Origin of the sequence: Cohnella yongneupensis (genome assembly GCF_042655785.1) — a bacterium.
Classification (GTDB): domain Bacteria; phylum Bacillota; class Bacilli; order Paenibacillales; family Paenibacillaceae; genus Cohnella; species Cohnella yongneupensis.
The window spans coordinates 115,343-158,088 of record NZ_JBHSNC010000043.1 but is presented as its reverse complement, the minus strand read 5'-3'; the positions used below and the strand labels follow the sequence as shown (position 1 = coordinate 158,088).

General features: G+C 53.4%; 30 protein-coding genes (1 of these 30 cut by a window edge). 4 read left to right on the top strand and 26 right to left on the bottom strand.

Annotation, left to right across the window (positions count from 1 at the left end):
• Positions 1–168 precede the first annotated feature (168 nt).
• The 5 genes from ACFPQ4_RS14465 to ACFPQ4_RS14445 form a co-directional block, all read right to left on the bottom strand.
• Complete coding sequence (locus ACFPQ4_RS14465; protein ID WP_378112580.1) at positions 169–978, bottom strand: ABC transporter permease; 810 nt, start codon at positions 976–978, stop codon at positions 169–171.
• On the bottom strand, positions 971–1,897 hold the full coding sequence (locus tag ACFPQ4_RS14460) for an ABC transporter ATP-binding protein (protein ID WP_378112579.1): 927 nt from the start codon (positions 1,895–1,897) through the stop codon (positions 971–973). The genes ACFPQ4_RS14465 and ACFPQ4_RS14460 overlap by 8 nt, the downstream gene beginning before the upstream one ends.
• An 81-nt stretch (positions 1,898–1,978) precedes the next feature.
• Positions 1,979–2,122 carry a hypothetical protein gene (locus tag ACFPQ4_RS14455; RefSeq protein ID WP_378112578.1) on the bottom strand — a complete coding sequence of 48 codons (144 nt, stop codon included), beginning with the start codon at positions 2,120–2,122 and terminating at the stop codon, positions 1,979–1,981.
• Between the two features lie 108 nt (positions 2,123–2,230).
• The gene (locus ACFPQ4_RS14450) at positions 2,231–3,376 is read right to left on the bottom strand and encodes an LCP family glycopolymer transferase (protein ID WP_378112577.1); all 1,146 of its coding nucleotides are present in this window, start codon (positions 3,374–3,376) and stop codon (positions 2,231–2,233) included.
• Positions 3,377–3,401: 25 nt separating this feature from the next.
• On the bottom strand, positions 3,402–3,860 hold the full coding sequence (locus ACFPQ4_RS14445) for a PilZ domain-containing protein (protein WP_378112576.1): 459 nt from the start codon (positions 3,858–3,860) through the stop codon (positions 3,402–3,404).
• A gap of 264 nt (positions 3,861–4,124) precedes the next feature.
• Here ACFPQ4_RS14445 and ACFPQ4_RS14440 point away from each other — a divergent pair, with 264 nt between their 5' ends.
• Positions 4,125–4,496 (top strand): helix-turn-helix domain-containing protein, encoded by a 372-nt coding sequence (locus ACFPQ4_RS14440; RefSeq protein ID WP_378112585.1) that lies wholly within the window; start codon positions 4,125–4,127, stop codon positions 4,494–4,496.
• Between the two features lie 487 nt (positions 4,497–4,983).
• Here ACFPQ4_RS14440 and gltB read toward each other — a convergent pair whose 3' ends face one another.
• Entirely contained in the window at positions 4,984–9,591 is a 4,608-nt protein-coding gene (gltB, locus tag ACFPQ4_RS14435) for a glutamate synthase large subunit (protein WP_378112575.1), read from the bottom strand.
• 290 nt (positions 9,592–9,881) lie between these two features.
• Between gltB and ACFPQ4_RS14430 the strand changes: the two genes are divergently transcribed.
• A complete protein-coding gene (locus tag ACFPQ4_RS14430; RefSeq protein ID WP_378112574.1) occupies positions 9,882–11,162 on the top strand; it encodes a stalk domain-containing protein in 1,281 nt (426 codons plus the stop codon).
• A 118-nt stretch (positions 11,163–11,280) separates the two neighbouring features.
• Here the strand turns inward: ACFPQ4_RS14430 and ACFPQ4_RS14425 are convergent, their stop codons facing one another.
• Entirely contained in the window at positions 11,281–13,554 is a 2,274-nt protein-coding gene (locus tag ACFPQ4_RS14425) for an Ig-like domain-containing protein (RefSeq protein WP_378112573.1), read from the bottom strand.
• A gap of 119 nt (positions 13,555–13,673) precedes the next feature.
• Positions 13,674–14,054: a kinase-associated lipoprotein KapB gene (gene kapB / locus ACFPQ4_RS14420; RefSeq protein ID WP_378112572.1), complete on the bottom strand. Its 381-nt coding sequence runs from the start codon at positions 14,052–14,054 to the stop codon at positions 13,674–13,676.
• A 166-nt stretch (positions 14,055–14,220) separates the two neighbouring features.
• Here kapB and ACFPQ4_RS14415 point away from each other — a divergent pair, with 166 nt between their 5' ends.
• The gene (locus tag ACFPQ4_RS14415; protein WP_378112571.1) at positions 14,221–15,336 is read left to right on the top strand and encodes an MGDG synthase family glycosyltransferase; all 1,116 of its coding nucleotides are present in this window, start codon (positions 14,221–14,223) and stop codon (positions 15,334–15,336) included.
• A gap of 181 nt (positions 15,337–15,517) precedes the next feature.
• On the opposite strand, the gene ACFPQ4_RS14410 is transcribed toward ACFPQ4_RS14415, so the two are convergent.
• The 17 genes from ACFPQ4_RS14410 to ACFPQ4_RS14330 form a co-directional block, all read right to left on the bottom strand.
• Positions 15,518–16,816, bottom strand: a complete 1,299-nt coding sequence (locus ACFPQ4_RS14410; RefSeq protein WP_378112570.1) for an extracellular solute-binding protein — start codon at positions 16,814–16,816, stop codon at positions 15,518–15,520.
• Positions 16,817–16,873: 57 nt separating this feature from the next.
• Positions 16,874–17,674, bottom strand: a complete 801-nt coding sequence (locus tag ACFPQ4_RS14405) for a response regulator transcription factor (RefSeq protein WP_378112569.1) — start codon at positions 17,672–17,674, stop codon at positions 16,874–16,876.
• Positions 17,671–19,443 carry a cache domain-containing sensor histidine kinase gene (locus ACFPQ4_RS14400; RefSeq protein WP_378112568.1) on the bottom strand — a complete coding sequence of 591 codons (1,773 nt, stop codon included), beginning with the start codon at positions 19,441–19,443 and terminating at the stop codon, positions 17,671–17,673. Before ACFPQ4_RS14400 ends, ACFPQ4_RS14405 begins: the two co-directional genes overlap by 4 nt.
• Positions 19,444–19,545: 102 nt before the next feature.
• Positions 19,546–21,576: an alpha-glucuronidase family glycosyl hydrolase gene (locus ACFPQ4_RS14395; RefSeq protein ID WP_378112567.1), complete on the bottom strand. Its 2,031-nt coding sequence runs from the start codon at positions 21,574–21,576 to the stop codon at positions 19,546–19,548.
• A gap of 53 nt (positions 21,577–21,629) precedes the next feature.
• Positions 21,630–22,619 (bottom strand): endo-1,4-beta-xylanase, encoded by a 990-nt coding sequence (locus ACFPQ4_RS14390; protein ID WP_378112566.1) that lies wholly within the window; start codon positions 22,617–22,619, stop codon positions 21,630–21,632.
• Between the two features lie 63 nt (positions 22,620–22,682).
• Positions 22,683–23,615 (bottom strand): carbohydrate ABC transporter permease, encoded by a 933-nt coding sequence (locus ACFPQ4_RS14385; RefSeq protein WP_378112565.1) that lies wholly within the window; start codon positions 23,613–23,615, stop codon positions 22,683–22,685.
• A 14-nt stretch (positions 23,616–23,629) separates the two neighbouring features.
• Entirely contained in the window at positions 23,630–24,604 is a 975-nt protein-coding gene (locus tag ACFPQ4_RS14380) for an ABC transporter permease (protein ID WP_378112564.1), read from the bottom strand.
• A 108-nt stretch (positions 24,605–24,712) separates the two neighbouring features.
• On the bottom strand, positions 24,713–26,392 hold the full coding sequence (locus tag ACFPQ4_RS14375) for a type 2 periplasmic-binding domain-containing protein (protein WP_378112584.1): 1,680 nt from the start codon (positions 26,390–26,392) through the stop codon (positions 24,713–24,715).
• 169 nt (positions 26,393–26,561) lie between these two features.
• A complete protein-coding gene (locus ACFPQ4_RS14370; protein WP_378112563.1) occupies positions 26,562–28,343 on the bottom strand; it encodes a sensor histidine kinase in 1,782 nt (593 codons plus the stop codon).
• A gap of 16 nt (positions 28,344–28,359) precedes the next feature.
• Positions 28,360–29,937 carry a response regulator gene (locus ACFPQ4_RS14365; RefSeq protein WP_378112562.1) on the bottom strand — a complete coding sequence of 526 codons (1,578 nt, stop codon included), beginning with the start codon at positions 29,935–29,937 and terminating at the stop codon, positions 28,360–28,362.
• Between the two features lie 317 nt (positions 29,938–30,254).
• The gene (locus tag ACFPQ4_RS14360; RefSeq protein ID WP_378112583.1) at positions 30,255–31,430 is read right to left on the bottom strand and encodes a C40 family peptidase; all 1,176 of its coding nucleotides are present in this window, start codon (positions 31,428–31,430) and stop codon (positions 30,255–30,257) included.
• A 280-nt stretch (positions 31,431–31,710) separates the two neighbouring features.
• Positions 31,711–32,574, bottom strand: a complete 864-nt coding sequence (locus tag ACFPQ4_RS14355) for a cation diffusion facilitator family transporter (protein ID WP_378112561.1) — start codon at positions 32,572–32,574, stop codon at positions 31,711–31,713.
• A gap of 102 nt (positions 32,575–32,676) precedes the next feature.
• Complete coding sequence (locus ACFPQ4_RS14350; protein WP_378112560.1) at positions 32,677–33,150, bottom strand: collagen-like protein; 474 nt, start codon at positions 33,148–33,150, stop codon at positions 32,677–32,679.
• A 143-nt stretch (positions 33,151–33,293) separates the two neighbouring features.
• Positions 33,294–34,916, bottom strand: a complete 1,623-nt coding sequence (locus ACFPQ4_RS14345) for an ABC-F family ATP-binding cassette domain-containing protein (RefSeq protein WP_378112559.1) — start codon at positions 34,914–34,916, stop codon at positions 33,294–33,296.
• Entirely contained in the window at positions 34,913–35,881 is a 969-nt protein-coding gene (locus tag ACFPQ4_RS14340; protein ID WP_378112558.1) for an MBL fold metallo-hydrolase, read from the bottom strand. Before ACFPQ4_RS14340 ends, ACFPQ4_RS14345 begins: the two co-directional genes overlap by 4 nt.
• Positions 35,882–35,997: 116 nt before the next feature.
• Positions 35,998–37,191 (bottom strand): peroxiredoxin family protein, encoded by a 1,194-nt coding sequence (locus tag ACFPQ4_RS14335; RefSeq protein ID WP_378112557.1) that lies wholly within the window; start codon positions 37,189–37,191, stop codon positions 35,998–36,000.
• 63 nt (positions 37,192–37,254) lie between these two features.
• The gene (locus tag ACFPQ4_RS14330) at positions 37,255–39,168 is read right to left on the bottom strand and encodes a cellulase family glycosylhydrolase (RefSeq protein WP_378112556.1); all 1,914 of its coding nucleotides are present in this window, start codon (positions 39,166–39,168) and stop codon (positions 37,255–37,257) included.
• Between the two features lie 188 nt (positions 39,169–39,356).
• Here ACFPQ4_RS14330 and ACFPQ4_RS14325 point away from each other — a divergent pair, with 188 nt between their 5' ends.
• The gene (locus ACFPQ4_RS14325) at positions 39,357–40,487 is read left to right on the top strand and encodes a virulence factor (RefSeq protein ID WP_378112555.1); all 1,131 of its coding nucleotides are present in this window, start codon (positions 39,357–39,359) and stop codon (positions 40,485–40,487) included.
• Positions 40,488–40,524: 37 nt separating this feature from the next.
• On the opposite strand, the gene ACFPQ4_RS14320 is transcribed toward ACFPQ4_RS14325, so the two are convergent.
• On the bottom strand, positions 40,525–42,746 hold the 3' portion of the coding sequence (locus ACFPQ4_RS14320; RefSeq protein WP_378112554.1) for a GH116 family glycosyl-hydrolase. It continues 388 nt past the right edge of the window; only the last 2,222 of its 2,610 coding nucleotides appear in the window; its start codon lies beyond the right edge, outside the window; it ends in the stop codon at positions 40,525–40,527.

The following is a 42,746-nucleotide window of genomic DNA, read 5'->3' as shown; positions in this document are numbered from 1 at the left end:
GGGGGCTTGGCCCCTCCCGCGACCGGACTTTCACCGGCTAGAAGATGCGTGCCTCTGGGCACGCCATAACAAAAAGCACCCCCCGGCAAGGACGTTGAGAGTTTGTTCTCAATGTCTTTGCCGGGGGGTGCATCGGTATTTGTTTCGTCTAAATGAGCTGTCCGATCGTTAGGCCGCTACGTCGCGCTTCCGGAATACCGTCCACGAGATCAAGTTGAATAGGACGAAATAGACCGCCAGAACGCTTATAGCGAATCCAAGCGTGAGCGGATCATCTGCGATCGGGCCTCCACGCCCGTTCGCGTACTGCGTTAGATCGAGATGCAGGAATAACACATACTTGATCCATGGCTTATCGATCATAAGGAACAGATGGGACCACAGTTGCGCCGTAAATACGATGGAGATCGATAAGCCGATCGCAAGACCGTTACTACGAAGCGCGGACGACAGCATGAAGGCAAATGCGATAATGACAAGTGTGGTGACGTAATTCAACCAGAAGAGATGTCCAAGCTCGTTAAACAAGACGCCTGCTCCTGCGTTCAATTCCGGGATATACTCATTGATATCATTCGTAGCGCCGAAGAACGCCATATTGATCAGGAACGTTACGAGGAAACCGATCGCCGTAATTAGCAGCGAGAACAATACGACCGCGATAAACTTGGACAGCAGGATACTCGAACGGCTCCATGGTCTAATCAGGAGGAGCTTGATCGTTCCCCAAGTGAATTCTCCGGCAACGGCTTCCGCCGCAAGTACAACGGAGAAAATCGTGATCAGGAAAGTCAGTAGGAAGCCATCCAGCTGCATGGCGCTGAATCCCGTAATCGTCTCATCCGAATTCGAGGCAAAATAGAGCAACATCGACAGCAGTACGGGAAGCACGAGGATGATGCCGAGCATGACCCACGTACGGGCTCTGCGATAAATTTTCATATTCTCGTTCTGCACGAGCTTCATAAAGTTAACCAATCGTATCACTCCCCGTCATTTCGAGGAATTGGTCTTCAAGCGACTTCGTCTTCACGCGAATGCCGTAGACGTTAATTCCCGCTTCTACTAATCTACGGTTCGTGGCTGCTACCGAGCTGCGATCCGCGGTAATGGACAGTAAGCCTTCCGATAGACGTGCCCCGTACGATCCTTCCAAAATACCGAGCGCGGCATCCGGATGATCGAGCTCGAACAGCACCTCGTTCTCGGTTTGCGCGTCTTGGACGTCATCCGTTCCCCGAAGCGACCGAACGTCTATAATCTGGCCCTTCTGCAAAATCGCGACGCGATCGCACATGAGCTCCATCTCGGACAGCAGATGAGAGGATACGAGCACCGCGACTCCTTCGTCTTGCGCAAGCTTGCGCAGGTAATCTCTTAACTCGCGAATGCCCGCGGGATCGAGGCCGTTCGTAGGCTCGTCCAATACGAGCAGCTTCGGACGGTGCATGACCGCTTGGGCAACGCCAAGACGTTGGCGCATGCCTAACGAATACTTCTTTACCTTGTCGTGAATGCGTCCCTCGAGACCGACAAGCTTAATGACTTCTTGAATTCTTTGCTCCGTAATGGACGGATTCATGCGCGCATAATGAAGCAAGTTCTGATATCCGGTCAGAAACTTGTACATTTCCGGGTTTTCGACGATCGCGCCGACCTGGATGATCGCTTTAGGAAAATCGGACTTCACGCTATGTCCCGCGATTTGGATGTCCCCGGAGGTCATCCCCATTAATCCGACGATCATGCGGATCGTAGTCGTCTTACCCGAACCGTTAGGCCCAAGGAAACCGAATACTTCGCCCGGTTGCACTTCAAAGGACACGCGGTCGATGATCGTTCGCTTGCCGATGACTTTGGTAACGTCCTGCAACCGAACGACGGGTGCTTGTGACATGTACTTCCCTCCGTTAATCAATTGAACAGCAACCCCATTATATCAATCATCGGCGTAAGGAATACAATTTTTAGGTAATTTTTATTTCGATTGGCGGTCGCAACTGACGCAGCAGCCAAGCGGATGCAATACTTTGTAAAATCCCGTGCGGAACAGAAGATTCGCTTGTTCCATCGTTTTCAGCTTATTGCACATTAAACAGTAGAAAAGTACGGATTGTTCCATATGCCCTCCATTCTATACGTATCGTTTCATTTGTATACATTACGTATCATATATTTAAAATAGGGCAGTTCTTGTCCCCTGTCAAGGTTTTTGTCAACCGCTGATGAATTACGTCGCTTGGAGTTGCTCCAGCATGCGATCTTGAATCTCTTTGCGATCTTCCGGCTGAACGGTATAGTAGTAAATTCCATTGATCATCTTACCGGTGCCTTTCAAATTCAAAGTGACGATATTGCTGATCGACGAGCGGTAATCGGATGCCAAATCCACCATATTGCCAAAGGTCAAATTCGTTCGGACATCATTTGATAGCTCGGAAAGGATATGAGGGAACTTGCTAAGCGAACGAAAGCTAACGACCTTATCTACCGCCGAGCTGAGCACTTGCCGCTGCCTTACGTTGCGTCCGAAATCCCCATGCGGATCTTCTTTGCGCATCTGAACGAAGGCTAACGCTTCCTGTCCGTTCAAATGTTGCTCGCCCAGCGGAAATTTCATGCTCCCGACATCGAACGCGAACGGATTGTCGACGTCTACCCCGCCTACGGTATCGACGATATCGATCATGCCTTCCATATTCGTCTTCATATAATAGGCGATCGGTACGCCGAATAGCCGTTCGACCGCTTCGACTGCCCAGGAAGTTCCCCCGAAAGCGTAAGCATGATTGATTTTGTCGTAGGTTTCGCGATGCGGGATAAGTACCCGGGTGTCCCGAGGAATGGACACTCCCAGCACCGAATTCGTTGCCGGCTGCACCGTTAACAGGATCATCGTGTCGCTCCGCCCCCGATCGCCCGGTCGTTCGTCTACGCCGAGCAGTAAAATGCAGAAAGGATCTTCCTTGTCCAAATCGGGATGCAACAATCGGTCCACTTGCTCAACGTCGAGCTTTACCGCTTGAATGGCATCCCATTTGCTATCATCGGTCGCCTGCTTCCCTTTGTCGCCAGCGGGAGATGGCTGCGTATTGCTTAATGCGGTACCTTCTGCCGAAGTCGCTTGGCCATCGGCTGACACCGGTTGCGTATCTACTGTTGCTACATTGTCATCGGTAATAACGGCAACCGGATCGGACTTAACCTCTTCCCGTTCGAACACGGGCTGAGTCCATGTTTTTGCCGGCAAAGGTTCGTACATCGCATCCATCGTGTGCTTAAGCGCATACCAAATATAGCCGCCTGCGATTACGGCGACCACGACTACGGATAGCAACGAATAAAGACTGATTTTTACCCATTTCTTGCGTTTCAATGGAGGCTGCTCCTTCCGTTTCCCGCTAAGTTGTATAATCCAATCGCTTGAATTGCTTGTCGCCGCCTCGCTCCATCACTTTGCGGTATAGCGTCTGAATGTGGGGTGCGAACGCATAAGCCGACTGCAAATATTCGTTCAGCCGATAATGAAACAAATGGCGTTCGTAAGTCGATAGTTTCCAAGAAACGCCATAGAGGAAGTAACCCTCCTCTTCCTGAACGCGGACGATCGTCGCCTTCAAATGAACCTCATGATGATTCAACTGCATCTTAAGCATCCACTCTACATCGTCTCGTGGCGGAAGCTCCAAATGCGTTCGGAACAGACATCCTCCGAAGCTTATATTATCTAGCAATACTTTCTGCGAACGGCTTCTCGCCGTGCGATCGCCAACTCTAAGCAAGGATAGCTCCGCATAAAGCGGCAAGTGCAGCCCGAATCGGATGTACTGGCGTCTATTCTCTTGTTCCTCCTGATCCATAACCGCCCACGCCTCGCTAATGATACTTAACGTATCTCAATGATTCCCCTTACTTTACGATACATTTTGTATCATGTCAAGGCGAGATAATGGCATGATTCCACGACAAAACCTGTCACAACCGTTGAATGCTCACTGTTTAACGAGCTCGTTTTTGGGCAATAACAAGATTAGATAGTTATATGCGACATTTTGTAACAACGAATGAAATTGTTCGCCATTCATATTATGATGGGGTTAGTGATACATTCTGGGAGGGATATGATGAATATCGGAAACCGTATCGCGTTCCTACGGGACCAACGCGGTTTGACACAAGAAGAGCTAGCTACATCTCTCGGAATCTCGCGGGCAGCGCTGTCTCACTACGAGAAAAACCGTAGGGAGCCCGATACCGAGACCCTTTCCAAGGTAGCGGATTTATTCCAAGTCTCGCTCGATTATTTGGCTGGAAGAACGACGCAGCCTACGACGACGCTAGATACGGACGTAAGACAGTTCGCCGACGAGCTCGAGCTTTCCAATAACGAGATGCTCGACAAGTTCGCGCTAACGATCGACGGCCGCAAGCTGTCCCCCGCGGAAGCCAAGAGATTCATCGCTTTCGTTCGCGCCGAACGGAATATGGGCGAATAAGATCAAATATAAGCATATAATCATAAGCTTGCACGACTTGCGCGCTTAAGAAAAAAAACCTCGAGTATTCGGTTGCTATCGCATCCGAATGCTCGAGGTTTTTTCATTAATAGAGCGTATGTTAAAAAGAGTCAGATTTGCTGCGCCGGCTTTTTGAATTCATCCGGCCATTTGTCCGATTCGATTCCCAGTTGCGTCAGAATTTTGTGGATATCAATTTCCAATGGTTCCTTAGCCTCCAGTAAATCCTTCTCCATTTTCGCTCCCATACCCTCTCATCTAGAACTCTATCCCCAAACTCTATCGTAATTATAGGAGATTGGAAATGCGGAGGGTGTCGAGTGCCGCTGTCATGTCATTATTGTTTTTTCGGAGGTTTTGTCGAACATTGGGCGGACTGCAAAATATGTCGTGCAGCGTGTCCTTAGGATCAAAAAGACCGTCCATGGAACGTACGCTCCATGGACGGTCATGATGACTCTAACGTTTAGTTGCCGCCTACGCGGGACAAATCGCGCATGTTCGCTTCGAACGCCGCGAGCAGCGCTTTATCGCCGCTTAGTCCTTGAGCCTCGACTTTGGCGATTTGCTCCATCATCCGCTTGTAGTCCTTAGGGATGACTTTCACGAACTTCGCGGCATGAGCCGGCCAGTCCGCCAGCACGCGGCGACCGAGATCGCTATCCGTATGCTGCACGTGTTTGCCGATCATCTCGCGCACTTGCGCGATCTCCGCCTCGTCCTCCAGACGCTCCAAGCCGACCATCTCGTAGTTGCAACGGTTGATGAACTGACCGTCCCAATCGATGACGTAAGCGATGCCGCCGGACATCCCGGCCGCGAAGTTGCGTCCCGTCTTGCCGAGAACGACTACGCGTCCGCCGGTCATATATTCGCAACCGTGGTCGCCCACGCCTTCGACTACGACGTTCACGCCGCTGTTACGAACCGCGAAGCGTTCGCCCGCAGCCCCGCGAATATACGCCTCGCCGCTCGTCGCGCCGTAGAAAGCGGTGTTGCCGATGATGATGTTGTCTTCCGCCTTGAAGGTCGCGGCCTTCGAAGGGTAAACCGCGATCGTTCCGCCGGACAAACCTTTGCCGACGTAATCGTTCGAGTCACCTTCGAGAGTGAGCGTCATGCCTTTCGGAATGAACGCGCCGAAGCTTTGACCGGCCGTACCCGTGAAGTGGAAGCGGATCGTATCGGCAGGCAAGCCCTCCTTGCCATAACGATTCGTTACTTCCGCGCCTACGATCGTGCCGACTACGCGATTCGTGTTCTTGATCGGGAAGGAGGCGCTCACTGGCTGACTGCGAGCGATCGCCGGAGCGGCCGCGTCAAGCAGCGCTTGCATGTCGAGCGATTCTTCCAAACCATGGTTTTGACCTTTGGCATTGTAACGGAACGAGCCTTCCGGCAATTCCGGCATATGCAAGAGCGCGTTCAAATCCACGCCTTGCGATTTGTAATGGGTGATCGCCTTCTTCGTGTTCAGGCGGTCGACGCGACCGACCATCTCTTGAATCGTGCGGAAGCCTAGCTGCGCCATAATTTCGCGAAGCTCTTGCGCCACGAACGTCATGAAGTTGACCGCATGCTGCGGATCTCCCATGAACTTTTTGCGCAGCTCCGGATTTTGCGTCGCGACGCCGACCGGGCACGTATCGAGTTGGCATACGCGCATCATGATGCATCCGAGAACGACTAGCGGAGCGGTCGAGAAGCCGAACTCCTCTGCGCCGAGCAATGCCGCGATCGCGACGTCGCGTCCCGTCATCATTTTGCCGTCGGTTTCGACGACGACGCGGTCGCGTAGGTTGTTCAGGATGAGCGTCTGATGCGTCTCCGCCAGACCCAGCTCCCAAGGCAAGCCCGCATGGCGGATCGAGCCGATCGGGGATGCGCCGGTACCGCCGTCGTAGCCGCTGACTAGAATAACGTCCGCGCGGCCTTTGGCAACGCCCGCCGCGATCGTGCCTACGCCGACCTCGGAGACGAGCTTGACGTTAATGCGCGCGCGCGGGTTCGCGTTCTTCAGATCGTGAATCAGTTCGGCCAAATCCTCGATCGAGTAAATATCGTGATGCGGAGGCGGGGAGATCAAACCTACGCCCGGCGTCGTACCGCGAACTTCGGCGACCCAAGGGTACACTTTGCGTCCCATGAGCTGTCCGCCTTCGCCCGGCTTCGCGCCTTGCGCCATCTTGATCTGGATTTCGTCCGCATTGGACAAGTAATAGCTCGTAACGCCGAAGCGGCCGGAAGCGACTTGCTTGATCGCGCTGCGGCGAGAATCGCCGTTCGCGTCAGGAATGTAACGCGCCGAATCTTCGCCGCCTTCGCCGGAGTTGGACTTGCCGCCGATGCGGTTCATCGCGATCGCTAACGATTCGTGCGCTTCCTTGCTGATCGAGCCGAACGACATCGCGCCCGTCTTGAACCGCTTGAAGATCGATTCGAGCGATTCGACTTCTTCGATCGGCACAGGCGCTTGATCGAAGTTGAAGTCGAGCAGCGAGCGAAGCATTTTGATATCTTCGTATTCGCCTTGAATGAGCGACGAGAACTTCTTGAACGTCTCGTAGTTGCCCGTACGTGTTGCCATTTGCAGCATGTGAATCGTCTTCGGATTGAACAGATGCTCTTCCCCGTCTTTGCGCCACTGGTAGTCGCCGCCGGAATCGAGCTCGCTCTCCGCGCCTTCTTGCTTGGCGTACGCGCGGTAATGAGCGGTCAACGTATCTTTGGTGATGACATCCAGGCCGACGCCTTCGATACGGGACGGCGTCCAGGTGAAGTACTGATCGATGACGTCGGTCGACAAACCGATCGCTTCGAATATTTGCGCGCCGCGGTACGACTGGATCGTGGAGATGCCCATTTTGGACAATACTTTCACGACACCTTTGGTAGCGGCTTTAATGTAATTTTTGACGGCTTTCTCGTGCGAGATGCCGCGCAGCATGCCTTGGCGGATCAAGTCGTCGAGCGACTCGAACGCAAGGTACGGGTTCACCGCGCTTACGCCGTAGCCGAGCAACAGCGCGAAGTGGTGCACTTCCCGCGGTTCGCCGGATTCGAGCAGGATGCTGACTTTCGTCCGCGTACCTTGGCGAATCAGGTGGTGATGCAGCGCCGATACGGCCAAGAGAGATGGAATCGCAGCGTTGTCTTGATCCGTTCCTCTGTCGGATAGAATCAGGATGTTATGACCGCGCGCCATGACGCGGTCCGCGGACTCGCATAGCAGTCTGATCGCGTCGCGCAAGCCTTGCTCGCCGGCTTCCGGATCGAAGAAGATCGGCAGCGTAATCGACTTGAAGCCCGGACGATGTACGTGACGGAGCTTGGCGAACTCTTCGTTAGAGAGAATCGGCGTGTACAGACGGATGTGACGGCAGCTTTCCGGCTCCGGATTGAGCAAGTTGCGCTCCGGTCCGACGGACGTATATGTCGAAGTAACGATCTCTTCGCGGATCGCGTCGATCGGCGGGTTCGTTACTTGTGCGAATAGTTGCTTGAAGTAGTTGAATAAGCGCTGCGGCTTCTCGGACAGTACGGCAAGCGGAGCATCGTAGCCCATCGAAGCGAGCGGCTCGACGCCGGAAGCAGCCATCGGCTCTATCAGCTTGCGCACGTCTTCGAACGTATAGCCGAACGCTTGCTGGCGTTGCTGTACGGTCGCATGATCCAACTCGGGAAGCTCCGGCGCGTCCGGCAAATCCTCCAGATCGACCAAGTGGTCGTTCAACCATTCGCGGTAAGGATGTTCCGTTACGATGGCGCGTTTGACTTCTTCGTCGGAAATAATGCGGCCTTCCTTCGTGTCCACGAGCAAAATACGGCCCGGACGCAGACGGTCCTTCAGCACGATGTCCTCAGGCGGAAGCTCGATAACGCCGGCTTCGGAAGCCAGAATCATCAGATCGTCCTTCGTGACGTAATATCTAGCCGGACGCAGACCGTTACGGTCGAGCACGGCGCCGATTTGCACGCCGTCGGTAAAGCCGACCGCCGCCGGTCCGTCCCACGGTTCCATAAGGGTCGCGTGGTATTCGTAGAACGCCTTCTTCTCTTCGTCCATATGCTCGTCGTTCTGCCATGGTTCTGGAACCATCATCATGGCCGCGTGAGCCATCGAACGGCCGGACAAGTACATGAACTCGAACGTGTTATCGAACATCGCCGTATCCGATCCGTCCGGCGCGATGATCGGCTTGATCTTCTCCAGATCGTCGCCGAACAAGTCGGTCGCGAACAGCGTCTGACGCGCATGCATCCAGTTGACGTTGCCCCGAAGCGTATTGATCTCGCCGTTGTGGATCAAATAGTTGAACGGATGCGCGCGCTCCCAGCTCGGGAACGTGTTCGTGCTGAACCGGGAATGCACGAGCGCCATCGCGGTTACGAGCTCTGGATTGTGAAGCTCCGTATAGAAGTGACCTACTTGCTCGGTCGTAAGCATGCCCTTGTATACGATCTTCTTGCTCGACATGCTCGGGAAGTAAAAGCTTTCCGCGCCATCGATCTTGTCGTTATATCGGATCGCAAGCTCGGTACGCTTGCGAATAACGTATAATTTGCGCTCGAAAGCCATATCGTCCGAGAGTACCGCCGCGCGGGCGATGAACGCCTGACGCACGAACGGTTTCACTTTTTTGGCCGATTCTCCGAGCTTCTCGTCGTTCGTAGGAACCGTGCGCCATCCGAGCAAAGTTTGGCCTTCCTCGGCGATGATGTCGGCGAAAATCCGCTCTTGCTTCGCGCGAGCCGCTTCGTCTTGCGGGAAGAACACCATTGCGACCGCATATTGCCCTGCTTCCGGCAACGCGAAACCAAGCTTCGCCGTTTCGCTCGCGAAGAAGTCGTGCGGGATTTGCAGCAATATGCCTGCACCGTCGCCCGTGTTAGGTTCGCTTCCCTGACCGCCGCGATGCTCCATGTTAATGAGCAACGTTAGCGCCTGTTCGACGATATCGTGCGACTTCTTTCCTTTAATATGTGCGACAAAACCCATACCGCAGGCGTCACGCTCAAATTGAGGATCGTACAGTCCCTGCTTCGTTGGCAATCCATGATGCATCGCTTTCATACAAAGCAACCTTTCTATATGCGAGTTTTTTTCTTGAAGGTGTGCACTTACGGCTTCATTTCCCTAGCGAAATCACCTAGAATAAAAGAAAAGGCTACATTGAGACGACCAGGGTCGGGATTGGGTGGGTTTCGCGGAGACATACGTTGATTGTTCATAAATATTCAGAAATTATTATGTTATTTTAACACCATCGCAGAAGGTATGGCAATTTAATATTTTTTATAATGCCGATAAACATTCCTAGTGATGTACGGTATGTTGACGGCCCAAGGGAGGAAAATAACAGTATGAAGCGTTTTGTCCATGTAGTGATTGTTGCTTTTCTTGCACTTATGATCGTATTACCGTCATTTGCCTCCGCTGAGGCAGCCCCAGCTGTCGCTAAACCTAACGTTTATAACATCGTAGCGCTAGGAGATTCGCTCAGCGTCGGCTACGAGAAAGGATTTGACGAGAAGTCGGTTCCGTACGGCTATGTCGATCGCGTGTACGAGCAAGCCTTATTCCGCGGGCGTGCGAAGTTAACTAATTATGCCATCATGGGTCTGACTACGCCGGGACAAATGAAGTTGCTAGATGCTGCTCAGGCAGGAAAGTCCCTGACTGCGGACGAAATCCAGGATTTCTCATTTTTTCCCGATCCGCGAGTGAAGCTGCAGGCAGGTTCCGTCGGGAGTAAAGCACCAGACATCGCACCCGCATTGAAGGAGGCGAATCTAGTCGTCTTAACGATCGGGGCTAACGACTACGGCAGCTTCATCAAGACGATGATGCTGGAATCTACGGATAACGCGAGAACGATTCTCCAGGACACTTTTGACGGTACTGTGAATAAATATACAGCGAACATGGATACGCTCATGCGCCAGATTCATACGATGGCGCCGAACGCGGAAATCGTGCTCGCCGATCAATATCTTCCTCTGTGGGAAGATCACGATCTTTACGAAGAACTGCTGACCGCGGTCGGCAAGTTATCAACAGCGCTGGACTCGCTGGCTGTAAAGCTTAACGCTGAAGGCATCCCGCTTCGCATTGCCCACGTTGGGAAACTGTTCGCTCATAAAGTCGAAACTTTCACCTACGTTAAGTCGAAGCTCAACTTCGACAGTCATCCGAGACAAGCGGGTTACGAGGCAATGGGGCAAGCGTTTACGGAAGCGATCCCCGAATGGCAAACCTATCTCGTACCCGCCCCTAGGCCGCAAGGTGTCAGCCTTTCCGTTGTCGTCAACGGCAAAGAATTGCCGTATAAACCGATTAACAAGAAGAACACGAACTTCCTACCGATCGGGGACCTATCCGTTGCCGTTCAAGCCGATAAGCAATGGGATGCGAAGACAAAGACCGTTACCGTAACCAAAAACAATCACGTCGTCAAAATATCCATCGGCGCGAATTACATGTACGTCGACGGCGTGAAACAGACGTTTACTACGCCTCCGGCCTTCATACAGAAGTTCGGCAAAGAAGATAAAACCTATGTACCGATCGCCCTAATCGTCAAAGCGCTCGATTTCGATCTCGTCTACCGGGATAAACTGCAGACTGCATTTATTAACTCCTAACCTTAGCGTCTCCATTCATCGCCATACGCAATAAAAAAGCCTCCGCCCCTGAATGACAGGGTTGCGGAGGCTTTTTTGGGGGCGCATATGCCTTTCTTGAACGCTTGGCAGCACCTTTTTATTTGGCGGAGACGCTTACCGTTACAGTTTTGCCCTCGAAGACAGCCTTTATGGTTGCCGAGCCTTTGCCTACGAACGTTATCGTTCCGCCGGTAACGGTAGCGACTTTCTTGTTCGAAGTGGTCCATACGGCCGTATCGGTCACGTCTACCGATTTCCCGTTGTCGTAGTCTGCGCTCAATGTCACGCTGTCGACCGTACCGACCGCGACAAGCTTGATGGACTTGTCGGACGCCGTGAGCTTCGTCATTCTAGCGGATACCGTGTAGGCGATCTCTAGTGCCTTGCCTTGAATGGCCGCCTTCAGCTTGCCGGTACCTTCTTTCAAGCCTTTGATCGATGCGCCGTTAATCGTAACGAGCTCAGGATCGGACGATTCCCAATCAAGACGGGTGCCGATCGATACTTTTTTGCCGCTCTTCGTCGTCGCCGTTACTTTGACCGTCTGCGACTTGTTCAAATACAACTGGAGATTCGCGGCCGGCGTAATTTGGAACGACGTAAACTCTTCCTCGATCGTCACTTTGACGGTAACCGTCTTGCTTAAGTAAGTGCCGGTTAACGTCACGTTAGCCGCTTTCAAGCCTTTGATCTTCGGAGCTTTGACGAGCAAGTTCGCGTTCGATGCTTTCCACGTCACCTTGTCGGTGACGACTTCTTCGTCGCCGTTCTCGTAGATTAGCTTAACCGGCGGGAGATCCGCTTCTTTGCCGATCACGACGCTCATCGCCGAGATGTCGGAATCCAGCGACAGCACCTTGTTATGCACGTCGACGGTAATCGTATCCGTCTTGACGCCTGCCAAGGCTCCAGGCTCGTTAACGACCGTCGCGGTCAGCTTTGCCGTTCCCGTCTTAAGAGCCTTCCACTTGCCGTCTTCGATCGAGACGACCGTAGCGTCCGAAGACGTCCATTGCACTAGCTTGCTAATATCCTGGGTATCGCCGCCTACCGTATCGCCGGATACGGCTGGCAACGAACCTGTATCTTCTACGTACGCGTCCATTTGGTCCTTAGGAATGTCCACGTTGACGATGCTCGGATAGACGGTAACCGTCTGCTCCTTCGTCAACCCCAAATAAGTCACCGATACTTTAGTTGTACCTACGCTTCTAGGAACGACGGTGACCTTGCCATCCTTATTCTTGACGATTGCCGCGATGTACGAGTCTCCGGTCTTCCACTCGGCTAAGTCGGTAATCGGCTCCGACGCGCCAGTCCCTTTGCTGACCGATGCTTGGAGTTCGACCCCGTCGCCGTAAAGCGTGAACGCGATCGGCTTGTTAGGCGTCAGCTTCATGGCTTCGTACTTCGTCCGCACTTGGAACGATACCGTATCGGATACGCCGTATTGCTTGACCGTAACGATCGCCGTACCCGCGCCTACCGCCGTAATCAGGCCCTTCTCGACTTTAACGACTCCGCTATTACTCGAAGTCCAAGTCGCGTCCGCGGTGACCGTTTTCGTTCCATCCGACGTCTTCTTGTAAGTCGCCGTTGCGGTTAGCGGCAGATCGACGTCGCCGACATACATCGAGATCGGACCCGAGATCGGCGTCGCCGACCCGATCTTGATCGAATCGTAAGGCGACGTAACGGTCAATGCGATCGTATCCGTACGCCCTTTATGCTTCACGGTAATTGTAGCCGTTCCCGCGCTAACTAGCGTGAGCTCACCGTCTGAGACGGTAGCGACGGCAGCGTTCGAAGTCGACCAAGTCGCGTCTTCGGTTACGTCCGACTCGTCATTATTGTCTTCGACCGCCGTCGCGATCAGCTTAATGTCGTCGCCAAGCAGGACATCCTTGGTGCTAGGCGCATCTTCGTTCGATGAGCCCGACACAAGTTCAAGCTTAAGCTCTTTATAATCGTAAACCGACTTCACCTGCACCGTAGCGATGAAGCCTTGGTACTTCGCGGTGATCGTCGCCGAATCCACTGCGCCGGTCGCGGATAGAACGCCTTTGTTGACTTTTACGTTCGTGGACGAAGAAGTCCACGTCGCCGTATCCGACACGTCTTTCTTGTTCGACGTGCCTGAGATGGACGCCATCGCCCTGATCGAAATCGTGTCTCCTTCTACTATTAGCGGCTGGTCGACGGCGACGGGATCGAGAGTGATGCCCAACGCCGTTTCATCGGCTGCGCTGACACTAGAGAAAGGCACGACGGCTAAAGCCAAGACGATGATCCATGCGCACATCCGCCACAGCGCAAAGGCCGACGGCTGTTTCCGGGTTTGCTTTCTCGCAACTGCATTCCATAGTTTCATCTTAAGCAAATCCTCCATAGGCAGAAATTCAAAACATATCTACCTATAATAACGGCTTAAGCCTGCGGTTCCTGAATACGATTTGCCAAATTAAACCTCAGCCCAAGCATTTTCGAGACTTAATACCCATAATCCTTTCGCAAAGTATCAAGCTGTTCTAGGCAGCGCGCCGACCATCGGTTCAATCTGTCTATTTGTTCAATCTCCGCGCCGAGCGCCCGTTTCAAGGAATCTGCATAGGCAATCACTTCTCCGCGATAAGGCTCGACGCCCTGGCGCGGAATCCAAACTTTCTCCGTGTACGCTAACGCGCGCCGCTCATGGAAGAGAGGCACGTCGGGGTCGTAGGGATGGTGAAGGTCCCCTTGCGTCGGATGCTTAAGCACGGACAAAATTTTGACAAGTATTCTGCGCTCGTCCCGATCGACGACCTCCCCAGCGTAATCCCCCGTTTTATAAGTCACCTTCACGATTTCTTGCGTCGTACCACCGTTTTCCATCGCGTCATCCGCTCCTTTGTGTTCTTTACTATCATTTTACTGAATGTGGACGCAAAAGAAAAACACCGACTTTCGTTAGTTTTATGCGATATCCGCGCTTCCGGACTTGTTCCGAGCCTCTCTAAAGCGTAATATGGTATGTAGGTAAAGTGGGGGATTGTCTCTAATGCGCAAAAAAAGAGTTCTGCTGCTTTCCGAAGGTTTCGGTACCGGACATACGCAAGCCGCTTATGCTTTAGCTGTCGGATTAAGGCAGCTTTCGCCCAAGATTCAGACCCGCGTCATCGAACTCGGAACGTTCCTGAATCCGATCATCGGCCCGTTGATTTTATCCGCCTACCGCAAAACCGTAAGTCATCAGCCCAAGCTGGTTGGCAAGCTTTATCGCAGCCAATACCATAAATCATTGAACCGGATGACGCAATTCGCGCTGCACCGTCTATTCTACAACCATGTATCGGCAGTCGTGCGACAATTGAAACCGGATTCCATCGTCTGTACCCACCCGTTTCCGAACGCTGTAGTCAGCCGCCTGAAACGTCTGGGACTAGACGTACCTTTGTATACGCTAATAACGGATTACGACGCGCATGCGACTTGGACGAACCCAGAGGTTAACACGTATCTCGTCAGCACGCCTGCCGTCCGCAACAAGCTTATCGCCCGCGGCGTACCGGAATCTAGCATCGCGGTGACGGGCATTCCCGTTCATCCGAACTTCTGGCACCCGCACGATCGCGCGGAAATTTTGTCCCAATTCAAGCTGAAGGACATGCCTACCGTACTGATCATGGGCGGTGGCTGGGGACTCTTATACGGCGACAACCACGTCGAATACATGGCTAGCCAAGCGGACAAAGTGCAGATCATCGTCTGCATGGGCAACAACGAGAAGTCGCGCGAGAAGCTGCTGGCCGATCCGCGGTTCCGGCATCCGAACATACACGTGCTCGGTTACACGAAAGAAGTCAGCAAGCTGATGGACGTGTCCGATCTGCTCGTAACGAAGCCGGGCGGAATGACCTGCACCGAGGGGATGGCCAAAGGCATCCCTATGCTGTTCTACGAGCCGATTCCCGGCCAAGAGGAAGAAAACGCCGACTACTTCGTCAAGCACGGCTTCGGCGAGCTGATGACGTCGACGGAAACCGTCGATCGCTGGCTGCGGCTCATTCAGGAACCGTATGCGGCGGATCAGCATCGCGATACGCTGCTTGCGCTCCGCAACGCGGAGTATCACCCGGCGAAGTGTTCGGAAGCGGTGCTGGCTTTGATGCAGTAAGAGCACGGTTTCTTGGAACCTATGAATATGAAGTTTTGCCACCGATAGCGGCACAGCGTGCCGCTATTTTTGTTGTTTGGACGTAATGTCATGTAATGCCGATAATGTGCCTCGGTTACGAGCCCCCTAGAACTTACGATAAAGAAAGGACGCAGCCTCAACGCGCCACGTCCTTTCCCTCCTATTTGCCTGCCTTCAAAGCTTCTTCCTGTTTCAGCGCGAATTCTTCCGGCGTTACGGCTTTGCCCAGCAAAGCTTGCACCAGGTTATAGTGCTCCTGGGCAGCGACCGGTTTCATTTGCACGTCCAGGTACAGCGTGAATTTCTTCGCCGCGCTAAGCTCGTTAAGCAGGTCGATGAACATTTGCGGCAATTTGATCGCGGAAGTATCGACCTTCGTCGCGGGGATAATGCCCGCGTCTACGACGGAATGCTCCCCCCACTTCTGAACGAAGAAGCTGACGAATTTCTTGGCTTCTTCCTTATGGGCGGATTTCTCGGAGATGAACAAGCCTACGCCGGGACCGCCGACGAAGTCGTTCAGCTCGCCTTTGCCGCCAGATACGGTCGGGAATTTAAAGAAGCCGACTTTATCTTTGAACGCTTGCGGTACGTCGGGGTTCGTCGTGAAGTTCGGCACTTCCCACGTTCCCATCGCGTACATGGCCGCTTTTCCTTTATTGAATTCGGCTCTCGCCTCGTCGTTGGACAACCCGTTGAACCCTTTGATGAAGGCGTTCCTATCGACCAGCTCTTGCATTTGCTTAGCCGCTTCGATCAGTTGCGGATCGGTGAACGTATTGCCAGCTACCGACTTATCGAGCAAGTCGGCTCCGCCGATGCGCTCGGCCAGGTACATGTACCAGAAGGATGCCGTCCAAGCGTCTTTGCCGCCCAGCGTGATCGGCGTCACTCCGTTATCGTTCAACGTCTCGATAATGTACTTCAGATCGTCCAACGTTTGCGGCGGCTGAAGGTTATACTTGGCGAAAATTTCTTTGTTGTAGTAAATCGGAACGATGTTGAGTTCTACCGGAAGCGCGTAGGATTGGCCCTCCGACGCATAGGCTTCCGTCGTTCCCGCCACGAATTTGTCTTTCAACTCGCCTTGCAGCAAATCGTCTAGCGGCGCGAACATGTTGCCTTTCACGTACGGCTCTATGAAGCCTGCCGCCCAGGTCAATCCGATATCCGGAAGGCTGTTCGACGCGGAGAGAATTTTCAGTTTGCTTTTGTATTGCTCGTTTTCCAATATTTCCGTTTTGATCGTAACGTTTGGATTTACTTCCTTATATTCTTCGATAATTTGATTAACTAGCCTATATTGTTGCTTGCTTGTGCCTTCAGGCCATAAATGCATCATGTTAAGCGTAATCTTCTCATCGGCTTTAGCAGCGTTGCCGTTATTGTTCCTTCCCTCGCATGCGGTAAGCACAAGTACGAGCGCGAGTACGACAATGCTCGTTGTTTTTTTACTCATGAACTAAATACCCCCTTTCAAGGGAATTAAATACGACGAATGGCTTTCTTTCGCACCTTACTGGACATCCGACGGTTCGCCCGTTAATCCGGAACGATATTGCCCTGGACTTTGCCCTTCGTATTCCTTGAATACTTTGTTGAAATATTTCGCCGTCTGATAACCGACGCGCTCGGCGATTTCCGAGATCGGAAGCTTGGTCGTCAACAGCATTTCCTTCGCTTTTTGCAGCTTCGTGCGCGCGACGAATTCGCTGAACGTCATCTTTAGCTGTTCCTTGAACAGCACGCTGAAGTAACTGGCGTTCAAATGAACATGGTCCGCCACTTCGCGCAAAGTAACCGTGCGTTCGATATGCTCTTCCATATACGTTAGCGCATCGCGTACCGACTCGCTTAGGTTCGCGTTATTCACGTTCGAATCCAGCAACTGCGGATCGACGAACTTGCGCATCATGCCGACTCTGCTCCGTTCCTCGCCCGCCTCCAGCGCCTGTTCGACGGCTTCGATCAGCTTGTCTTTGCTTATGGGTTTCAGCAAATAATTAACGACGCCTAGCTGTATCGCTTGCTGCGCGTAATCGAATTCGGCGTAGCCGGAAATAAGTATGATGGACGGCTGATGCAATGCCGGGTTCTCCTTGATTTGCGCGGCGAGACTAAGCCCGCTGATCTCGGGCATACGGATATCGGTAATCATAAGGTCGATCGCCGTCTCCGCAAGCGTAAGCAGCGCGTCTTGCCCATTATCGGCCGTCATGATCCGGTATCGGCCCGCCCCCCACTTTTCGAGCATCGTCTTAAGCCCTTGCCGCGTTCTCGGTTCGTCATCCACGATCAAAATCGATTTTGTTCTCATTGGTGGGGGCCTCCAGTCATCGGTATTCGGATACGCACGCTTGTCCCTTGATCCTTGACGCTATGGAGGGCAACGCGTTCCACCGCCGGTTGTTGATCCCCGTACAACAGCCTCATTCTGCGCTCCACGTTCGTAATGCCCATTCCCGAATTTTTGGAAGACGGAATTTGCGCCTGATCGTTCTCGAGCCCTTCCGTCAGCAACCGCATCGTTTCTTCGTCCATGCCCGCGCCGTTGTCCTCGACGTTTACGATCAAGCTATCGCCCTCCGCGGAACGCTCCACCGTTAACGAGACCGTACCAGGTCCGATCTTGCTCTCCACGCCATGCAAAATCGCGTTCTCCACGAACGGCTGAAGGAGCAGCCTCGGCAGCTCGACCTTGCCGAATTCATGCGGGTAATCGATCACCCAGGAAAGTCGTTCTCCGAATCTGAGCTTCATGATGAGCAAGTACTTCTCGATATGATCCAGCTCGTCGCGCAGCGTCACCCATTCCGTCTTATTCGGTCCCGTAATCGTATACCGGAACAGATCGGACATCGCCACGACGAATTCGGCCAACTCTTCCTCTTCTTTCTCCTGCAGCGACCAGTATAATGCCTCTAGAGTGTTATACAAAAAGTGAGGGTTAATTTGCGCCTGGAGAGCCTTCAGCTCCGTTCGGCTCTGCAATATTTCTTTCTCGTACACGAGCCGGATCAGCTCGTTAATGTTGTCCACCATCTTGTTGTAAGTATGGTTAAGCTCGTTGATCTCGATCGTGGAGGACACGATTTCCGCCGGCTTCAATTGTCCTAACCTAGCGCCGCGCATCGTCTTGATCAGCTTCAAGATCGGCCTCGTAATGACCGTCGAGAGCAGCAGCGACAGCAAGACGAATAGGATCGTGCCGATGCCCGCGGATACGAGAATCGTCGTGCGAAGGACGGAGATGCCTTCCGTAATCGCATTCATGGGGGTCAAAATCAGTAGCGTCCAGCCGGTCACTTCCGACCGTTGCTTGACCATTATGTAGGTTCGGTTGTGCAAGGTCACGGTTTGCCTGTCCGTGCCCGTCAGAGTCAACGCTTCTTCGTCCGAAATCTGATCCGAATTGGAAGCGAGCAATTGTCCGTCCACTCCGACGAGCAGCATCGTCTCTTGCTGCTTCTGTTCCGACAACGGCTCGTTGAAGGCGAACACGTTGCGGTCCGTGCGAACGAGCAAGTACCCTCCCGTCGCGAAGTTCTGGTCGATCAAGCTGACTTGCCGGATAGCGATGAGCGCGTTCCGGTCCGTCGGATCGATGCCGAACCAGATCATACTGCCTTTTCCTTCCGTCGCCTTGCGAATCCACTCTTCGCTTACTTTTTCTTCAAGGCGGACCTCATCGAGAGGAAATAGCCTTCTGCGTTCTCCCGTGTACAACTCTACCGACTTTACGCCGCTCGAATACAGTTGGATCGTATTGATGATAGGCGGCAGCGCCTGCCGCTCCGTAAAAGTAGCCGGTTGCCCGATCGTTTCTTTGAGGAGCAGCTTCTGCACGTACGTATTGGTCGATACGAGCGTCGATAGCGAATCGACCTGCTTCAGAATGCCCTCCAACCTACCGTTAGCCTGCACCGCGGTCTGTTGAATATGCTTGACCGCGTTGTTCTTCAGCATCGAGGAGACGGAGTCGAACGTAAACGCGCCGACGAAAGCGAGAATAACGATCATGACGAGAAGGAATCCGAACAGCATCTGATTACGCAAAGAATTGAGCTTGGCTAATCTCCGCCACATCTTTCATTCCCCTTTCCACCTTGTCGCGTATATTCCTTATCTACTATGTAACGGTCAAAAAGGGATGAAGAACGAATCTTCACCCCTGCATCTTAAGCATTTTTAATAAATGGTTCGTCCCTGCGCATCCGGGATGCCGGATTTACGATAGAAATACGTATTGATGATGTCCCGCCATTGCTTGGCATGTTGCGCTTGCTCCCGTAGCCGTTCTCTTACGTGTCCGTATCTGGCCGAATCGATCAAGCCTTCGAGCGCGAACCATTGCTTCTGCAAATCATCGGCTTGTTCGGCACCCTCGAAGTGCGTGTCGTAAATGTGCTGAATGACCGTCTTTCCCGATTGCAACCGATGCGTATAAGGAACATGGTGGAAAAATAACAACAGCTCGTCCGGACATTTAACCGCGTCGCCGTAGACTTCCGCGTTGATCGCGTGATACTGCGCGCTATAGCCGGTTCCGGTATTCGTCGTGCGATCGACGCCGATGCCGTCGCGGTCGGCGAAATGATAAGTGCCCCAGCGCGAATACTCGTAGCCGTCGACATCCGGTCCGTAATGATGATTCGGCGCGACCATCCAGCCGACGCCCAGCGGTGCCGTATAATTCTCGTACGTTTGCCATGATCCCATTAGCATGCGGGAGATGACGTTGATGACTTGATCGTCGTTGCCGAACGTTTGCCTAATCCACTCGTCCGCGATTTGCTGCGCCGACAGCTCGGGATTCCATATCAAACGGCCATAGCCGTATAGATTCGCTTGCGCGAGCGTGTGTCCGGTCCAGTTGTCGTCGTCTCCGATATTGGATACGGCGGCGAATCCCGAATGTTTGGCGCCGAACAAGCTGCCGTCCGCCACCCGTTTTACGTAGGAGCCTTCGCCTTGCGCGTGCGTATCGAAATCAAGCGCTTCCTTCCACTGCGGCACGAGATAGCACAGATGCCTTTGCTGGCCCGTATACTCCTGCGTCACTTGGAATTCCATCATCTGATTCGTCTTCGTCATCGCGCCGAACAGCGGCGATACCGGCTCGCGCACTTGGAAGTCCATCGGACCGTTCTTGATTTGGAGGATCACGTTGTCCTTAAAGCTTCCGTCGAGCGGCGTAAAATGATCGTAAGCGGCGCGCGCGCGATCGGTCGTGCGATCACGCCAATCCTGCATGCAATTATAGACGAAGCAGCGCCAAATGACAATTCCGCCGAACGGTGCCAAGGCGTCGGCCAGCATGTTCGCTCCGTCCGCATGATCCCGCCCGTAGGTGAACGGACCGGGCCGATGCTCGGAATCGGCTTTGACCACGAACCCGCCGAAATCCGGAATGTAGTCGTAGATCGCCTTAGCGGTCTCCTGCCACCAGGCTTGAACGGCAGCGTCCAACGGATCCGCGGTCGCTAATCCGCCGACTTGGATCGGAGCGGCGAAGTTAACGCTCAAGTATAGGCGAATGCCGTAAGCGCGTAACACGTCGGCGACTTTGGCGACTTCCGGCAGCAGGCCGGGCGTAATGAACGCCGTCTCCGTTTTGTGAACGTTCACGTTGTTAATCGAAATGCCGTTAATGCCGACGGACGCCGCTAGTCTCGCATAATCTCTCACGCGATCCAAACGCTCCGAAATTTGACCGTTCCGATAAAAGATCGATTGACCCGCATACCCGCGCTCGATGCTGCCGTCTGCGTTATCCCATTGGTTCAGCATGCGCAGTTGGCTAACCGGTTTCTCGCATATATCGAGCTCCGATACCGGTTCGTTCGCTCCGATCAACCGGAGCAAATGGAATACGCCATAGATTAATCCGGACGTTCCGCCGCCGACTAGCGTGAGGCACGTTCCCGCATCTACGCGCGAAGCGCGAATTCGGTAACCTTCAGAGCCAAGCTGTTCAACTTCTTCCCCGGACGCCATTGCTATCCGGAAGTACGAAGGGTTGCTCGGACGCTCGGAGACGACAGGCTCGATGCCTAGCATCGCCCTGATGGCTACCTTCAGCTCTCTAATCGCCGGCGCGAACTCCGATATTTCCGCAGGCAATACGATATTGCCAAGCTGCTTGATATAAGCGTTGCGAATGCCGACCGTTTCGATTTTCTCGTATTGCAGCCATGCCTTATAAGATTTACTGACCATCTCTAACTCTCCCTGCGTAAAAATATCCGTTAGCCAGCCAACAACCTGCGAATTTAACCTTTTAGTCCGACAACTTTCCCGAAGGCGGCCTTCGGCTGATGCTGCCCGTCGAATAGAAACGGCCAGTTTTTCCTTTCTTTGACGGGGAAGTTGTCAAGCCACGTATAATCGTCCGCGGCACCCCAGAACGTGACGCTCGTAATAACCTCGCGGTATTCTAGAAACAGTCGGAATATTTGCTCGTATCTTTCCTCTTGCAGCGCGAGCATGCTTGGCGTCGGCGCCTTCAAGTCCGTGCGACGATCATCCCATTCGAACACGGACAGATCGAGCTCCGTCACTTGCAACTTGAGACCGAGCTCCGCGTAGCGTTCGATCGATACCCTGATCTCGTCCAGCGTCGGCGACGTCAAGCCCCAATGCCCTTGCATCCCGATGCCGTGAATCGGAACTCCTCGCTCCAGCAATGACTTGGCCAGCGTATAGATGCGCTCTCGTTTGACCGGAGAGCATTCATTGTAATCGTTATAGAACAACAGAGCGTTCGGATCGGCTTCATGCGCGTATTCGAACGCTTTGGCGATAAAATCCTCGCCCGCGATATCAAGCCACGGAGAACGGCGAAGCAGCTCGTTGCCGTCGTCCGCGACGGCTTCGTTCACGACGTCCCAGCAGTAAATATCGTCCTTGTAGCGCTTTACGACCGTATCGATATGCGACTTCATCCGCGACAACAGCGTCTCACGGTCGGCCAAGCCCCCGTCTCGACCTTGGAACACCCAATCCGTCGTTTGGTTATGCCAGACAAGCGTATGCCCCCGCATTCTCTTGCCGTGCTCCCGCGCGAACTTAACGATCGTATCCGCATCGTCGAACATATACTTATCCTCCGAAGGATGGACCCTGGCGAATTTCATTTCGTTCTCCGCCGTCAAACTGTTGTATTGAGCGGCAATCAAGCTTCCCGCTTGCGCAAGCGTACGGGGATTCACGGCGGCTCCGATGTCGAATGCCCCCTCGAAAGCTTCATACAGCTTCGTCATTCCATTTTCCCCCATTAAAACAAGACTGCCGATAGAAGTTCATCGGCAGCTCATTATTCGTTATTAGCCTTTTACGCCGCCTACCGTCATCCCTTTGACGAAATACTTCTGCAAGAAAGGATACATGACGATCATCGGTACCGAAGCTACGATCGTCATCGTCGCGCGTACCGCGAGAGGCGTAACCGCGTTGGCCGCCGCGTCCGGGTTAGAGAACGCGCTGGCCGCAGACGATGAGGCGCTTGAGTTCTGAAGAATTTTTTGCAGCTCGTATTGGAGCGTACTGAGATTAATATTCGACGAGTTGTACAAGAACACGTCCAGCCAGGAGTTCCATTGATACACTGCCGTGAACAACGCTACCGTCGCAAGAACGGGGAGACAAAGCGGCAGGACGATGTTGAAGAACGTTCTGAATTCTCCCGCACCGTCGATTTTACCGGACTCCAGTATGCTTTCCGGAAGCCCGTCGATGAAGGAACGGATAAGAATGAGGTTGAACACCCCGATCAAGCCCGGCCAAATATAAACCCAGAAGCTGTCGATCAAGCCTAAATCGCGAATGTTCAAGAAGTTCGGGATAAGACCCGGGTTAATATACGCGGTCAAGACGAAAGCGATCGTGATGAACTTTCGCAGCACGAAATCTTGCCGGCTGATCGTATACGCGACCATCGCCGAACAGAAGACGGTCATTACCGAGCCGATGACGAGGCGAAGAATCGAAATCAACGTCGCATGGAAAATCGTATTTTGATTGAACACGTATTTGTAGTTTTCAAGCGACAAGTGTCTCGGCCATATATAGATGCCGCCCCTGATCGAATCCATCGCCTGGTTCAACGATAAAGCGAGGGTGTTCAAAAAAGGATACAGAGTGACGAGCATCAGCAAGGAAAGGAAAGTAATATTGAATGTATCGAAAATCCGGTCTCCTAACGAAGCGTTCCTGCGAACAAGCTTCTTAGGCGCCGTTCCATTGGCTAAATTTGCCATCCGGTAGTCCTCCTTTAGAACAGTCTGCTCTCGCCTGCGCGCTTCGCGATACTATTCGCGATAAACAGCAACACGATGCTTACGAGACTTTTAAACATGCCTGCCGCGACGGCCAGGGAGAAGTTGCTTTGGTTAATACCGTACGTTAGTACGAATATATCAATGTTTTCGGAATAATCGATGTTCATACCGTTTTTAAGCAGGTATTGCGCCTCGAATCCCGATTCCATCAAATTACCGATGTTCAGAATAAGCAAAACGACGATAACCGATTTGATACCTGGCAACGTAACGTTCCACATCCGTCTGAAACGCCCCGCTCCGTCCATTTCCGCAGCTTCGTACTGCGCTGGATCAATCGTTGCCATCGCAGCCAAGTACACAATCGTATTCCACCCGAGGTCTTTCCATACGGTTCCAAGTCCTAATATGGTCCAGAAGTCTTTCGGAATGCCGAGGAACAATAATTCTTGGCCTTTCTCGATCATACCTAATTTAATCATCAATAGGTTGATAATGCCGTCTGGAGCTAGCGTCGCTTGAATAATACCGGCGGCTACGACCCAGGAAAGGAAATGCGGCATGTAAGTAACCGTCTGTACGACGCGCTTAAACAACATTCCGCGCAATTCGTTGAGCAAGAGCGCGAGGGTTATAGCGGTAATAAAGCCAAGAGCGAGATTGATCGTGCTCTGCGCAAGCGTATTTCTTAATACGCGCACGAACCGCTCGTCGTGGAACAGAAACTTGAATTGATCCCATCCGACCCATTCTTGTTCGGAGAAACTTTTGGCCGGTCTGTATTTTTGAAAGGCCGTCGTCCAGCCCCATAACGGCAAATATTTGAAAAGAAAGAGCCAAATAAGAAAAGGAACGGACATAATGACTAGCATCCGTTGTTGCACGAGTTTCTTGAAGAAAAGCTTCAGTCCCGTCGGCTTTAGATCAGACGCCATGGAAGACGTTGCAGATTCGATGTTGCTCCCCATAATTCATTCTCCTTCCGGACGGTTCCTAGCTAATGGAATAAGCGAAAGGCGGCTTATGCGAGCCAACAGCACGTATAAGCCGGCCTTTCGCTTACAACTTATAATGGATTACTTAGCAGCTTCGATAGCGGCTTTGATTTGTTCCGTGTACCACTTCTCGTAGCCTGCAGTGTCAAGCTTGCCGAACTCGGCCAAGTAGTCGCCCCATACTTTGTCGAAGTCCGCTGGTTTCGCGAGCACGAGTTTAGGGAAGTACTTCTTCGTGAGTTCGTCTTTCGACGTTTCCCAAATTTGTTCAGGCGAGCCTTGCGCTTTCGGAATACCCCATGCAGGGTACCATACGCGGTCGTCCGGTTTAGCAAACAGGTCGGCATACGTTTTAACGCCGTATTTGTCGAGGATCGCTTTATCTGCATCAGTCAAGCTCATTTGGAACACTTCCGGCTGGAAGCCCGGCGCAAGCGCGTTGCCGTCGGACAACGTCGAGTTCGTGCCCCATTGCGGCCAATCCCAAGCGTAGTATCTGAAGCCGAAGCTCAGGTTGAACGGCTCGTCGATTTTCTTAATCATATCCGCCGTACGGAAGAAGCGGCCATTCGCGTCAACGTCGTAAGTTTCGCCTTTGATACCCCAGCTTCTAAGGATTTGGTTCTCTTCCTTGAGCAGGTTATCCCAGTACGCCATAATGCGGTCTGGATCTTTAGCGCTTACGCTAATACCGATACCGCGGTTTTTAACGAAGCCTGGAGGGTCAAGCAATTGGTCTTTGCTACCGTCCCAAGTAAGCGGCATTGGCTGGTATACGAAATCGTCTTGCGTCGGATCTTGTCTTGCCGCGTCGGTCAGCAGGTTGCGGGCATTGCCCGTTTGCCAGCCGTAGTCGAAGAAGCCGACGACTTTTTTGGAAGAAAGCTTAGCAAGATATTGGTCGTAGTTGTCTACGAAGGAAGCTTTGTCGAACAAGCCTTTAGCGTTGAGGTCGTTCAATTTTTGCAACCAACGCTTCGTGGAGTCGGAAGCTGCATACGTTTTAGCATCGAACGTAGTCATGTTGACTTCGACGTTACCGTCGTTCGGATAGCCGTCCAGGTGCATCGGCACGTTGGAGGTTGCGAAGAATCTCCAGTCATGCGTCAGTGTTATAAGTCCGGTCAAACCTTCGTCTTTGTGTTTAGCGACGAAATCTTCAATCAGCTTCGTGTACTCATCCAATGTTTTGATCTTCGGATAGCCCGCTTCTTTCAACACGCGGCGTTGGATCCAGAACGCGCCTTGGTTGATGTTCGGATCCGGTTGGAATTGGTTAACGACGTTGGAGAACGGAATAATGTAAATTTTGCCGTCCGCGGCTTTCATTTGGCTCAGATAAGGACCGTATACTTTATTGAGGTTCGGATATTGGTCGTTGTTGAAATACTTAGTCAGGTCGATGTACGCGCCTGCGTCAAGCAATTGGTCGATACCGGCATCCGGGTCGATTACGTCCGGATAGTCGTTGGAAGCGATCATCGTACCGATCTTCGCTTTCAGGTCACCCACCAAGTGTTCAATTTTGAAGTTGACGCCCGTTTGATCCTCGAGGATTTTACCGATTGTCGTCTCGTTCGTGTTCACGTCCGGTGCGTTTGCTACGCCGTTGAAGAAGGAAAACGTTACTTTATCAAGCGGTTTTGCAGATTCAGATGCAGGCGCGCTTTCCGTCGATGCAGGTGCGCTTCCGGTTGCGCTAGGCGAAGCGTTGTTACCGTTGTTATCGTTGCTCTTAGAGCAGGCAGCCGTGAACACCATCATAGCGGCCAAGGTGCCAAATAACAGTTTCTTTGCCAATCGATTCGAACCCCTTTCGCTGATACATTATATTTGTAAGCACTTTCATTATCATTATAAAAGGATCTACCCTCTTTGTTTACCCGATAAACTATAGTCCATACTTTGAAAAGCATAGTACGTATTCGGATCATTCTACAGGAATCCTCAAGCTGATATAGGTCCCCTGTCCCGGGGCGCTCTCGATTAACAGGCGGAACTTGTCACCATAGATAAGCTTGAGTCGATAGATGACGTTTTGCACGCCGATCCTTTCCCCGATGACTTCCTCGCTCTCCAAATAACTATAGAAGCGCTTTACTTTCTCTTCGTCCATGCCAATGCCGTTATCGCGGATTTCGAACAGCAGCTCGTCCTTTTGCCGTTCGATAACGACTTCGATCCGGCCTCCGGATTTGAGCAACTCAATGCCGTGAATGCAAGCGTTCTCCACGAACGGCAAGAACATCATCTTGGGAACGAGGCAGCGTTGAGCCGCGGGATCGATATTCAGATGATAGTTCAGCCTGTCCTCGAACCGATATTTCTGGATTTCGAGGAAACAGACGATAAACTCCATCTCTTCGCTAATGGTTACCCGGTCTTTGTTCCATGTCAGCGACGTACGGAATATTTTCGCCATATTGTGAATGATCTTGCTCGTTTCCGTCTCGTTCTTGATCAAGCTGCGCATGCGGATCGTCTCCAGCGCGTTGAACAAGAAATGCGGATTGATCTGACTTTGCAGCGCATTGAATTGTGCCTTTCGCCGCTCGAGCTCGAGCGACTTCTTCTGAATGTCGGCTACGTATACGTCGTCGATCAAGCTTTTGACTTGCAGCGTCATGCGGTTGAACTCCTCGGCCAGTTGACCGACTTCGTCCTTGGAAGGCTGTTGTACGATCGTCTCGAAGGAATGGTTCTTCACCCGCTTGACCTGCTTCAGAATACGAATGAGACGAACGTTAAGCGATCGCGTGAACCATATGATGACAAGAGTCGGAATGACGAGGTTGGGTATCGCCATGTAGAGAACGAATTCTTTGGACTTGCGCACTTCGTGCAACACGAACCGCTCTTGGAATGCGCCCACAAGCCGCCATTCCTTCAAGTACGATTGGCTGCCGGCACTTTCGGATTGGCTGCCGAGATTATAGTCCATGAGTAGCGTATTATTCGGTAACGACACGTCCGAATAACGGTTTTCTTTGCTCAAATCGATGTCCGGATTCGTCGTGAACATGATTCGGTCCCCGTCTAGCAAGTACATATCGCCTTCGAGGGTTACGTCGCTCATGATTTGTTGGATCAAGCCGTAACTGACGTCTATCTTCATGAATTTTCTCGGGCTGTTCGCTACTGACGTGTCTCTTACTTCACGGACGAAGCTAAACACGGATTCCGGAATGCCCGGATAGTCCGGCGCGATCTTATCGACCAATATGCCTGCGGTAGGTTGGTTCACCATGTATTTATACCAGCTCGTCCCGCGTAATTGATCCGTAATCGGCAAAATGTGCCCGCCGTAAATAATGCTGTCATTCTCCGTATATAAAGTTATCGCTTGGATGGCTTGATAGACCGGACTGTACTTTTCCAAGGTACGGGAAATATAGCTGTTATAATTCTCGACATAGTCTGCCGCCAGGTCATAATGCAGATCCAAATACTGATTTAGCAATGTATCGCTGTATAAAACGGCAGAGATGCCCGCCATCGTATCGAATTGCGCCGCTAAATCGTTACGGACCTGTTCGATCGCAAGCGAGATGTCGCGCATCTTCTGTTTCTTCACATTGCTAGTCGTAATGTCGTAGAAGATTACGTTCGTAAGAATGACCGGTACGAACACCGACAAAAAGTAGACGATCAGCATTTTGTTGCGAAGCCTGACGTTGTTCAAGCTTAATTTGTTTCTCCAGTTGGCAAACATCGCTTAACCCCGTCGCTTAGTTTTTTGTGAGGAGACTGTTCTTATATTCGGTCGGCGTCTTATGCTCGACTTTCTCGAATTGCGTCACGAAGTAGTCCGGGTTGCAGAAGCCGACGCGCTCGGCGACTTCGTACACTTTAAGATCCGTTTGTCTGAGCAGCTTCTTAGCTTCCTGTATGCGGATTTCAAGCAAATAGTCGTTGAAGTATGCCCCGTACGTCTTCTTGAAAAGCTGTCCCAAATAGACCGGATTCATATAAAACGTCTTGGAAATGCTCTTGAGGCTCATATTCTCGTGAAAGTGCGTCTCGATGTATTGCTTAACTTTTTGGATGCTGCCTTTGGCCCGGTTTTTACGCTTATCCGTAATGTAGGCTGCGCCTTCCATAACGAACGCGACGATCATGTTTTTGACTCCCGATAACGTCATCGGTTCTTTATTCCATTGCATCATCGCTTTCAACGACACGAGATCGTTCTCGTTGCCCTCGATCTCCCGTACGATCTTCGTGATGCCGAGCACGCACTGCGCGATTGACGCTTGCACAGACTCGGGGGCGAACCGCTCTTGGCGGAACGTATCGAACAGCTTGTCGATTGCCGCCATCATGGCAGGTTCGTTAGCTTCCTCGATATATTCCATCAACTCGGCGCTAAGCTTCGCATCGGTCTGCTTATAGCTAAGCTGTTCCTGGGAAACTTGGTCGTACGAGATGACGGATTGTCCGTCCAACGCGTATTTATACTGCACGGCTTCTTTCGCCGTCCGATAAGATTCAGCTACTCCAGCGGCCCCTAATCCTGGCTTGCCGATATAGATGCGCAAGTTCGCCCGCACTTCTTGCGGCGACGTCCATAGCAGCTTGCCGGCGAACGATTCCCATTCTTCCGCAGATCCACTCGGCTTACCGGACGCCGAAAGCAATCCGAATGTAGACAACCCGATATCGAAGATCATCGCTTTCCGTTCGGGAGCGATCGCATCGTGGAACATCCGCTTAAAGGCGCCCATCTGCTCCAAGGCGGTTATTTCCCTTTCCCTACCGAATCCGATGTTATTGCGCTCGATGAGAATACAGCAATATTCATCTTCGGGTTGGATACCGAACGCTCGGGCGGAAGCTTCAAGCTCCTCTTCGTCTACTTTGCCCGAAGACCATTTATCGAGCAACGGGGCATCGAGTTCGATGCGCGAAGCTTCGAGCTCGCTTTGCTCTTTTTCCAGCAACGCTTTGATCCTGTTCAAAGCCAGCATCATCTCATCCTCGTCGATCGGCTTCAGGATGAAGTCCTGCACGCCGAAACGAACGGCCAGCTGCGCGTATTTAAAGTCGCTATATCCGCTAATGATGATAAATTTAGGTTTGTTGCCCGCCCGCTCGCGCACGGTGCTGATCAGCTTCAAGCCGTCCATAACGGGCATACGAATATCCGTAACGACAACGTCGGGCCGAAGCTGATCTATGAGCTTCAATGCTTCTTCTCCGTCGTCCGCCTCGCCGATAATTTCGTAGCCTAGTGCATGCCATGGAATGAGCGCAAGCAATCCTTTTCGCGCAAAAATTTCGTCGTCGACCAAAATGATTGTTTTCATGCGCACCTCCAGCGATTGTAATCGCTTTCAAATCAATCAAATAAAGAATGTACTCCATTTTACCGCATCGCCGATTCGATTAACACTTAGAAATGTTTACCTTGTGCTTAGGAATACTTAGATTATCCCGTGCGAATCCGTCACATGCCTGATAGATCATGCGGATAGCGAAATTCCCGGCATGCGCTTGTTAGCCGATTGGCTAGTTTGTCGGGAGTCGTTGTGAGGCATATCTAGGAAGAGTCTTTGTTTAAGTGGATTTGACAACAAAAAGCTCGCGTTTCACCTCAATCTGGCGAATACGCAAGCTTTTGATTTTACAGGGCGCTGCCTCCGAACAAGAAGCGATTCTCCCATTGGGTGCCTGCAATGTCGCTGACGCGGACTCCGCCGGATTCGGTGGAGTACGTGTGCAGCATCTGTCCGTTGCCGAGGTAAATGCCCACGTGTCTAATCGTCTCGCCGAACGGGTCTTTGTCCGCATAGTTAGAAGCGCCTGAACCTTTATAATCCATGAAGAAGAGCAAGTCTCCGCGCTTCAGCGAATGCCAGTCCGTCGTTACCGAGCTCCGTTCGCGCACGTATGCGCCTTGTTGGCGGGAGTCTGCCGGCAATACGACGCCTAGCGCGTCTTTGAACGCCTGACGCACGAAATCAGAGCAGTCGAACGTCGTCGTCGTATTCCGGCTGGAGCCGAATTCGTATGGCGTGCCGAGATACTTCATGCCCGCCGCGATAACCGACTCGACTTGCTGGGAAACCGGCACGCTTGGCGTTGGATCCGGCTTCGGCGTCGGGATGGTTCCCGTCACTTTGACGTACTCATCCGACGTGCTGACGTAACCTGACACTCCGTCTTTATCCGTTACCGCGTACCAGTAGCTGTTTACTTTGCTTGTAATCGTAATTGGCTCGTCCTTCTGCAAAAATCTCATCCGCTCGCCGCTCGTCGACGGCTCCTTGCGGAACGATACGGAAGCGACGATGACCGCGTTGCCCGTTGGAACCGTGATAGGCGGTGTGATCTGCCCCGTCACTTTAACGTATTGGTCCGACGTGCTGACGTAACCCGATACGCCGTTCTTATCCGTTACCGCGTACCAATAACCGTTCACTTGGCTCGTGATCGTCACCGGCTCGTCCTTCTGCAAAAATCTAATTCGCCCGCCGCTCGTGGAAGGCTCCGTGCGGAACGACACGGAAGCGACGATGACAGCGTTACCCGTCGATACGGGTTGCTCTTTCACGTCCACGTAGGTTTCGCTAGAAGAAATATATCCGATATTGCCTTGGCTCTCTTTGACTTTATACCAATAGGAGTTAACCGTCTCGACGATCGTTACTTTCTCCCCTGCCTTCAAGTACTTCAATACGGTTGAAGACGTGCTTGGCCCGCTTCGAAAACTAACCGATGCGACGATATCCGCCGTGCTTCCCGCCGTTGCCGTTGCTGCCGCCGCGAACGCAGGCACGGCCATAAGCATTGTAAGCATTGCTATCACGATCAATAATCCCCGTCTCACTTCGATCGCTCCCTTATGCACATGTTGTCGTAGGAAAGTTCTTCCCCAAAGTTATTATAGTTCGAGTTGGTCGCGCATCCATCGTACGCCAATACCAGACGTCTTTCCTGTATGGGCAAACAGTTCCATGGAAGTCCTAGGCACATGGTATGGGAATTCTGGCGTATCAATGGGTTGAACGCCTACCACAAGGCACAATTTGGCAACAAAAAAACCGCCGTTAGGCGGTACGAACTTGCGATACTTGCCGTTAATCCGGCTCGACATGCACCTGTACGTTCATTATGTCGTGCTTACGCTTCATCCGCTGCTCGATCAAGTCGCAAATTTGATGGCTTTCAAAAAGCGAAAGCGATGGATCGACGGTTATGATCATGTCGACGAGCACGCTGCTCCCATGAATGCGGGCGCGAATGACTTGAATCGATCTCACGCCCTCGGTACGTTCGACGGTAGCCCGCAAGCTCATCAGCTGCTGAACGTCGAAGCCGTCCGTAAGCGCCTCGGTCGCCCCGACAAATATCGTCCAAGCGGTTCGCAGGATGATGCAACCGACGGCAATCGCCGCAACGGCGTCTAACCACGGCAGCCCGAACCGAGAGCCGAAGATCCCGACGGCGGCGCCTATGCTGACGAACGCGTCCGAGCGATTGTCCTGCGCGGCGGCCATAAGCGCTTGGTTGCGAATTCGGCGGGCAAGGCGAACGTTATAAGAGTAAATGCCGAACATGATCGCCGCGGAAGCGATCGCGATCCAGCCTGCGTGCATACCCGGAGAAACAAGCTCTCCGTGCCATAGGCTTCGAACCGTTGCGAGCAGCACTTGTAAGCCGACGGTCGCCATAATGAACGACGCGAGCAAAGCCGCGATCGTCTCCGCTCGCAAATGTCCGTACGGATGGTTCTGATCCGGAGGCCTACGGGAAATACGCAAGCCGATCAGCACCGCGACCGAGGCGATAATATCCGTTACGTTGTTAAAGCCGTCCGCGACAAGCGCCTCGGAATCGTACAGCCATCCGGCCGTCAGCTTTGCCGCGGACAATACCAAATACGCGCCTATGCTAATAAGCGCGCCTTTCTCGCCCTTTTTGATATCCCCGTATACGTCCAACAGAGTCCCCTCCAGCCGGCGCTTATGTACCCAGCCTCCATAGCGTAACCAATATGTATAAAAAGCTGACGCCGATATCGAGTACCGTCGTCAGCTCGTTGCTTAAAAACACGTGTAAGAACGTATGCGTGTCAAATCTACTCCGAAGAACCCCCAGAAGAAACCGAACCATCTAAATCCTGCGACCGACGTCGGTCCGACGAACGTCGGAAAATACCAGAACTGTTCTCCGTTATTCATCCATACGTAAGTGTTGCGGAAGAGGCAGAAGCGTATCCCTCCGGGATCAACGGCAAATGTGCCGACCGACGGCATTTGCGGCGTGAATTGCGGCGGGGGAGCTGTCGGCGCTTGCCCCTGTCCGCCCGGTCCACCCGGTCCTCCCGGACTACCCGGAAACCCGCCTCCGGGACCTCCCGGAAATCCACCACCCGGAAAACCTCCTCCCGGACCACCTGGAAATCCACCACCCGGACCACCTGGAAATCCTCCGCCCGGAAATCCTCCTCCAGGGCCACCTGGAAAGCCTCCGCCCGGAAACCCGCCTCCCGGGCCCGGCATTGGAAAAAATCCCATTGTACTTTCGCTCCTTTATTCTAGGCTGATTCATCCTATGCAGGAGCGGAGTTCTCGCTTGGGCTACAGCCTTTTTTTTGCCGATGGATCGCTAAGAGCAAAAAAATCCCCGTCCGCATGGACGCGGACAGGGATTTGCGATTTTATTGCACGGGCAAGTATCTTGCGCGAAGCTCTTTCACTTCCGGATGATCCAAATATTCATCGAACGTCATCATCCGGTCAATGACGCCGTTCGGCGTAATTTCAATGATCCGGTTCGCGATCGTCTGCATGAACTGATGGTCATGCGACGTGAAGATGATCGGACCGTCGAACTCGATGAGCCCGTTGTTGAGCGCCGTAATCGATTCGAGGTCGAGATGGTTCGTCGGTTCGTCGAGAAGCAGCACGTTGCCGTTCGTCAGCATCATGCGGGACAGCATACAACGAACTTTCTCGCCCCCGGAAATAACGGAAGCCTTCTTAAGCGCTTCGTCACCGGAGAAGAGCATCCGGCCGAGGAAGCCGCGGATGAACGATTCGTCCGGATCTTTAGAATATTGGCGCAGCCATTCCGCCAGGTTCATTTCCACGCCCTCGAAGTAAGCGGAGTTGTCTTTCGGGAAGTAAGAGTGCGTCGCCGTGACGCCCCACGTGATGGAACCGGAATCCGGCTCGCGTTCGCCGACGAGCGCTTGGAACAACGCCGTCTTCGAATGTCCGTAAGGACCGACCAGCGCGATCTTGTCGCCTTTGTTAACGACGAAGTTGATGGAATCGAGCACTTTCTCGCCTTCGATAGACACGGTAAGGTTTTCTACGGTTACGACTTGCTTACCGACCTCGCGCTCCGGCTTGAAGTTGATGAACGGATACTTGCGGTTCGAAGGACGAATATCATCGAGCGAAATTTTGTCGAGGAGCTTCTTACGGCTCGTCGCTTGCTTCGCCTTGGATTTGTTCGCGGAGAACCGCTGAACGAACTCCTGCAGCTCCTTGATCTTGTCTTCCTTCTTCTTGTTCTGGTCGCGCAGGAGTCTCATCGCCAATTGGCTGGACTCGTACCAGAAGTCGTAGTTACCTACGTACATTTGGATTTTGCCGAAGTCGATATCGGCGATATGCGTACATACTTGGTTCAGGAAGTGACGGTCATGGGATACGACGATAACGGTGCCTTCGTAACGGGACAAGAAGTCTTCCAGCCAGTTGATGGACTCTAGGTCCAAATGGTTGGTAGGCTCATCGAGCAGCAGGATGTTCGGGTCCCCGAACAATGCTTGCGCGAGCAATACGCGGACTTTCTCGTTACCGCTAAGCTCCGCCATCTTCTTATCGTGCAGCTCGGTCGTAATGCCGAGGCCGTTCAACATGCCCGCCGCTTCGCTCTCGGCTTCCCAGCCGTTCATCTCGGCGAATTCCGCTTCAAGTTCGCCCGCGCGCATACCGTCTTCGTCGGAGAAGTCTTCTTTCAAATAAATCGCGTCTTTCTCCTTCATGACCTTATACAGGCGATCGTAGCCCATAATAACGGTTTCGAGCACTTTGAATTCGTCGTATTCGTAATGGTTCTGCTTCAATACTGCCAATCTCTCGCCCGGAGTGATATGGACTTCGCCCGTGGATTGCTCCACTTCGCCGGACAAAATTTTGAGGAACGTCGACTTGCCGGCTCCGTTAGCGCCGATCAGGCCGTAACAGTTGCCTGGGGTAAATTTGATGTTAACATCTTCAAATAGAGCGCGTTTGCCGAATCGCAGGCTTATGCCGGATACGCTAATCATGAGTCTAATCCATCCTTCGCTTCATAATCTGGTTTATTGCTGTCGAATCTCATCGTCTCGCCATGCCTTAGCAGGCAAATCTTATCTTCCTCGATGCCGAGCCGTCTGCGGGCGACTTCCAGCCGCTGCAACGCTTCGATCGGCGTATCGTCGGAAAGCTTGAACGCGCCGTAATGCATGGGCACGAAGTACTTCGCCTTCAAATCCAGGAACGCTTGGAGCGCCTCCTCCGGACTGACGTGCTGCGAAGCCATGAACCACTCGGGATCGTAAGCCCCGATCGGTAGCAGCGCTACGTCGATCTTGAACCGTCTGCCAATCTCCGAGAACCCGCGAAAATATCCGCTGTCCCCGGCGAAGTAGATCGTCGGTCCATGATCGGACTCCATGACCCAGCCGCCCCAATGGGACGTATTCATGTCCCACGGATTGCGGCGCGTCCAATGTTGCGCGGGTACGAAAGTAAATTTCACGCCGTGATGCGCCGTATCTTCCCACCAGTGCATTTCCTGCGTCTGCAGGAAGCCGCGAAGCAGCAGCTTGCGCTTTAATCCAGCCGGCACGATCATCTTCTTCGGTCCTCTGAGCCTTCGCAAAGAAGAGATATGAAGGTGATCGTAATGCGAGTGGGAGATCAGGACGACATCGACGGACGGCATGTCCGACAATTCGATGCCCGGCGGCGCCATTCGTTTGCGAAACGCCATGCGCCTTGCCCATACCGGGTCGGCTACGATATTCAATCCCGCCATCTGAATCAAGAAAGTAGAATGACCGATCCAAGTGACGGAAGGCTCGTTGCGATTGTGCTGCAAATAACGAAGATCTGGAGCGACATTGGGTACGACGTTGCCATAACCCTTGTTCCGGAACTTGCGGAGTCGATCCTCGCGCCAACGGTCGAATTGATCCAACGATGCTTTGCCGGCAAAGGTGGAATCCAAGTTACCGAAGCGTCTTCGCAATGAAATCCCCCCGATGATGATCTCTCCTCATACTATAGCAGGAAACCTAATAATGTACCAATATTACGCGCTTCCCGCCTCCTTTTTTTGGGTATATGGGCAGGCGTCGCGGAGGTTTATCTAAGCAACGTTTCCATGAAATCCGTCGTCATCGGGCCGACGATAATATCCTCCGTTACCCCGCGTTCATCGAGGACGTAGGTGGTCGGGTAAGCTCTTACGTTGTATAGGTCGAGCACGGTACCCTTCACGTCGCTAGTAATCGGGAACGTCAGGCCATGCTTGGCCGCGAATTGCCCTGCGGCATTTTTGGAATGCTCGAGCGATGCTAGATTAACGCTGAGAATGACAACGTCGTCCTTCCCATCATGTTTCTCGTAAAACCGCTGCATATGCGGCATTTCCGCCCGGCATGGCGGACACCAGGACGCCCAGAAATTAACGATTACTTTGCGCCCGCGATAATCGGACAGCCGCACTTCGTTGCCTTGCAAGTCTTGTACCGTGAAATCGGGGGCGAGTTGATGGCGATGCAAACCCGTTGCGGTTCCCGCGGCTTGCCCTAGGGATGAGTGCTTAGATTGGTCGATCGTCGAATCGTATACGGAAAAGGATAATGCTCCGATTACGAGGATTGGAATAATCGCTCGGCGTAGACGGTGCTGCGGAGATGGGGTGACGTTGGGGATCCATAGCGCAAGCGCGAGGTAGAACAGCTGCGAAGTGCTCAGCGACAGGAAGAGCGTCAGCCGATGATCGGACGTAACAGCAATAAGCGCCATTCCGATCAGGAAGATCGCGCTTGCTGTTGCCGGGTTTTCCGTCTGCTTGCGCCAAATCGCGTGTGACGCAAAAGCCGCCGACCAAATAAGCGCAAGCGCCGCATAGGCTGGAGGATCGAGTCGAATGAATAGCAACGCCGCCTGATAGTAGATCGTGCCTCCTGCGATATAGACGGCGAGCGATTGCGCTAGTATCGGAAGAGACCAGCCTTTGCGGTTAGCCCGGTAAACCGCGAACACCAAGACGGCGATCGCCGCAAGCAATTGGCCCATCGCGCCGCCGTCCAAAAATAGGAGCGAGCTTACGTTGCCGATCGTGATCTTATAATCGACCATGATCGGGCTAAGCTTCCACACGGCAAGCCAAAGCACGAAAGCAGGCCCGGCGGACTCGAGCAAACCAGAAGCTCCCTCCGCGCCTCGCCTATGCAACATATACCGAAGCGCCAAATAACCGAATAATCCGAAACCAATATATAAGAGCAATTGTCCGTTCAAAACTAACGAGCCGATTTGAAACGTGTACATCCGCGTTCGTCCCCCACTCCATCGTTGCCCAGATTATAGCATACGGGCAAGACGAGCTTGAACTTAACGGGACCGCCACCGCTTCCGCATGGCAACGGTCAACAGCACAACTGCGGCCGAGGCGACGATTCCATCGAGCAAGTAGCCGAGCACGTTATCGTTCGATGTTTTCGCGTCGCTGCCGGTTCCGGCATCCGATACGGGCGGATCGGCCGACGGAAGGACAGACGGCGAATCCGGTTCGTCATCCGTCGGCACCGCCGACGCCGTTGGTGCAACCTCGTCATCCTTCGCCGTTCCCGTCACTTGGTTTCCTTCGATCGTCAATTTATATTCGATTACGTTGCCGCTCCCAAAATGCAGCCTGAGCAACACTTCGCCGTCTTTGACCTGATCGAAGAAAGCGCTCGGCAGCGTAACGAGATTCGACTCGCGCTTCGGCAGGAACGCTTTGCCGAATTCCTTATACGGCGTCCAATCGTCGGGTCCCGCATTGCCGCCTGTCGCGTACAGGGCTTCCATCGTCGTCAAGCGGTCGCCGTTAAATTGCGTCGGGATATCGAATGAAGATCGAATGCCTTTGGCGCCGCTAAGCGTCGGAACCGCGTAATGGATTACGTGAATACTCCAATTCGCTCCCGATGAAAAAACGCAGGTTAGAACGGCGTTGTCGCCCAATTGCTCGGTCACGAGCGTTTTCAACAAGTCGGATTTCAAGTTCAACCGGTCGCCGTTAAACTCGTAATCGATACCAGCCTTCAACACGCGATCGCCTGCTCGGATCTCGACCAGCGCATTGCCGTTCAGATTCAGCCGAAGCGACGCATCTTTGTTTTCATCGCCTTGCCTGATATAGACGGAATCCGACTCCGCATTCGAAGATCTCCCGCTCAAGCCCGCGCTCATCACCTCGTAGAAATCCGGATTGTGCCACTGTAGCGCGTTGCGGTCGAAATGCTGTCCGTTATCCCACAACATAAGCGTCAGCTTCTTCTGCTGTCCGTAGTACGTGAGATACTCCAGATACTTCAGGACTTCCCCGTGTTCGATCGTATCGACGAATTTATCGAAGCCGAGCAGCCCGAATTCGCCGACGATGACGGGAATGCCCCGTTCGACGAACGTATCGTACGCGCGATCGAAGGTTTGCTCGACATCCCGCTTCGCCGTCTCGTCGAACGAGACGTTTCCCGCGACGTTGACGCTGAACGGATAGAAGCCGTAATAATGGATCGTCGCGATCAAATTAGGATCGTCGAGCTTGGTCATCGTGTTGTACAATTCGTCCAATCTCGCTTGCGAAGGGCTAGCGGTAATCGTCGGGAGAACCAACGGCCGATGCCCGTTGACGCCGCCGGATTTACGCACGATATAATAAAACGATTCGTTAAGCTCCCCCAGCATATCGAAGTAGACGGGAGAATCTTTGCCCCAATCTTCGGAAAACCGCGGTTCGTTGACGCTCTCGAACAAGAGCTTATCGGAGGTATTTTTGAAACGCGCTGCTATCTGCTTCCATACCGCGTTGTATTTGGCGAGTACGGCGTCATGATCGGATTCCATCTTGCCTATCCAGTTCGAATCATGATGCAAATTGATTATGACGTAGAGGTTCTCGTCGAGACACCACCCGACGATCTCTTCGATCCTTTGCATGAACGTCTCGTCGATCGTATAATCCGGCCCGCTGCCCAACCGCTGATTCCACGTAATCGGCATGCGAACGCTATGATAGCCTTGCGCCGCGATCGCCTTGATTAACTGTTGCGTCACCGCCGGGTTGCCCCAAGACGTTTCCGTTCCGGTAGCGTCGAACGTATTCCCTAGGTTCCAGCCTGGCTGCATCGCCTCAACTACCTGCTGCATGTTATTTTTAACCCCTTCCGCTTGTAAAGGCGCACTAAACGCGAATATGGCAAGTATCAGACTTCCAATGGTTATTATCGCTGGCGCTCTCTTGGACAAAACCCGTTTCATAGCCGCCGTCTCCTCCCGTCGATCGGACGTCCCTATTGCGATCAGAGGACGATTACGTGGATAATGGAAATAACGATCGCGCAAAGCGATATAAACTTAACACTAGACGAATCAACTAGAAACCCTATAATAGGGACAAAATACACCTTAGCCCTTATATCTCTTTCATGAAAGCGGGGTCTTTTCCCATGAAATTGTTATCCATCGAACCTACCCCAAGCCCGAACACGATGAAGCTGAACGTCGACGTTCGGCTTGACGGCGGAGTATGGCACAATTACGTGCCCGATAAAATCGCGAGCGCGCCGCCGCTAATCGCAAAGCTGCTCGAGGTATCCGGCGTCAAAGCCGTTTTCCATGCGTCGGACTTCTTGGCGATCGACCGAAAAGGCAATGCCGATTGGGCAGCCATTCTAGACGGCATACGCGAAGCGTTCGGCGCCGCGGGAGAAGGCGTCGTCAGCTCCGGGCTCGAAGCCGACGGCTTCGGCGAAGCGGTCGTGCGCATACAAATGTTCCGCGGCATCCCGATGCAAATCCGCGTGAAGAGCGGCGGTCAGGAGTTCCGCGCCGCGATGCCGGAGCGATTCTCGCAAGCCGTTACCGATGCGGCGGGAGCCACGATGATCCGGGAGCGTAAGCTGGAGGAACTCGGGGTTCGTTACGGAGAGCCGCAAGAGGTGCTCGACGAAATTACGCGCGAGCTCGACGCGGCCTATTCGCCCGCGCGCTTGCAAGACCTTGTCGCGCAAGCGATCGCCGCGGGACCGGAAGCGCCTCCGCCGGCGCCGCCCGCCCCGTTGTCCGGCGCCGAAGTGCTGCTGGCGCTCGATTCCGCCGACTGGCGCGAGCGGTACGCCGCGCTGGAGCGGCTTAAGCCGACGCCGGACGATTTGCCCGTCATCGCGAAAGCGCTGCATGACAGCCAGTTATCCGTTAGGCGTTTAGCCGTCGTCTATCTGGGCGATCTGCGCACGCCGGAGACGATGCCGTATTTGTTCGAGGCACTGCGTGACAACTCCGGCTCCGTTCGCCGCACCGCCGGGGATACGCTGTCCGACATGGGCGACCCGGCTGCGATCGGACCGATGGTCCATGCGCTCGGCGACAGCAATAAGCTAGTCCGTTGGCGTGCCGCGCGATTCCTGTACGAAGCCGGGGACGACACGGCGCTCGAAGCGCTCCGGGCTGCGGCGGGCAGCGAGACGGAGTTCGAGGTGAAGCTGCAAGCCGAGATGGCCGTCGCGCGAATCGAGCGCGGAGAAGAAGCCGCCGGATCGGTCTGGCAGCAAATGACGAGAATGAGAGAGCAAGGCTAACAGGCGATCCGAGAACCGACGCAGAAGGCTGTTACTACTATGATCTATTCCATGAGAGCGTCTGATCTGCCCCAAGCGTCAGCGCGCTAACGAAGCTTAATCCTGCTACTTCCGTGTCGAGGAGCGCGACTTGTTCGTCATTAGCGAAAGCGCGGACCGACGCCCCGCTCCAGCCGGACGGCAGCCCAAGCTTGCTCAGCGTAAGCTCGCCCGAGAGCACTTGCAACGAACCGCTTGTCGCGGTCAATTCGAACGTTCCCCAAGCGCCATCGATCGACCAGAACGATTGAAAGCGATTTGCCGAGCTAAGCACCGGGCGAAATCCGATTTCACCCTTCGTCATATCGAAGGAAAATCCGCTGTACGACAGCAGCAGCGAATAACTCGCCATCGCCCGCGCGTAATTGCTGCCGCACTCCATCTCGTTCCACGGATTGCGCTTCTCCCCGTCGTACCGCTCGCGAATCGCTCGGACGATGCACAGCCCTTCGTCCAGCATGCCCTCTTGGATCATATGGCTCGCCGCCTGATACTCGAAGCCGGTCATCGTCTCCGGCGCGTAGGTTAGCGGCACCGCGGGACGCTTGCTTCCTTCCGGCCAGGAACAGATGACGAGGCCGCCTTCGTCATTAAGCGAGAACAGTCGCCAGGCGTTCGCCTCTTCGCGCATGTTCTCTTTGAAGTTGTTACGGTATAGCTCCCCTAGCGCCGTTCGCGTTTGCCCCCTGTCGAAAATGTCGCCGAGCCCGCATAGGTTCGCGTGCCACTGCGCGACGACTTGGTCGATGGAGCAGCCTTCGCCGATCTGATATTTGATCTCTCCTGCCTCTTCGTTCCAATACGCGTCGACCGCGCTTTCGCCGAATAGCGACCCGCCTTCGTCGTACCGCTCGAGCCAGCCGCGGTCGGTCAAGTCTATGTCGTGCCCGTAGTAGCGACCGTTGAACAGATGTTCGTCGGTCCACGCCTTCCCTCTCGCGAACAGCGCCGCGTATTCGGCGGCCTCGTCCGCTTCTCCGAGGTAGGCGGCCATCTCGGAAGCCGCTTTAAGCGCCGCCAAGTAGAAACCGTTCAGCCACGCGTTCGGCCCGAACAATTCCATGTCTAGCGTATGGTGCTGCCTGCCGTCGATGACGCCGTCGCGGTTCACGTCCCAGCGGTCTGGATTGTCCTCGCTCCACGCGTATTCGACGGAGCTCTTGATGACCGGCCAGTTGCGCGCCAGCCACGCGTCGTCACCGGATATTTTCCAATCGCGGTACGCTTTCACGACGCCGCCCATCTGCCCGTCCACGCATGCCCGGAACGCTCCGGAATCCCGCCCGAGCGGCAGCATGAGCCGGAACGCCATTCCGCCGTCCGGACGCCGGTTATATCGAAAATCGAGCTCCCGCATCGAACGTTCGAGCGACGGGAAGAGGAACGGCAGCGCGTAGGCGTAGTTCCATACGTGCGTGCACGAGCCTTCGCAGGAGCCTACGTCTTCGATGCAGCCTTCGAAGCCGTAGAAGGAGCCGTCGGTCAGCCGGAGGCAAGTCGCCGATTTGAGCACCGCCAAGTTCGCCGACAGCGCCTCGAGCGCCTCTTCCGGTATCGTCGATGCGAACAAGGCTTCATGGAACTTCTCCGTCTCGCCGAGCAACCGGCCCCAATGCGATAGCGCGTAAGCCGCCACGGCCGTGGAGTCTTCGAATTGCGTCGCGTAATAGTTACGCCAGACGGTACGTTCTTCCGGCTCCGGATTCCATGCGTTGTACACGTTAGGAAAATGCCAGGCGAGCGCGAAGCGCAAGCTGCCTCTTCCTTGGGGCGACACCGTGATTCGGGCAGCCAGCGTACCGTTGTCCTTGTGCCTCGGATGAGGAGGCTGCTCAGTCGGATATGTGCGGTTGGCGAAGGGTCCCGGCCTCGCGAAATCCCGCCAGAACATCTCGAGATTGTCGCTCCACCCGCCGCGGTACCAGTATTCCTGATAGCTCGCGCATTCCGCGTCCGTCGCTACGGTTATGTCACCGTAAGAAGGATCTCCCTTAGCGTAAGATTCCGTACCCAGCTTAAGGAGGCTAAAGCCGTCGTCATTAATCGCGTAGGCGTTTACGACCCGATCTCCGGCTTTGGGATTGGACGTCGTTAGCGCTACCGTATAAGCGATCTCGTAGTCGCTTGGATTATCGAACGAAATTTCGAACATGGCGCAAGGCAGGCTGGAATCGCGGTCGTTCATCGGGATGAACGGATTGAACGCCTTCAAGCCGACCG

Coding starts and splice junctions, on each gene's coding strand:
- ACFPQ4_RS14460 (WP_378112579.1), bottom strand. CDS start 1,897: ATGTCACAAGCACCCGTCGTTCGGTTGCAGGACGTTACCAAAGTCATC.
- ACFPQ4_RS14455 (WP_378112578.1), bottom strand. CDS start 2,122: ATGGAACAATCCGTACTTTTCTACTGTTTAATGTGCAATAAGCTGAAA.
- ACFPQ4_RS14445 (WP_378112576.1), bottom strand. CDS start 3,860: ATGGATCAGGAGGAACAAGAGAATAGACGCCAGTACATCCGATTCGGG.
- ACFPQ4_RS14440 (WP_378112585.1), top strand. CDS start 4,125: ATGAATATCGGAAACCGTATCGCGTTCCTACGGGACCAACGCGGTTTG.
- gltB (WP_378112575.1), bottom strand. CDS start 9,591: ATGAAAGCGATGCATCATGGATTGCCAACGAAGCAGGGACTGTACGAT.
- ACFPQ4_RS14430 (WP_378112574.1), top strand. CDS start 9,882: ATGAAGCGTTTTGTCCATGTAGTGATTGTTGCTTTTCTTGCACTTATG.
- ACFPQ4_RS14425 (WP_378112573.1), bottom strand. CDS start 13,554: ATGAAACTATGGAATGCAGTTGCGAGAAAGCAAACCCGGAAACAGCCG.
- kapB (WP_378112572.1), bottom strand. CDS start 14,054: ATGGAAAACGGTGGTACGACGCAAGAAATCGTGAAGGTGACTTATAAA.
- ACFPQ4_RS14415 (WP_378112571.1), top strand. CDS start 14,221: ATGCGCAAAAAAAGAGTTCTGCTGCTTTCCGAAGGTTTCGGTACCGGA.
- ACFPQ4_RS14410 (WP_378112570.1), bottom strand. CDS start 16,816: ATGAGTAAAAAAACAACGAGCATTGTCGTACTCGCGCTCGTACTTGTG.
- ACFPQ4_RS14405 (WP_378112569.1), bottom strand. CDS start 17,674: ATGAGAACAAAATCGATTTTGATCGTGGATGACGAACCGAGAACGCGG.
- ACFPQ4_RS14400 (WP_378112568.1), bottom strand. CDS start 19,443: ATGTGGCGGAGATTAGCCAAGCTCAATTCTTTGCGTAATCAGATGCTG.
- ACFPQ4_RS14395 (WP_378112567.1), bottom strand. CDS start 21,576: ATGGTCAGTAAATCTTATAAGGCATGGCTGCAATACGAGAAAATCGAA.
- ACFPQ4_RS14390 (WP_378112566.1), bottom strand. CDS start 22,619: ATGACGAAGCTGTATGAAGCTTTCGAGGGGGCATTCGACATCGGAGCC.
- ACFPQ4_RS14385 (WP_378112565.1), bottom strand. CDS start 23,615: ATGGCAAATTTAGCCAATGGAACGGCGCCTAAGAAGCTTGTTCGCAGG.
- ACFPQ4_RS14380 (WP_378112564.1), bottom strand. CDS start 24,604: ATGGGGAGCAACATCGAATCTGCAACGTCTTCCATGGCGTCTGATCTA.
- ACFPQ4_RS14375 (WP_378112584.1), bottom strand. CDS start 26,392: ATGGTGTTCACGGCTGCCTGCTCTAAGAGCAACGATAACAACGGTAAC.
- ACFPQ4_RS14370 (WP_378112563.1), bottom strand. CDS start 28,343: ATGTTTGCCAACTGGAGAAACAAATTAAGCTTGAACAACGTCAGGCTT.
- ACFPQ4_RS14365 (WP_378112562.1), bottom strand. CDS start 29,937: ATGAAAACAATCATTTTGGTCGACGACGAAATTTTTGCGCGAAAAGGA.
- ACFPQ4_RS14360 (WP_378112583.1), bottom strand. CDS start 31,430: ATGCTTACAATGCTTATGGCCGTGCCTGCGTTCGCGGCGGCAGCAACG.
- ACFPQ4_RS14350 (WP_378112560.1), bottom strand. CDS start 33,150: ATGGGATTTTTTCCAATGCCGGGCCCGGGAGGCGGGTTTCCGGGCGGA.
- ACFPQ4_RS14345 (WP_378112559.1), bottom strand. CDS start 34,916: ATGATTAGCGTATCCGGCATAAGCCTGCGATTCGGCAAACGCGCTCTA.
- ACFPQ4_RS14335 (WP_378112557.1), bottom strand. CDS start 37,191: ATGTACACGTTTCAAATCGGCTCGTTAGTTTTGAACGGACAATTGCTC.
- ACFPQ4_RS14330 (WP_378112556.1), bottom strand. CDS start 39,168: ATGAAACGGGTTTTGTCCAAGAGAGCGCCAGCGATAATAACCATTGGA.
- ACFPQ4_RS14325 (WP_378112555.1), top strand. CDS start 39,357: ATGAAATTGTTATCCATCGAACCTACCCCAAGCCCGAACACGATGAAG.